Annotated in this window: 62 protein-coding genes, 2 tRNA genes and 1 other RNA gene (2 of these 65 cut by a window edge); 31 read left to right on the forward strand and 34 right to left on the reverse strand. The window is 70.3% G+C overall.

Features of this window, described 5'->3' with window-relative positions:
- A protein-coding gene (locus IF188_RS08075; protein WP_191171266.1) for a tyrosine-type recombinase/integrase crosses the window boundary here: on the forward strand, window positions 1–739 show its 3' portion. It extends 686 nt beyond the left edge of the window; 739 of the gene's 1425 nt are visible here — the last part of the coding sequence; its start codon lies off the left edge, out of view; it ends in the stop codon at window positions 737–739.
- A gap of 382 nt (window positions 740–1121) precedes the next feature.
- On the opposite strand, the gene IF188_RS08080 is transcribed toward IF188_RS08075, so the two are convergent.
- Window positions 1122–1197: transfer RNA gene (locus IF188_RS08080), tRNA-Lys, on the reverse strand.
- Between the two features lie 94 nt (window positions 1198–1291).
- On the opposite strand from IF188_RS08080, the gene IF188_RS08085 reads away from it, so the two are divergent.
- From IF188_RS08085 to IF188_RS08095, 3 genes are read left to right on the forward strand one after another with little or no spacing between them, the layout of a single operon-like run.
- On the forward strand, window positions 1292–2119 hold the full coding sequence (locus tag IF188_RS08085; RefSeq protein ID WP_191171267.1) for an inositol monophosphatase family protein: 828 nt from the start codon (window positions 1292–1294) through the stop codon (window positions 2117–2119).
- Between the two features lie 35 nt (window positions 2120–2154).
- On the forward strand, window positions 2155–2733 hold the full coding sequence (locus tag IF188_RS08090) for a hypothetical protein (RefSeq protein ID WP_191171268.1): 579 nt from the start codon (window positions 2155–2157) through the stop codon (window positions 2731–2733).
- Window positions 2734–2736: 3 nt separating this feature from the next.
- Window positions 2737–3276 carry a YaeQ family protein gene (locus IF188_RS08095; protein ID WP_191171269.1) on the forward strand — a complete coding sequence of 180 codons (540 nt, stop codon included), beginning with the start codon at window positions 2737–2739 and terminating at the stop codon, window positions 3274–3276.
- Between the two features lie 13 nt (window positions 3277–3289).
- Here IF188_RS08095 and IF188_RS08100 read toward each other — a convergent pair whose 3' ends face one another.
- The gene (locus IF188_RS08100) at window positions 3290–3709 is read right to left on the reverse strand and encodes an NUDIX hydrolase (protein ID WP_318152834.1); all 420 of its coding nucleotides are present in this window, start codon (window positions 3707–3709) and stop codon (window positions 3290–3292) included.
- A gap of 25 nt (window positions 3710–3734) precedes the next feature.
- Between IF188_RS08100 and IF188_RS08105 the strand changes: the two genes are divergently transcribed.
- Both IF188_RS08105 and IF188_RS08110 read left to right on the forward strand, forming a co-directional pair.
- Complete coding sequence (locus tag IF188_RS08105) at window positions 3735–5240, forward strand: SDR family oxidoreductase (protein WP_191171270.1); 1506 nt, start codon at window positions 3735–3737, stop codon at window positions 5238–5240.
- Window positions 5237–5458, forward strand: a complete 222-nt coding sequence (locus IF188_RS08110; protein WP_191171271.1) for a putative acetyltransferase — start codon at window positions 5237–5239, stop codon at window positions 5456–5458. Before IF188_RS08105 ends, IF188_RS08110 begins: the two co-directional genes overlap by 4 nt.
- A 61-nt stretch (window positions 5459–5519) precedes the next feature.
- On the opposite strand, the gene IF188_RS20520 is transcribed toward IF188_RS08110, so the two are convergent.
- The 4 genes from IF188_RS20520 to IF188_RS08130 all read right to left on the reverse strand — a co-directional run bounded on the left by IF188_RS20520 (window position 5520) and on the right by IF188_RS08130 (window position 10214).
- Window positions 5520–6713, reverse strand: coding sequence for an NAD(P)H-binding protein (locus IF188_RS20520; protein WP_318152835.1), 1194 nt, complete (start codon window positions 6711–6713; stop codon window positions 5520–5522).
- Window positions 6710–7603, reverse strand: coding sequence for an RNA polymerase sigma-70 factor (locus IF188_RS08120; protein WP_191171272.1), 894 nt, complete (start codon window positions 7601–7603; stop codon window positions 6710–6712). The genes IF188_RS20520 and IF188_RS08120 overlap by 4 nt, the downstream gene beginning before the upstream one ends.
- A 26-nt stretch (window positions 7604–7629) precedes the next feature.
- A complete protein-coding gene (locus IF188_RS08125) occupies window positions 7630–8421 on the reverse strand; it encodes an SDR family oxidoreductase (RefSeq protein ID WP_191171273.1) in 792 nt (263 codons plus the stop codon).
- Window positions 8422–8549: 128 nt separating this feature from the next.
- Complete coding sequence (locus IF188_RS08130) at window positions 8550–10214, reverse strand: ABC-F family ATP-binding cassette domain-containing protein (protein WP_191171274.1); 1665 nt, start codon at window positions 10212–10214, stop codon at window positions 8550–8552.
- Window positions 10215–10281: 67 nt separating this feature from the next.
- Here IF188_RS08130 and IF188_RS08135 point away from each other — a divergent pair, with 67 nt between their 5' ends.
- Window positions 10282–11619 (forward strand): flavin monoamine oxidase family protein, encoded by a 1338-nt coding sequence (locus IF188_RS08135; protein ID WP_191171275.1) that lies wholly within the window; start codon window positions 10282–10284, stop codon window positions 11617–11619.
- A 33-nt stretch (window positions 11620–11652) separates the two neighbouring features.
- Window positions 11653–12768: a coiled-coil domain-containing protein gene (locus IF188_RS08140; protein ID WP_191171276.1), complete on the forward strand. Its 1116-nt coding sequence runs from the start codon at window positions 11653–11655 to the stop codon at window positions 12766–12768.
- Here the strand turns inward: IF188_RS08140 and IF188_RS08145 are convergent.
- The gene (locus IF188_RS08145) at window positions 12755–13717 is read right to left on the reverse strand and encodes a hemerythrin domain-containing protein (RefSeq protein ID WP_396652749.1); all 963 of its coding nucleotides are present in this window, start codon (window positions 13715–13717) and stop codon (window positions 12755–12757) included. The genes IF188_RS08140 and IF188_RS08145 overlap by 14 nt on opposite strands.
- Window positions 13684–14054, reverse strand: a transfer-messenger RNA (tmRNA) gene (ssrA, locus tag IF188_RS08150). The genes IF188_RS08145 and ssrA overlap by 34 nt, the downstream gene beginning before the upstream one ends.
- 169 nt (window positions 14055–14223) lie before the next feature.
- Here ssrA and IF188_RS08155 point away from each other — a divergent pair.
- Together IF188_RS08155 and IF188_RS08160 are read left to right on the forward strand one after the other, a co-directional pair.
- Window positions 14224–14838 (forward strand): hypothetical protein, encoded by a 615-nt coding sequence (locus IF188_RS08155; protein ID WP_191171278.1) that lies wholly within the window; start codon window positions 14224–14226, stop codon window positions 14836–14838.
- 17 nt (window positions 14839–14855) lie between these two features.
- On the forward strand, window positions 14856–15527 hold the full coding sequence (locus tag IF188_RS08160; RefSeq protein WP_191171279.1) for an SIMPL domain-containing protein: 672 nt from the start codon (window positions 14856–14858) through the stop codon (window positions 15525–15527).
- Between the two features lie 65 nt (window positions 15528–15592).
- Here IF188_RS08160 and smpB read toward each other — a convergent pair whose 3' ends face one another.
- The 4 genes from smpB to prfB form a co-directional block, all read right to left on the reverse strand.
- Entirely contained in the window at window positions 15593–16069 is a 477-nt protein-coding gene (smpB, locus tag IF188_RS08165; RefSeq protein ID WP_191171280.1) for an SsrA-binding protein SmpB, read from the reverse strand.
- A gap of 91 nt (window positions 16070–16160) precedes the next feature.
- Entirely contained in the window at window positions 16161–17075 is a 915-nt protein-coding gene (gene ftsX, locus IF188_RS08170) for a permease-like cell division protein FtsX (RefSeq protein WP_191171281.1), read from the reverse strand.
- The gene (gene ftsE / locus IF188_RS08175; protein WP_191171282.1) at window positions 17072–18217 is read right to left on the reverse strand and encodes a cell division ATP-binding protein FtsE; all 1146 of its coding nucleotides are present in this window, start codon (window positions 18215–18217) and stop codon (window positions 17072–17074) included. Before ftsE ends, ftsX begins: the two co-directional genes overlap by 4 nt.
- 91 nt (window positions 18218–18308) lie before the next feature.
- Window positions 18309–19421 (reverse strand): peptide chain release factor 2, encoded by a 1113-nt coding sequence (prfB, locus tag IF188_RS08180; RefSeq protein WP_191171283.1) that lies wholly within the window; start codon window positions 19419–19421, stop codon window positions 18309–18311.
- Window positions 19422–19446: 25 nt separating this feature from the next.
- Between prfB and IF188_RS08185 the strand changes: the two genes are divergently transcribed.
- Window positions 19447–20730 (forward strand): MFS transporter, encoded by a 1284-nt coding sequence (locus IF188_RS08185; RefSeq protein ID WP_191171284.1) that lies wholly within the window; start codon window positions 19447–19449, stop codon window positions 20728–20730.
- Between the two features lie 6 nt (window positions 20731–20736).
- Here IF188_RS08185 and IF188_RS08190 read toward each other — a convergent pair whose 3' ends face one another.
- Window positions 20737–21225: a helix-turn-helix domain-containing protein gene (locus IF188_RS08190; RefSeq protein ID WP_191171285.1), complete on the reverse strand. Its 489-nt coding sequence runs from the start codon at window positions 21223–21225 to the stop codon at window positions 20737–20739.
- A gap of 42 nt (window positions 21226–21267) precedes the next feature.
- Between IF188_RS08190 and IF188_RS08195 the strand changes: the two genes are divergently transcribed.
- Window positions 21268–22086, forward strand: a complete 819-nt coding sequence (locus IF188_RS08195; protein ID WP_396652750.1) for a LacI family DNA-binding transcriptional regulator — start codon at window positions 21268–21270, stop codon at window positions 22084–22086.
- A gap of 46 nt (window positions 22087–22132) precedes the next feature.
- Here IF188_RS08195 and IF188_RS08200 read toward each other — a convergent pair whose 3' ends face one another.
- Entirely contained in the window at window positions 22133–22936 is an 804-nt protein-coding gene (locus IF188_RS08200; protein WP_318152836.1) for a serine protein kinase RIO, read from the reverse strand.
- A 242-nt stretch (window positions 22937–23178) separates the two neighbouring features.
- Between IF188_RS08200 and IF188_RS08205 the strand changes: the two genes are divergently transcribed.
- Window positions 23179–23571, forward strand: a complete 393-nt coding sequence (locus tag IF188_RS08205) for a tautomerase family protein (protein ID WP_191171287.1) — start codon at window positions 23179–23181, stop codon at window positions 23569–23571.
- Window positions 23572–23738: 167 nt separating this feature from the next.
- On the opposite strand, the gene IF188_RS08210 is transcribed toward IF188_RS08205, so the two are convergent.
- Window positions 23739–25613 carry a hemagglutinin gene (locus IF188_RS08210; RefSeq protein ID WP_191171288.1) on the reverse strand — a complete coding sequence of 625 codons (1875 nt, stop codon included), beginning with the start codon at window positions 25611–25613 and terminating at the stop codon, window positions 23739–23741.
- A 188-nt stretch (window positions 25614–25801) separates the two neighbouring features.
- Between IF188_RS08210 and IF188_RS20525 the strand changes: the two genes are divergently transcribed.
- Window positions 25802–26362, forward strand: coding sequence for a LuxR C-terminal-related transcriptional regulator (locus tag IF188_RS20525; RefSeq protein WP_191171289.1), 561 nt, complete (start codon window positions 25802–25804; stop codon window positions 26360–26362).
- A gap of 1 nt (window position 26363) precedes the next feature.
- Here IF188_RS20525 and IF188_RS08220 read toward each other — a convergent pair whose 3' ends face one another.
- Window positions 26364–26570 carry a PLDc N-terminal domain-containing protein gene (locus IF188_RS08220; protein WP_191171290.1) on the reverse strand — a complete coding sequence of 69 codons (207 nt, stop codon included), beginning with the start codon at window positions 26568–26570 and terminating at the stop codon, window positions 26364–26366.
- 108 nt (window positions 26571–26678) lie between these two features.
- On the opposite strand from IF188_RS08220, the gene IF188_RS08225 reads away from it, so the two are divergent.
- From IF188_RS08225 to IF188_RS08240, 4 genes are read left to right on the forward strand one after another with little or no spacing between them, the layout of a single operon-like run.
- A complete protein-coding gene (locus tag IF188_RS08225; RefSeq protein WP_191171291.1) occupies window positions 26679–27827 on the forward strand; it encodes a CpaF family protein in 1149 nt (382 codons plus the stop codon).
- Entirely contained in the window at window positions 27824–28684 is an 861-nt protein-coding gene (locus IF188_RS08230) for a type II secretion system F family protein (RefSeq protein WP_191171292.1), read from the forward strand. The genes IF188_RS08225 and IF188_RS08230 overlap by 4 nt, the downstream gene beginning before the upstream one ends.
- A complete protein-coding gene (locus IF188_RS08235) occupies window positions 28681–29607 on the forward strand; it encodes a type II secretion system F family protein (protein ID WP_191171293.1) in 927 nt (308 codons plus the stop codon). The genes IF188_RS08230 and IF188_RS08235 overlap by 4 nt, the downstream gene beginning before the upstream one ends.
- 28 nt (window positions 29608–29635) lie before the next feature.
- Window positions 29636–29803, forward strand: coding sequence for a hypothetical protein (locus IF188_RS08240; RefSeq protein ID WP_191171294.1), 168 nt, complete (start codon window positions 29636–29638; stop codon window positions 29801–29803).
- Between the two features lie 385 nt (window positions 29804–30188).
- Here the strand turns inward: IF188_RS08240 and IF188_RS08245 are convergent, their stop codons facing one another.
- Entirely contained in the window at window positions 30189–30737 is a 549-nt protein-coding gene (locus IF188_RS08245) for a hypothetical protein (RefSeq protein ID WP_191171295.1), read from the reverse strand.
- Between the two features lie 88 nt (window positions 30738–30825).
- Here IF188_RS08245 and IF188_RS08250 point away from each other — a divergent pair, with 88 nt between their 5' ends.
- Window positions 30826–31263 carry a hypothetical protein gene (locus IF188_RS08250; protein WP_191171296.1) on the forward strand — a complete coding sequence of 146 codons (438 nt, stop codon included), beginning with the start codon at window positions 30826–30828 and terminating at the stop codon, window positions 31261–31263.
- Window positions 31264–31307: 44 nt separating this feature from the next.
- Here the strand turns inward: IF188_RS08250 and IF188_RS08255 are convergent, their stop codons facing one another.
- The 9 genes from IF188_RS08255 to IF188_RS08295 form a co-directional block, all read right to left on the reverse strand.
- Window positions 31308–32312 carry a hypothetical protein gene (locus IF188_RS08255; protein ID WP_191171297.1) on the reverse strand — a complete coding sequence of 335 codons (1005 nt, stop codon included), beginning with the start codon at window positions 32310–32312 and terminating at the stop codon, window positions 31308–31310.
- A complete protein-coding gene (locus tag IF188_RS08260) occupies window positions 32309–32713 on the reverse strand; it encodes a hypothetical protein (RefSeq protein WP_191171298.1) in 405 nt (134 codons plus the stop codon). The genes IF188_RS08255 and IF188_RS08260 overlap by 4 nt, the downstream gene beginning before the upstream one ends.
- Window positions 32710–32895: a hypothetical protein gene (locus tag IF188_RS08265; protein WP_191171299.1), complete on the reverse strand. Its 186-nt coding sequence runs from the start codon at window positions 32893–32895 to the stop codon at window positions 32710–32712. Before IF188_RS08265 ends, IF188_RS08260 begins: the two co-directional genes overlap by 4 nt.
- Window positions 32892–33176, reverse strand: coding sequence for a hypothetical protein (locus tag IF188_RS08270; RefSeq protein ID WP_191171300.1), 285 nt, complete (start codon window positions 33174–33176; stop codon window positions 32892–32894). The genes IF188_RS08265 and IF188_RS08270 overlap by 4 nt, the downstream gene beginning before the upstream one ends.
- Window positions 33173–33385, reverse strand: a complete 213-nt coding sequence (locus IF188_RS08275) for an AP2/ERF family transcription factor (protein ID WP_191171301.1) — start codon at window positions 33383–33385, stop codon at window positions 33173–33175. The genes IF188_RS08270 and IF188_RS08275 overlap by 4 nt, the downstream gene beginning before the upstream one ends.
- 251 nt (window positions 33386–33636) lie before the next feature.
- Window positions 33637–34758 carry an AAA family ATPase gene (locus IF188_RS08280; RefSeq protein ID WP_191171302.1) on the reverse strand — a complete coding sequence of 374 codons (1122 nt, stop codon included), beginning with the start codon at window positions 34756–34758 and terminating at the stop codon, window positions 33637–33639.
- Entirely contained in the window at window positions 34755–35432 is a 678-nt protein-coding gene (locus IF188_RS08285; protein ID WP_191171303.1) for a hypothetical protein, read from the reverse strand. The genes IF188_RS08280 and IF188_RS08285 overlap by 4 nt, the downstream gene beginning before the upstream one ends.
- A gap of 2 nt (window positions 35433–35434) precedes the next feature.
- Window positions 35435–35641, reverse strand: a complete 207-nt coding sequence (locus IF188_RS08290; protein WP_191171304.1) for a hypothetical protein — start codon at window positions 35639–35641, stop codon at window positions 35435–35437.
- Between the two features lie 283 nt (window positions 35642–35924).
- On the reverse strand, window positions 35925–37382 hold the full coding sequence (locus IF188_RS08295; RefSeq protein ID WP_191171305.1) for a recombinase family protein: 1458 nt from the start codon (window positions 37380–37382) through the stop codon (window positions 35925–35927).
- Window positions 37383–37578: 196 nt separating this feature from the next.
- On the opposite strand from IF188_RS08295, the gene IF188_RS08300 reads away from it, so the two are divergent.
- The 5 genes from IF188_RS08300 (at window position 37579) to IF188_RS08320 (ending at window position 39974) form a co-directional block, all read left to right on the forward strand.
- The gene (locus IF188_RS08300) at window positions 37579–38013 is read left to right on the forward strand and encodes a TadE/TadG family type IV pilus assembly protein (RefSeq protein ID WP_191171306.1); all 435 of its coding nucleotides are present in this window, start codon (window positions 37579–37581) and stop codon (window positions 38011–38013) included.
- A 25-nt stretch (window positions 38014–38038) separates the two neighbouring features.
- On the forward strand, window positions 38039–38503 hold the full coding sequence (locus IF188_RS08305) for a TadE family protein (protein ID WP_191171307.1): 465 nt from the start codon (window positions 38039–38041) through the stop codon (window positions 38501–38503).
- Window positions 38500–38949 (forward strand): hypothetical protein, encoded by a 450-nt coding sequence (locus IF188_RS08310; RefSeq protein WP_191171308.1) that lies wholly within the window; start codon window positions 38500–38502, stop codon window positions 38947–38949. Before IF188_RS08305 ends, IF188_RS08310 begins: the two co-directional genes overlap by 4 nt.
- A 121-nt stretch (window positions 38950–39070) precedes the next feature.
- Window positions 39071–39152, forward strand: a tRNA-Leu gene (locus IF188_RS08315).
- Window positions 39153–39194: 42 nt separating this feature from the next.
- Window positions 39195–39974 (forward strand): DedA family protein, encoded by a 780-nt coding sequence (locus tag IF188_RS08320; protein ID WP_191171309.1) that lies wholly within the window; start codon window positions 39195–39197, stop codon window positions 39972–39974.
- Window positions 39975–39983: 9 nt separating this feature from the next.
- Here IF188_RS08320 and ku read toward each other — a convergent pair whose 3' ends face one another.
- On the reverse strand, window positions 39984–40883 hold the full coding sequence (gene ku, locus IF188_RS08325; protein ID WP_191171310.1) for a non-homologous end joining protein Ku: 900 nt from the start codon (window positions 40881–40883) through the stop codon (window positions 39984–39986).
- A gap of 72 nt (window positions 40884–40955) precedes the next feature.
- On the opposite strand from ku, the gene IF188_RS08330 reads away from it, so the two are divergent.
- Window positions 40956–43538, forward strand: a complete 2583-nt coding sequence (locus IF188_RS08330) for an ATP-dependent DNA ligase (RefSeq protein ID WP_191171311.1) — start codon at window positions 40956–40958, stop codon at window positions 43536–43538.
- A gap of 5 nt (window positions 43539–43543) precedes the next feature.
- On the opposite strand, the gene IF188_RS08335 is transcribed toward IF188_RS08330, so the two are convergent.
- The 4 genes from IF188_RS08335 to murI all read right to left on the reverse strand — a co-directional run bounded on the left by IF188_RS08335 (window position 43544) and on the right by murI (window position 46780).
- The gene (locus IF188_RS08335; protein ID WP_191171312.1) at window positions 43544–44455 is read right to left on the reverse strand and encodes a cation diffusion facilitator family transporter; all 912 of its coding nucleotides are present in this window, start codon (window positions 44453–44455) and stop codon (window positions 43544–43546) included.
- A 110-nt stretch (window positions 44456–44565) separates the two neighbouring features.
- Entirely contained in the window at window positions 44566–45180 is a 615-nt protein-coding gene (gene rdgB, locus IF188_RS08340; RefSeq protein WP_191171313.1) for an RdgB/HAM1 family non-canonical purine NTP pyrophosphatase, read from the reverse strand.
- Window positions 45181–45183: 3 nt separating this feature from the next.
- Complete coding sequence (gene rph / locus IF188_RS08345) at window positions 45184–45927, reverse strand: ribonuclease PH (RefSeq protein ID WP_191171314.1); 744 nt, start codon at window positions 45925–45927, stop codon at window positions 45184–45186.
- 25 nt (window positions 45928–45952) lie between these two features.
- On the reverse strand, window positions 45953–46780 hold the full coding sequence (murI, locus tag IF188_RS08350; RefSeq protein ID WP_191171315.1) for a glutamate racemase: 828 nt from the start codon (window positions 46778–46780) through the stop codon (window positions 45953–45955).
- 41 nt (window positions 46781–46821) lie between these two features.
- Here murI and IF188_RS08355 point away from each other — a divergent pair, with 41 nt between their 5' ends.
- Complete coding sequence (locus tag IF188_RS08355) at window positions 46822–48156, forward strand: nicotinate phosphoribosyltransferase (RefSeq protein ID WP_191171316.1); 1335 nt, start codon at window positions 46822–46824, stop codon at window positions 48154–48156.
- 27 nt (window positions 48157–48183) lie between these two features.
- On the opposite strand, the gene IF188_RS08360 is transcribed toward IF188_RS08355, so the two are convergent.
- From IF188_RS08360 to IF188_RS08370, 3 genes are read right to left on the reverse strand one after another with little or no spacing between them, the layout of a single operon-like run.
- Window positions 48184–48450, reverse strand: a complete 267-nt coding sequence (locus tag IF188_RS08360; protein ID WP_191171317.1) for a DUF3039 domain-containing protein — start codon at window positions 48448–48450, stop codon at window positions 48184–48186.
- A gap of 50 nt (window positions 48451–48500) precedes the next feature.
- Window positions 48501–50066, reverse strand: a complete 1566-nt coding sequence (locus IF188_RS08365; protein WP_191171318.1) for a hypothetical protein — start codon at window positions 50064–50066, stop codon at window positions 48501–48503.
- Window positions 50042–51280, reverse strand: coding sequence for an ABC transporter ATP-binding protein (locus IF188_RS08370; protein WP_318152837.1), 1239 nt, complete (start codon window positions 51278–51280; stop codon window positions 50042–50044). Before IF188_RS08370 ends, IF188_RS08365 begins: the two co-directional genes overlap by 25 nt.
- 195 nt (window positions 51281–51475) lie before the next feature.
- On the opposite strand from IF188_RS08370, the gene IF188_RS08375 reads away from it, so the two are divergent.
- The 5 genes from IF188_RS08375 to IF188_RS08395 form a co-directional block, all read left to right on the forward strand.
- Window positions 51476–52168, forward strand: coding sequence for a phosphocholine cytidylyltransferase family protein (locus IF188_RS08375; RefSeq protein WP_191171319.1), 693 nt, complete (start codon window positions 51476–51478; stop codon window positions 52166–52168).
- 72 nt (window positions 52169–52240) lie between these two features.
- The gene (locus tag IF188_RS08380; RefSeq protein ID WP_191171320.1) at window positions 52241–53149 is read left to right on the forward strand and encodes a hypothetical protein; all 909 of its coding nucleotides are present in this window, start codon (window positions 52241–52243) and stop codon (window positions 53147–53149) included.
- A 102-nt stretch (window positions 53150–53251) separates the two neighbouring features.
- Window positions 53252–53554, forward strand: a complete 303-nt coding sequence (locus IF188_RS08385; RefSeq protein ID WP_191171321.1) for a hypothetical protein — start codon at window positions 53252–53254, stop codon at window positions 53552–53554.
- A 34-nt stretch (window positions 53555–53588) separates the two neighbouring features.
- Entirely contained in the window at window positions 53589–53816 is a 228-nt protein-coding gene (locus IF188_RS08390; RefSeq protein WP_191171322.1) for a hypothetical protein, read from the forward strand.
- Window positions 53817–53924: 108 nt separating this feature from the next.
- A protein-coding gene (locus tag IF188_RS08395) for a DUF4192 family protein (protein ID WP_191171323.1) crosses the window boundary here: on the forward strand, window positions 53925–54548 show its 5' portion. It continues 591 nt past the right edge of the window; 624 of the gene's 1215 nt are visible here — the first part of the coding sequence; the start codon lies at window positions 53925–53927; its stop codon lies beyond the right edge, outside the window.

A 54548-nucleotide genomic window follows, 5' to 3' on the forward strand; every position in this document is an offset into this window, starting at 1 on the left:
CTGGATGCAGGCGCGCGGCGAGCGCATGGCGCCCGTGTTCTGGGTCGCGGCAGCTACCGGCCTGCGCCGGGGCGAGCTCGCGGGGCTGCGCTGGGTCGACGTCGACCTCAGCGCCGGTCGTCTCATCGTCGCGCAGCAGGCGGTGCAGATCGGCCGTGAGGTCATCGTCGGCGCACCGAAGACGGCCACGGGTGAGGGCCGCGTCGTCATGCTCGACGCACGCACAGTCGACGTGCTGCGCGGCGTGCTCGCGCAGCAGGCGCTCGACGCTCAGGCGTGGGGCTCGGACTACGGCAATCACGCGGCGCTCGTGTTCGCGAACGAAGACGGTTCGCCGCTCGTGCCCGAACAGCTCACGCGGGCGCTGCCCCGCATGATCAAGCGTTTCAATGCCGAGCAGCGCGTCTATGCCCTCGACGCCGTCGCGGATGCCGACGAGCTGCAGCAGCTCGCGACGAGCCACGGCATGGGCGGCGCCCGCCTCGCGCGGATCCGCATCGACACGACGCTAGAGGGCAAGCCGCTGCCGGTCGTGACGTTCCACAGCCTGCGCCACCTGCACGCGTCGATTCTGCTCGCGTCCGGCCGCGGGCTCGCCGCGGTGCAGCGCCGTCTCGGGCACAGCTCGATCACAGTCTCATCGGACCTGTACGGGCACCTGATCGAGTCGGCTGCGCGCTCGGACGCGGAAGCCGCCGCCGCGCTCATCCCGACCCGGCAGCGCGTGCCGGTCGACTGAGCCACACAGCGCGCAGCGGGCGTCGCTCCCATCGCGGAGCGGCGCCCGCTGCGTCGTGCGTTCGTTGACCGCGTCTCCCCGTTCGTTGATCGCGGCCGTTCGTTGACCGCGGGGCGGCGACGGCCGGCGCGGGACTGGCGGCCCGTCCGCGCAGCTCGGCGCCGGTGCGTTGCCAGCTCGACGCTGGCCGGCCGCGCGCGCTGCACAGCCGTGCGCTGCAGCTCGACGGGCGCGGCGCAACTCCCAGCTCGACGCTGCAGCGCTGCCGAAACGCCCCGATCCGCGCCCCTCAGCTAGCAATTAGCTAGCGCGGGCCCGATCATGCCCCCGGCATGCGAAACGCCCGGCCGGACGTTTCCGCGTCTGACCGGGCGTTTCTGTGTGGTGCGCCCCCAGGGACTTGAACCCTGAACCCATTGATTAAGAGTCAATTGCTCTGCCGATTGAGCTAGAGGCGCATGTTTCGGATCACCCGAACACGAGGGACAACATTACATGAGGATTCGCCGGAGGTGAAATCGAGGCGGAGAGCTCCCCGGTATCCTTGGTCGTGTGACCACCCGATCCTCCGCCCCGACGTTCGACGCGCCGTACGACGGAGACCTTCGGGCGGATCTCGAACTCGCCATGCGTCTGGCCGATGCGGCGGACGCGGCATCCATGTCCCGCTTCGATGCGGCCGACCTCGACGTGAGCGTCAAGGCGGACGCGACCCACGTCACCGAGGCCGATCTCGCGACCGAGCGGGCGATCCGCACGCTGCTGAAGGCCGAGCGCCCCGGCGACGGGGTGTTCGGCGAAGAGTACGGGGTCACCGGCGACTCGTACCGACAGTGGATCATCGACCCGATCGACGGCACCGCGAACTATCTCAAGGGCATCCCGATGTGGACGACCCTGATCGCGCTCTCGATCGACGGGGTGCCGCGGGTCGGCGTCGCCAGCCAGCCGGCGATCGGCCGCCGCTGGTGGGCTGCCAGCGGACTCGGCGCGTGGACCGACGGCCCCGATGGCGAGCCCCAGCGACTCGCGGTGTCGACCGTCGACAGCATCGGCGCGTCGAGCGTGAGCTTCCAGAGCATCGCTCAGTGGCGGGATGCCGGCCGGCTCGACGCGCTCGAGCGGCTGACCTCTTCGGTCTGGCGCGACCGCGGCTACGGCGACGCGTGGCCGTACATGCTGCTCGCCGAGGGCCGGCTCGAACTCGTGGCCGAGTTCGACGTCAAGGAGTACGACATCGCCGCCCTGGTCCCGATCGTCACCGAGGCCGGCGGACGGTTCACGTCCTTCGACGGACGCGACTCGGTGTCGGAGCGCTCGTCGCTGGCGACGAACCGCGTGCTGCACGACGCGTACCTCGAACTGCTGCATCAGACCTGAACGATCCACCCTCCCATCCCCCACGGAGAACCCCGATGACCGCACCCCGCCTTCTCGGCGCCGCTGCTGCCCTCGCCCTGTCCGCCCTGGCGCTGTCAGGCTGCGCGGGCGCGCCCGAGGCCACGCCGGAGCCCACGACGTCGTCGGCTCCGACCGAGGTCGCGGCCCCTGAGCCGACGACGTCGTCGAAGCCCGCACCGACCGCCGCCGCCGACCCGACGTGCGAGACGCTGATCCCGGCCGACGTCGTGGCCGACTACGAGAGCGTCGGCGTGACCTCGCAGCAGTCCCCGATGTACATCGGCAGCACCGAGGTCAAGAACGGCATCCTCTGCATGTGGGCGAACTTCGACCAGCCTGCCAGTGACTCCGGCCAGATCTACGGCTGGGCGAAGCTGTCGGACGCCGCGGCGAAGGACGCCCAGGACGAGCTGGTCGACGAAGGCTGGGTGCTCGAAGAGGCCGATGACGCGGTCTACGTCACGGAGAGCCCCGATACGGCGCTCGTCACGGACGACGACGGCTACGGCATGACCTACCTGTTCGCCGACGGCCAGGTGAAGGTGGCCGACACCAAGCAGGGGCTGCTTCTCATCGAGTGGCCCAAGGGCTGACGCATGGCTGCCGGAGCCACGATGCACACGTTCGACGTGCAGTTGGCGGACGTCGATCGCGGCGTCTACGACGAGCTCTCGTTGCGTGTGGCGCGGCATCCCTCCGAGACCGACGCCTTCATGATGACCCGGCTGCTGGCGTATCTGCTCGAGTACGAGGAGGGCATCGCGTTCAGCGAGGGCATCTCGGCGACCGATGAGCCTGCCGTGCTGGTGCGCGACCTGACCGGCGCGCTGACCGCGTGGATCGAGGTGGGGGCTCCGGATGCCGCACGCCTGCACTCGGGAAGCATGCAGGCCGCGCGCACGGCGGTGTACACGCATCGCGACCCCGCCAAGGTTGCGGCGCAGTGGGCGGGCAAGCGCATCCATCGCGGGGACGAGATCCCGCTGCACAGCTTCGATCCCGGATTCATCGAGGCGGCAGCCGCCCTCGTCGAACGCCGCACGTCGATGACGATGTCGGTCACCGAGCGCCGCATCTACCTCGATCTGGGCGGTACGAGCCTCGAGAGCGCCATCCACACGCAGCCGGCGGTCTGACGGGCGCCCGCCGTCACGCAGGCAGGAAGTTCTCCCGCGCGAGCGGAGCGATGTCGAGCCGCTCGGCGTCGGCGCGGCTCACCCACCGCAGCTCTTCGATCTCGGCGGCCACCACCGGCTGCTGTCCGCCGATCTCGGCGGCGAAGACGTCCGCGACCACGACGAAGCCGGGCTCGTTCGCGGCGGCGGCGGTGAAGGACCCGAGCGGCACCATCCCCGCCACGTCGACGCGCACGCCCAGCTCCTCGAACAGCTCACGGGAGAGGGTCTCGGTCGGCGACTCCCCCGGCTCGGGCTTGCCGCCCGGCTGCATGAACGCCGTCGTCCCCGCTTTGCGCACCAGCAGCAGCTCGTTCGCCTCGTTCAGGATCACCGCAGCGGACACATGGATGCTGCGCACAGGGGTCGCGGCCGGGTTCGGGGTCGTCGTCACCCTGGCACGCTAACAGGTGGCGCGCATGTCGCTCGGCGTAGAATCACGTGTGCCTCCCCAATCGCCCGTGCCCTCCGACCTGCCGCCGAGCGGCATCGACCCCGACGATCTGGCGGTCGCCCTGCGGGTGCTCGACAGCCTCGCGGGCATCGACGAGGCGCACCCCGACTTCATCGCGGTGCGCCGCGCGACGGCGAAGATGTTCAAGGCGGTCAAGCGCCACCGCCGTCGCGAGATCCGCGATGCGATCGCGGCCGCCGACAAGGCCGTCGTCGCGGCCACGGCCACCGGGGCGCCCGACCGGATCGATGACGAGACCCGCGGCATCCCGATCACCTCGTCGACGACGGCACCCACCGCCGGCACCCTCATCAAGGCCCGCGCCTGCTACATCTGCAAGCAGCCGTACACCGTGGTCGACTCGTTCTACCACCAGCTGTGCCCGGACTGCGCAGCCATGAGCCACGCCAAGCGCAACGCCCGCACCGACCTCAGCGGCAAGCGCGCGCTCCTCACGGGCGGTCGCGCGAAGATCGGCATGTACATCGCCCTGCGGCTGCTGCGAGACGGAGCGCACACCACGATCACGACGCGCTTTCCTCGGGACGCCGTGCGCCGCTTCAGCAGCCTGCCCGACGCGGCGGAATGGATCGACCGGCTGAAGATCGTGGGCATCGACCTGCGCGATCCCGCGCAGGTCATCGGCCTCGCCGAGGACGTCGCGGCAGCCGGCCCGCTCGACATCCTCATCAACAACGCGACGCAGACGGTGCGCCGGTCGCCCGGCGCCTACCAGCCGCTGGTGGACGCGGAGCTCGCTCCGCTGCCGAACGGGCCGCTCCCCGAGCTCGTGACGTTCGGCCACACGAACGACCGGCACCCGCAGGCACTCGAGCGCTCGGTGACGGCGCACCCCATCCTCGCGGCCGCCGCCTCGCGCGCGGACGAGCTCACCGAGCAGGCCATGGCCGCCGGTTCCAGCTCGCTGGAGCGCCTCGCGGCCGGGACGGCGATCGACGCCGGCGGGCTCATCCCCGACCTCGACCACAGCAACTCGTGGGTGCAGCGCGTCGAAGAGGTCGACCCGCTCGAGATGCTCGAGGTGCAGCTGGCGAACACGACGGCGCCGTTCCTGCTCGTCTCCAAGCTGCGCCCGTCGCTGGCCGCATCCAGTGCCCGGCGCACCTACATCGTCAACGTCAGCGCGATGGAGGGCGTGTTCAACCGCGGCTACAAGGGCCCCGGACATCCGCACACGAACATGGCCAAGGCCGCGGTGAACATGCTCACCCGCACCAGTGCGCGCGAGCTGTTCGAGAGCGACCGGATCCTCATGACGAGCGTCGACACCGGCTGGATCACCGACGAGCGCCCGCACCCCACGAAGGTGCGCCTCGCCGAGGAGGGCTTCCACGCGCCCCTGGACCTCGTCGACGGCGCCGCGCGGGTGTACGACCCGATCGTGCGCGGCGAAGCCGGCGAGGACCTCTTCGGCGTGTTCCTCAAGGACTACTCCCCCGGCGCCTGGTGAGCCTTCCCGAGCCCGGCCGCCGGGTCGTCGTGCGGTACCTCCTTCCCACCGGACAGGCGACGGACGCGCTCGGCGAGCTGCTCAGCGCGGACGCGTCGACGATCGTCGTCGACGGCAAGCGCGGCCCCGAGCGCATTCCCCGCGGCGCGATCATCGCCGCCAAGGAGGTTCCCCCGCCACCGCCACCCCGGCGGCCTCGGACCGGTCCTTCGACGTAGCCCGTGCTGCGAACGTCTGAGGCCCGGAGCGCGGTGCGCCCCGGGCCCCGCCTGACTGCGATCAGACGCGCGGCGGATTCGCCGGCAGCCATTCGGCGAGCGTGGTCTCGAACACCTCCGCGCCGTCCACCGGCATGAGCGTGCGCTCCTCCATGCGGGCACCGAAGTACGGCGCCTCGGGATCCGTCACGACGTCGCGCGGATCGCCGCGGAACGTCAGTCCGCGGCGCACCATTTCGTCCAGGCCCATGATCTCGGGGCCCGCGATCTCGATGTCGGCGTTGAGCGGTGCGCCCGCGGCGGTGCGCCCGATGGCGGTGGCGACGTCCTCCGCGGCGATCGGCTGCACCAGGTTGTCCGGCAGGTGGATCGCCTCGTCCTTGCCGGAGACGGCCGCGATGCCGCTGATGAACTCGAAGAACTGCGTCGCGTGCACGAGCGAATACGGGATGCCCGACTCGCGGATCAGCTTCTCCTGCGCCGCCTTCGCCGCGAAGTACGCGATGCTGTTCGGGCGATCCGTGCCCACGACGGTGAGCGCCACGTGATGCCCCACCCCGGCCGCGCGTTCGGCCGCGATGAGGTTCGTCGTCGAGGTCGTGAAGAACTCCATGACGTCGTCGGGCGCGAACGACGGCGAGTTCGAGACGTCGACGACCACGTCGGCGCCGCTCATCACGTCACTGAGCCCCTCACCTGTGATCGTGTTGACGCCGGAGTTCGGCGACGCCGGGACCGCCTCATGACCGTGCGCAGTCAGTTTCGCGACGACCTTCGAGCCGATCAGGCCGGAGCCTCCGATGACGACGATCTTTGCCATGGTGTGCCTTTCGTTCGGGAGCACGTGTGCCGTGCTCACCAGCTCAGACCGCGGGGCCGGCCGATCTGTGACAAGTCGGCCGCAGTTCCAGCGCGTGAGCTTGTCGGGGTTCACGATGAGCCATGCCTCGAGGATCCGCCGACCGTGGACGCGCATGCCGAGGATGCCGGTCACCATGCCGCGCCGGCACACGACGATGCCGGGCCCCCCGTTCACCGCCTCGATCCGCAGCGTCGTCCTGCCAGAGAGCAGCACGTCGGCGAGGTACGCCGCCACGTCGGTCGCGCCCTCGATGGCCGTGACGGGGGCGGGCACGTGCCCGCCCCCGTCCACGGTCAAGATCACGCCGGGATCCAGCATCCTCTCGACTCCGCGCGCGTCACCGGCTTCCGCCGCCGCGAGCAGTCCCCGCGCGACGCGCCCGTCAGGGATCACGCACCCACCTGTGCGATGTTCGCCAGCTTGTCGGGGCTCATCACCCACAGGAGCTGATGGATGCCGTCGTCCCGCGCCGACACCGTCACGATCGTGGTGACGCGTCCGTCCTCGGTGAGCGTGGCCGCGGGCTGCCCGTTCACCTCGATCCAGTCGATCCGCTTGCCGGCCCAGAAATGGCTGGAGAACGCGGCGACGAACTTCGCCACCCGGCTGCGACCGGCGACGGGGATGCGGGCGGCGAGCTTCACGCCGTTTCCGTCGGTGTAGCTGATGACGTCCTCCGCGAACAGCCGCTCGAGGTCGCTGACGTCGCCCTTCTGCGCGGCCACGAGGAAGGCCTCGAGCAGGCGGCGCTGCTCGGTGGCGGCGACTGCGGCCCGCCTCGCCGACTCCAGGTGCTTGCGGGCGCGGCTGACGAGCTGGCGGGTGCTCGCGACGCTCGCCGAGATCACCTCCGCGATCCGCTCGTAGGGATAGTCCAACGCCTCGCGCAGGATGTACGCGGCGCGCTCGGTGGGGGTGAGCTTCTCCAGCATCAGCAGGATCGCGAACCCCAGCGCCTCGCCCCGTTCGGCGCCCAGGGCGGGGTCGTCGTCCGTGTTCACGGGCTCGGGCAGCCAGGGTCCGATGTACGTCTCGCGGCGGGCGTGAGCCGACTGCGTGGCGTTGATCGACAGGCGGGTCGCGATCGTCGCGAGGAACGCGGCCGGATCGTGGATGCCGGCACGGTCGGCGTTCTGCCACCGGATCCAGGTCTCCTGCACGATGTCCTCGGCGTCGGCGACCGTTCCCAGCATGCGGTAGCCGATCCCGAAGATTCGCCGGCGATGCGCGTCGAAGACGGCCACCGCGTGCTCAAGGTCGTGCGCGTCGCGGGGCTGGTCCATCGTGCTGTCCGCTCCCATCGCCGGACTCAGAGCACGCCTACGACCGCCGACAGCGCCTCGCGTCCGGCTGATGAGGCGGTCTGCCAGTCGTGGAACCTGGTCGCGGCGAGGGTGGCTTCGGGGCCGGGCAGCAGCTCCCACCGATCCAGCCGGGCGCCGAAGTACGTCGCGAGGGGATCAGCGACGACTTCCCGCTCATCCCGGCGGAATCGCAGCTCGCGCTCCGCGAGATAGCCGAGCTCGAACACCTCGGGACCGGCGACCTCTGCGATCGCACCGGTCGGACGTGCGAGCGCCGCACGAGAGACCGCCGCGGCGACATCGTCGGCCGCCATCGGCTGCAGGAGCACGTGCGCCACGTGGGCGATCCCCTGCCAGGTGGCAGCATCCGTGATGCTGCGCACGAACTCGAAGAACTGGGTCGCGTGGACGATCGAGTAGGGACGCCCTGACGCGACGAGCAGCCGCTCCTGCTCAGCCTTGGCTTGGAAGTACCCGCCCTCCGACGCGGCCAGGCGATCGGTGCCGACGACCGACAGCACGACGTGGTGGCGCACTCCGGCCGCCTCGCCGTAGGTGATGAGGTTGAGGGTCGACGCCGAGAAGAACTCGCGCGCGCCCGCCTCGTCCGTGTAGGAAGAGTTCGAGACGTCGACGATCGTCTCGACTGCGGACAGCGCGTCGGCGAGGCCTTCGCCTGTGAACGAGTCCACGCCGACGGCCCGTGCGACCACGACGACGTCATGGCCGGTCGCGCGCAGACCCGCGACCACCCTGGTGCCGATCAGCCCTGTTCCCCCGATGACAGCGATCCTCATGTCGAACCCTCTCTGCTCATCGCACGCGGGAACGCGCGCGTCGACAGCTGAGACCGGATGAGCCCAGCGGATGTGACAGGTTCGACGAAGTCCGGCCGATCTCGCGTGTCGGCGCGGGCGCCGCCGCCTCAGAGTTCGGTGACGTGCCCGGCATCGACCCGCCAGTGGCGATCGAGCTGCACCGCGTCGAGCATCCGCCGGTCGTGGGTGACCAGCAGCAGTGTTCCGCGGTAGGACTCCAATGCCTGCTCCAACTGCTCGATCGCCGGCAGATCGAGATGGTTCGTGGGCTCGTCGAGCACGAGCACGTTCACACCACGAGCCTGAAGCAGGGCGAGAGCCGCCCGAGTGCGCTCGCCCGGCGACAGCTCGCCGACGGGCCGTCCGACGTGGTCGGCTTTCAGGCCGAACTTCGCGAGCAGCGTCCGCACCCCGCCGGACTCCATCGCGGGCACGAGCTCTCCGAACGCGCCGGCGAGAGGCTGGGAGCCGACCAGCAGCGAACGCGCCTGATCGATCTCGCCGACCTCCACGTTCGCACCGAGCGCCGCGGTTCCCTCGCTCGGCTGCTGTCGTCCCAGCAGCGCCCGGAGCAGCGTCGACTTGCCCGCGCCGTTCGGGCCGGTGATGCCGATCCGCTCCCCGGCGTTCACCTGCAGCGACACCGGCCCCAACGAGAAGGTCCCCTGCGTGAAGACGGCCGCGCTCAGTGTCGAGACGACCGTGCTCGAGCGCGGCGCCGTTCCGATGGTGAACTCGAGCCGCCACTCCTTGCGAGGCTCCTCGACCTCTTCGAGCTGGGCGATCCGGCTCTCCATCTGCCGCACCTTCTGCGCCTGCTTCTCGCTGGATTCCACGGAGGCCTTGCGACGGATCTTGTCGTTGTCGGGCGATTTCTTCATCGCGTTGCGCACTCCCTGACTCGACCACTCCCGCTGCGTGCGCGCTCGGGCGACCAGGTCGGCCTTCTTCTCCGCGAACTCGTCGTACTTCTCCCGCGCATGCCGACGAACGGTCTCGCGCTCTTCGAGGTAGGCGTCGTACCCGCCCCCGAAGACACGGTTCGCGTGCTGTGCGAGATCGAGCTCCAGCACCCGGGTGACGCTGCGTGCGAGGAACTCGCGGTCGTGGCTGACCAGCACCACGCCGCCGCGAAGCCCCCGCACGAAGGCCTCGAGGCGCTCGAGACCGTCGAGGTCGAGGTCGTTGGTGGGCTCGTCGAGCAGCACGATGTCGAAGCGCGACAGCAGCAGCGCCGCGAGCCCGACGCGCGCGGCCTGGCCTCCCGACAGAGATGTCATGAGCGCGTCCTCCGCGGGGATGCCGCCGAGATCCAGCCCGAGGTCGGCGAGCACCATCGGGACGCGCTCCTCCAGGTCTGCCGCGCCGCTGGCCAGCCAGCGGTCGAGCGCCGCCGAGTAGACGTCGGCCGGATCGACGCCGCCGCCGGACGACACCGGCTCCGCGAGTGCGGCGGCTGCGGCATCCATCTCTCTCGTCGCCTGCGCGCATCCCGTTCGACGCGAGATGTACTCCGCGACCGTCTCACCCTCGACGCGTTCATGCTCCTGCGGCAGCCAGCCGACGAACGCGTCCGACGGTGAGAGACTCACCGAGCCGGCCTGCGGCTCGTCGATGCCGGCGAGCAGCCGCAGCAGCGTGGACTTGCCCGCTCCGTTGGCGCCGACGACGCCGACGACGTCTCCCGGAGCGACAGTCAGATCCAGTGAGTCGAAGAGCGTCCGGTGGCCGTATCCCCCGGCCAATCCGCGCGCGACGAGGGTTGCGGTCATGGAACGATTCTCTCAGCGAGGGCGTGACGGTTCGGCGCGCGGGTCCGCGTGCGAAAGGATGACGGGCGTGGAACATTTCGACACGATCGTCGTCGGCGCGGGCGTCTGCGGGCTGTCGGCCGCCAAGCTGCTCGCCGATGCCGGGCAGAATGTGGTGGTGCTCGAGGCGCGGGATCGCATCGGGGGACGCGTCCACACCGACCGCGCGGGCGGGGTCGCCACCGACCTCGGCGCCTCATGGATCCACGGGGTCACGGGCAGCCCGGTCGCCGCGGCAGCCGACGCGTTCGGCATGCGCACCGTCGAGTTCACCGTCGGGGGCTACCAGCCCGACAGCCGTCCGATCGCGTACTACGGTCCGGATGGGAAGAGACTGCCGGATGCTGCCGCCCAGGGCTTCATCGAAGACATCCGCGCCGTCGACACGGCGCTGCCGGACGTCGTGGCCGCTTCGGCGTCAGGCGATTCGTACCGTGACGTGACCGAGCGGGCTCTCGCACGGCAAGGCTGGGATGCCGAGCGCACGCAGCGCGTGCGCGAGTATCTCGAGCATCGGTCGGAGGAGCAGTACGGCGCCTGGATCGAGGACCTCGCCGCGCACGGTCTCGACGACGACTCGATCGACGGCGACGAGGTCGTGTTCCCGGACGGCTACGACGTCCTGCCGGCCCGGCTGTCCGTGGGCCTGGACGTGCGGCTGGCGCACATCGTGTCGCGCGTCGACTGGTCGGACGGGCGGGTTGCAGCGACGACCGACCGAGGCACGTTCAGCGCGAAAGCCGCCGTCGTGACCGTTCCGGTGGGGGTGCTGCAGTCTGACGCGTTCACCATCACCCCCGAGCTGCCCGAGCCGGTCGCCGGCGCCCTCGGCCGGCTGCGGATGAACGCGTTCGAGAAGGTGTTCCTGCGATTCCCGACGAAGTTCTGGGACGACGACGTCTACGCGATCCGGCAGCAGGGGCCGGAGAGCGTGTGGTGGCACTCCTGGTACGACCTCACGGGGCTGCACGGCGTGCCGACGCTGCTGACGTTCGCGGCCGGGCCGGCCGCCGACGCAACCCGCGGCTGGTCGAACGCCGACCTCGTGGAATCGATCCTCGTTCAGCTGCGGCGTCTGTACGGCGACCGCGTCGAGAATCCGACGCGCGTCGACATCACCGCGTGGCAGGACGACCCGTTCGCGCACGGATCATACGCGTACATGGCCGTCGGCTCGACCACCGCCGACCACGACGACCTCGCCACCCCGATCGGCGGCATCCTGCACCTCGCCGGCGAGGCGACCTGGACGGACGACCCCGCCACCGTCACCGCGGCGATCCTGTCGGGCCATCGCGCCGCAGGCAACGTGCTCGGCCGCGATGTGCTCATCGAGCGGCTGTGGGCCGAGCACGCCACCCCGTAGACCGGCCTCTCATCGCGGACTACCGTCGCTGACATGAGCGTACGCAAGACGATGGTCCAGACGACGACCATCGCCCTTGGCGACGCACACTACCTGCTCGCCCAGGGCCACGACTACGAGGAGCTGAAACAGCGGATCGATCTAGTGCTGGTGCGCGAGGCGCTCCCGACGCAAGACATGTGGCACAGTGACGGGGTGACCGAACGCGATCTCGTTGCCGCGGCTGAGGCCGTCCGTGCTGCCTCAGAGTCGCGTGCGCGACAGCGCCGACTGGGAGTGCAGCTGGAGAAAGCGGGGGTGCTCGTCGAGGCGCGGCGCGGCGAGCTGGCCGAGCTGCAGCGGAAGCTGCGGGTGGAGCAGTCCGACGTGCGCCGACTCGAGAAGCTGTCGCCGACGAAGATCTGGGCGACGCTGCGCGGAGACACCGCCGATCGCCTGGCCGTCGAACGCGCCGAAGCGGATGCCGCCGCCCTCGCGGTCGCCGGCGCACAGGCGCGGCTCGACAGCGCAGTCGCCGACGTCGCACGACTCCGCAGCGCGCACGACGCACTGCGCGGAGCGGATCAGGCGTACGGCGGGGCGCTGGCCGTCTACGAGGTCGCCCTGCGCGCGACCGGCGGCGGCGAGGCTGCGGCGCTGGCAGAGATCGCGGACGGACTGGGCGTCGCCGCCGCACGTCAGCGCGAGATCGCGGAGGCAGTCGACGCGCTGCGTACCACGAGAGCCGCGCTGGACGAAGCCCGGACCAAGCTGGACAGCGCCGGCGGCTGGTCGACGTACGACACGTTCTTCGGGGGCGGCTTCGTCGCCGACATGATCAAGCACTCGAACATCAGCGAGGCCACGCACGCGTTCACCGAGGTCAATCGAGCGCTCGAGCGGCTTTCCACAGAACTCGCCGACATCGGCGCCTCGGGCCTCGACGGGGTCGCGATCTCAGAGTCTCTGGCGGTCTTCGATGTGCTGTTCGACAACATCCTGAGCGACTGGATGGTGATGGACCGCATCTCCGAAGCGCGGGCGGACGCCGAGGAACTGGATGACCGCCTCGCTCGGCTCGCGGAGGTGCTCGCCACCCGCGCCGGAGAGAATTCGGCGCGGATCGGCGCACTGCTCGAGCGGCGCGAGGCCATCCTCACGGCGGCCTGAACAGCGGGCCGAGAGCCCCCGACGAGCGAGGACGTCCGGCGCGACGGGTCTCCGCATCCAGCAGCCGAGCCATGCCGCGGAAGTCGCGCATCAGAACGGCCTCGAGGACGAATGTCGGCAGCAGCGCGACGAGCCGAAGCCCCCCTGCCACGTCTCCTGCAGCGACATGACGTCGTTTCCCCAGCTCTTTGCGGTGGGCAGCGAGCGTCTGGCGGGTGTGCTCCTCCATCCAATCCCATTCCTGCTGCGACAGGACCGCGTCTGCCACGGGCACGATGTCCTCCTCCTCTTGACGCAGATGGCCCTGCAGCGTGTCGCGAAGCGACTCGATGTCGCTCGCGAATGCATCGCGGAGCGCGGGGTCGGCCGCCTCCATCCAGGGAACCAGCTGGGGTTCGATACCCGCCAGGTGCGAGGCGACCTCCGCATGCTGCGCACGCATCTGCTCGACATGCACGGCGCACCCCGGATCGCGAGCGGCGAGCCGGTCCCACAGCGCGATGTCTTCGGTCTCGTGATGCATGTGCAGCGCGTAGAAGTCGAGGTGTGCATACCGCCCGACGACCGCTGCGCGGCCGACGTCGCCGCCGTCGACCTCCCGCACCAACTGCGGCAGCTCGCGGTAGAGCCATCGGAAGATTCGGTGCACGAGGATCAGGCCCGACGTGTCACAGCCAGGGTGTTGCCCCTCCGGCATGTCGCCAGACGACGGCAGGCTGCTCACCACGGCGAACCCCCCAGTTCCCCGTCCGTCGATCACCCGGGCCAGAATCCGGAAAGGCGGACAGCCGCACGATACACCTCCGCGAGCGACCGCGACATAGCCGTTTCGAACAGCTCTCCCCAGAAACGACGAAAGCCCCTCGATCCCTACTCTCGTAAGGGATCGAGGGGCTTCCTCGTTGGTGACAACGGCAGTGGAGATGGGGGGAATCGAACCCCCGTCCATCGCTGAGTAACGGCGGCTTCTCCGGGCGCAGTCTGTACGAGCGTTCTACTCGGCTCCGACCTTTGTCACAGACACCTAAGTCGACGAGCCCATCCTGAAAAGAGTCCCGCGTGACGCTCAGGCGACGTCACGCAGCAAGATCCCTAGATGACGCCAATACCCGTGACGGGATCAGTCACGGATTGACGGACTCGGGCTCGCTGCTCAGGCAGCGAGGGCGAAGTCGGACTGCTTCTTTTCGGCAGTTATTGGTTTGCAGGGGGCGTTCACGAGATAACCCTGCATCCTCGGCCCGCTTCTCGCAGATTCACAGGCGATGTCGAAACCGATCATCCCCGTGCCTCGTTCGAGGTGTTCCTTCTGTCGAAGGGCCGTTGTCACACTGTGGAGTTGCCAAACCCGGAGCCGAAGCATCCGAGCACGTCAGTCTACAACGAGTTCATCGCGACAGCCATTCCCGCCGGGCAAACTTGCCTAGTCTGAAGGTCACTCACCCCAGGAGCCTCGTGACCCCTCGACACGCGATCGCAGTCCTCGCCACCGCCCTGCTCGCCTTCAGCATGTCCGCCTGCGCCGGCTCGAACCCGCCGGCGGCGGACGCCGAAGCCACAGCGACCTCGCCAGAACCCTTTCCCTCAGCCACGCCAGAACTCTCCCCGACTCCGACTCCCGGCGCCAGCGTGCCCGCCGCGGTGCCGACGTGCGACGACATCTCCACGACCGAGTTCGACGAATCGGTGACCGAGAACGGCTGGACGTCCTGGCAACTGCCCTACGAGGGCGTCGGCGGCAGTCCCTTCGACGCCTTCACGTCGGGCGCTCCTGCCGGATCGATCTCGTGCCGCTGGGGCGAGGACCCGACTCTCGCCACAGACAACGTCATCGACCTCGCGTGGGCTCCGATCGGACCGGATGCCGCCTCCGCAGCACAGCGCCAGCTCGAGGCCGAGGGCTACGAACGGATCGAGACGACAGAGGGTGTGTACCTCGCGATGCGTGGCGAAGACGGCTGGGCGGACGAGGAGGGCTTCGCACAGGCGTACCTCTTCACGCCCGATGACGTTCGGTGGGCGATGTTCAAGGACGAGCTCCGGTTCGTCCAGGCGCCCGGCGAGGCGTAGGACGTAGAGTCGGCAGCATGAGCGACGTCGTCATCACGGTCCGCGGGGAGCACGAGACCCGCATCGCCCCGGAGCGTGCCATCGCGCACCTCACGATCCGCGCCGAAGGTCCCGAACGCGGCGCCGTCGTCGAACGCATGGCCGCGCTCACCGAGCCGGTGCGCGACGACCTGGCCGCCCGCAAGGCCGCGGGCACGGTGCCTGAGTGGACCAGCCAGCGCGTGTCGGTGTGGTCGGAGCGTCCCTGGAACAACGAGGGCAAGCGCCTTGCGCCCGTCCACTACGCGAGCGTCGACTTCTCGGTCACCTTCACGGACTTCACGGTGCTGTCGTGGTGGGCCGGCGAAGTCGCCGAGCGCGAGGGCGTGCAGCTCGGTTGGATCGAATGGCTGCTCACTCCCGAGACACGTGCGCAGACCGAGAAGGATGTCGCCACACAGGCCGTGGGCGTCGCGGTCGCGCGCGCCGAGGCGTACGCCGGAGCGCTGGGCCTGGCTAACGTCAGCGCCATCGAGATCGCCGACCTCGGCCTGCTGTCGCACCCGGAGCAGTCGCCCGCACCCGCGCCGCGCATGATGATGGCCAAGGCGGCCTACGCCGCGGATGCGGGCGGAGCTCCGGCCGTCCAACTGCAGCCCGAAGACATCGTGGTCTCAGCCGGCGTCGAGGCGCGCTTCGTCGCCCGCTGAGACTCGGGCCGACACCCGGACGGACGCCGCACACGGGGTGCGGCATCCACTCGGCGAAGCCGGGGCTACTCGCCCAGGCGATTGCGACTGCGCATCGCGCGCTCGGCCTCGCGCTTGTCTTCGCGCTCTCGGATGGTCTGGCGCTTCTCGTACTCGCGCTTGCCCTTCGCGACCGCGATCTCGACCTTCGCGCGTCCGTCGGAGAAGTACAGCTTCAGCGGGATCAGCGTGTACCCGCCCGCCGAGATGGCATGCGAGAGCTTGACGATCTCTTCCTTGTGCAGCAGCAGCTTGCGCGTGCGCTTGGACGAGTGATTCGTCCAATGCCCCTGCGAGTACTCCGGGATGTGCACGGCATCGAGGAACGCCTCGCCGTTGTCGATGTAGGCATAGCCGTCCGACAGGTTCGCACGGCCTTCGCGCAGCGACTTCACCTCGGTGCCGGTGAGCACGAGGCCCGCCTCGTACGTCTTCTCGATCGCGTACTCGTGGCGTGCGCGACGATTGGTCGCCACGACCTTCTCCCCGCGTTCCCTGGGCATGGCGTCTCCTACGGTTGCTGAGCTTGTCGAAGCATGCCGCACCGGGTGCACGGCAGCCTGTCAGTCTACCCTTCGACGAAGCCCGGGCGACTCACGCGCGCAGCCAGCGCCGGATCGCGAAGCCTGCGGACAGCGCCGCCAGTGCCACGCCCACGAGGATCAGGACCGGGACGACCAGCCAGGCGTCGCCGAGGTCCACCCACGTCGTGACGAAGTCGACGCGATTGCGCAGGTACTTGTCGACGCCGAAGTACACCCCGGCGAGCACCGCCCCGCTCGCGAGCAGCGATCCCAGCAGCGCCGCGAACACGCCCTCGAGGATGAACGGCGTCTGGATGAACCGATTGGATGCTCCGACCAGGCGCATGATGCCGAGCTCTCGTCGACGCGCGTAGGCCGACAGCCGGATCGTCGTCGCGATCAGCAGCACGGCGGCGATGAGCATGAGCGCCGCGATGCCGACCGCGATGTAGGTCGCGATCGTGAGCGCCGAGAAGAGCGGATCGAGGTACTGCATCTGGTCCTTGACGTCTTCGACGCCCTGGGTGCCGCTGAACGCCTCGAGGAGCACGTCCGACTGCGACGGATCGACGAGCGTGATACGGAACGTCTCGTTCACCTGGTCCGGCGTGATGACGCTCGCGTTGTCTTCCCCGGCCAGGTCGACGTACTCCTGATACGCCTGCTCGTGGTTCAGGAACACCATCTCGCGGATGAGCGGCGCCAGCGCACTGCCCTCGAGCTTCGCCTTCACCTCGTCGACCTGCTCGGGCGTCGCCTCGCCGTTCACGCAGGTGGCCGCGGTCGAGATGTTCGTGCACATGTACACCGCGACCTGCGCGCGTTCCACCCAGAAGTCCCGCATCGTCGCGATCTGCATCTGCATGAGGATCGCGGCGCCCACGAAGGTCAGCGAGACGAACGTCACCAGCACGACCGACACGACCATCGACAGATTGCGGCGCAGGCCCGACAGCGCCTCCGACAGGATCAGCCCGAACCTCATGACGTCGGCCCCACTTCGTCGCCGTCCGCGTCGTCGCGGCCCAGACCGAGGCGGTCCGCGAGTCCCAGCTCTTCGACATCGATGTCGGCGAGTTCGACCGGGATCGTCGGGGGCTGCGCCGTCGACGGCTTCGCCGGGGTGGATGCCGCGTCCGCCGCATCCTCGTCGGCACCGGCATCCGGCTCCGGTGTACGGGCCTCCGGCGCGGGTGCCGTCGGCTGGGCCGAGGCGGCGGGCGCGATCGGTGCGCGCGACGCCGGCGCGACCGACGGCGTGGGGGCGGCGGCGTCCGGCTCTTCGGCACCGGCAGCATCGTCCTCGTCGTCGGGCACGATCGTGGGGTCGAGGCCCGCCGCGGCGGCGATCGCGGCCTCTCGCTGAACCCCGAGCACGGCGGTCAGTGCGGCGACCGCGGCTGCGCCGCGCTCGGGTTCGGGCGCCAGGCTCGGCAGGCTCGAGGTGTCGCCGTAACCGCCGTGGCGCTCGTCGCGCACCATCTCGCCGTGGCTCAGCTCGATCACGCGGCGCTGCATCTGATCGACGAAGCCGGCCTCGTGCGTGGCCATGACGACCGTCGTGCCACCGGCGTTGATGCGCGCGAGCAGCTGCATGATGTCGACCGACGTGGCCGGGTCGAGGTTTCCGGTCGGCTCGTCGGCGAGCAGGATCTGCGGGCGGTTAGCCAGCGCGCGGGCGATCGCCACGCGCTGCTGCTCACCACCGGACAGCTCGTGCGGGAACCGCTTCTCTTTGCCCGCGAGACCGACGAGTGCGAGCACCTCGGGCACGGCCTGCTGGATGAACCCGCGCGAGGACCCGATCACCTGCAGCGTGAACGCGACGTTCTGGAACACCGTCTTGGTCGGCAGCAGCCGGAAGTCCTGGAACACCGCACCCACGTGGCGCCGGAAGTACGGCACCTTGCGGTTCGAGAGCGTCCGGAGGTCGCGGCCGAGGACGACGACCCGCCCCTCGCTGGGAGTCTCTTCGCGGAGGATCATGCGCAGGCACGTCGATTTGCCCGACCCCGAGGCGCCGACGAGGAAGACGAACTCGCCGCGGAGCACCTCGAAGTCGACGTCGGTCAGGGCGGGCTTCGCGGTGCCGCGATAGCGTTTCGTGACGTTCTCGAACCGGATCATGGCTGTGTCAGCCTAAGCGGATGCCCTGCCCGAGCGCCCAGCGACACTCAGGGCCGCGGCATCCACCCTTCGGCAGGGTCGGGGAACGGGATCAGTCGTCGTCGTCCTTGCGCTTGCGCCAGCGGATACCGGCGGAGATGAAGCCGTCGAGGTCGCCGTCGAAGACCACGGCCGGGTTGCCGACCTCGTGGCCGGTGCGCAGGTCCTTCACGAGCTGCTGGCCGTAGAGGAAGTACGAGCGCATCTGGTCGCCCCAGCTCGCGGTGATGACGCCCGCCAGCTCCTTCTTCTTGGCCGCTTCCTCCTCGCGCTGCAGCAGCATGAGCCGGGTCTGCAGCACGCGCATCGCGGCCGCGCGGTTCTGGATCTGCGACTTCTCGTTCTGCATCGACACCACGATGCCGGTCGGGATGTGCGTGATGCGCACGGCGGAGTCCGTCGTGTTGACCGACTGACCGCCCGGGCCGGACGAGCGGAACACGTCGACGCGGATGTCACCCTCGGGCACCTCGACCTCTTGCGCCTCTTCCATGACGGGGATGACCTCGACAGCGGCGAAGCTCGTCTGGCGCTTGTCGGCCGAGCCGAACGGGCTGATGCGGGCCAGGCGGTGCGTGCCCGCCTCGACCGACAACGTGCCGTAGGCGTACGGTGCGTCGACCTGGAATGTGGCCGACTTGATGCCGGCACCCTCGGCGTACGACGTGTCCATCACCTTGACGGGGTACTTGTGGCGCTCTGCCCAGCGCAGGTACATGCGCATCAGCATCTCGGCGAAGTCGGTGGCGTCGTCGCCGCCGGCCCCCGAGCGGATGGTGACGACCGCTGAGCGGTCGTCATACTCGCCGTCGAGGAGCGTCTGCACCTCGAGCTGGCTGATGATGTCTTCGAGCTCGGCGATCTCACGGCGCGCCTCTTCTGCGGAGTCCTCGTCGTCCATCTCGTTGGCGAGCTCGACGAGGACGTCGAGGTCGTCGAGGCGCTGCTCGACATCGGTGACGCGCTTGAGCTCGGCCTGGCGGTGGCTCAGGGCGCTGGTCACCTTCTGCGCCTTGTCGACGTCGTCCCAGAGGTCGGGGGCACCGGCCTCGTCGCTGAGACGGGCGATGTCGGCGGTGAGTGCCTCGACGTCGACCACGGCCTTGATGTCGGCGAACGTGGAGCGCAGGGCCTGGATATCGGCGGAGGGATCGAAGTCGAGCATGACACTCCAGACTAACGTGGAAGCGATGAGTGAACGCGCCGGCTCCCCCACCGCACGGGACGTGCTGTGGCGGTTCGGGCCGATGGTCTACGGCCCTACCGTACTGTTCGCCCTGGGCGAGGGCGCGGTGATCCCGCTCATTCCGGTCATCGCGGCGCAGCTCGGCGCCGACGTGGCGACGGCGGCGCTCGTCGCGTCCGCGCTCGTCGTCGGACAGCTGTGCGGCAACCTGCCCGCGGGCTGGGCGGTGGCCCGCATCGGCGAGCGCCTCACGATGGCGATCGCGGGCGTCATCTCGCTCGCCGGGATCGTCGGCATGGCGCTGGCCCCGTCGCTGGGCGTGTTCGCGATCGCGGTCTTCCTGATCGGCTTCTGCGCCGCGGCGTTCGGTCTGGCGCGTCACTCGTTCATGACCACGCGCGTGCCGCTGTCGTTCCGAGCCCGCGCCCTGTCGCTGCTGGGCGGCACGTTCCGCCTCGGCATGTTCGTCGGCCCGTTCATCGCCGCGGGGCTTCTGGCCGTGTTCGGCGACGAGCATGCCACGATCTGGTTCTTCGGTGGATGCCTCGTCGCCACGGTCCTGCTGGTGCTCTTCGGTCCCGACCCCGAGAAGCAGCTGCCGGCGCCTGCGGCCCCGCGCGCGGCATCCGATCTGACCGAGGACACCGGCGAGCCCGTGACCGGCTCCATCCCGACCTCGGAGCGCACCGGCGTGATCCGCACCATGTGGCGCCATCGGCGCGTGCTCTCGACGCTCGGCCTGGCGGCGGCATCCCTCTCCGCGGTCCGCTCGGCGCGCCAGGTGGTTCTGCCGCTCTGGGGCGTGTCGATCGGACTCGATGCGCAGACGATCGCGCTCGTGGTCGGCATCTCGGGCGCGATCGACTTCGCCCTGTTCTATGCGAGCGGCCAGGTGATGGACCGGTTCGGCCGGTTGTGGGCGGCGCTTCCGGCCATGATCCTCATGGGCGCGGGCTTCATCGCGCTCTCGTTGACGCACGATCTGCCGCAGGCGGCCATGTGGTTCGCGATGTTCGCGGCGGTGCTCGGAGTCGGGAACGGCCTGTCGAGCGGCATCCTGCTCACCCTCGGCGCCGACGTGGCACCGAAGTCGGATCCCGCCGCGTTCCTCGGGTCGTGGCGCACGCTCACCGACGCGGGCGGCGCGATCGCCCCCCTCATCGTGTCGGGACTCGCGGCGATCGCCTCGCTGGCGGTCGCGACGGGTGTGATGGGCGGGATCGGGCTCCTCGGCGCCCTCGCCTTCATCCGCTGGGTGCCGCGCTACGTGCCGCGAGCCAGCGCCTGACTGAGCTCATACCCACGAGCGCCGTACGGCCTCCGCCCCCAGCTGGATGCGGGTCGTGACCCCCGCGCGCTGCATGAGCTCGGCGATCCGGCGCTGGGCGGTGCGCAGCGAGATGCCCAGCTGCGCGGCGGCCGCGGCATCCGTCAGTCCGAGCAGCAGCAGCTTCAGCAGCTCTCGGTCGGCGTCGACGCGCGGATCGCCGTCGGCACGGGTGAGGAACTGCGTGGCCGCCGACCAGAACTCCTCGAAGATCGCCATGATGAGGTCGAGCATGCCGCTCGGGTGGATGAGCAGGGCGCCGAAGCCGCGATCGTCGTCCTGGGAGTGCATCGGCACCAGCGCCATGCGGTCGTCGCCGATGAACATCCGCGTCGGCAGCGTCGGCAGCACCCGGATGTCCTCCCCCACGGCCGCGCTCTCCTGAGCGAGCTGCAGGAAGCCGGGTCGTTCGAGGACGCCGCTCTCGACGATCACGCGGTACCGGACGCCGCCCACCGGATCGGATCGGCCTCGCGACCGGTCGCCACGATCGGCCTGATCGTGCCGGACGCCGCCTACTACTTCCCGCCCGTCATCCGCGGCGTCGGCGAGGCCGCGCGCGCTGCCGGCATCCGCATCGTGCTCGGCACCACGAACTACGACCCGCGCGAAGAGATCCACCAGCTGGCGCGGCTGGACGCCGGTGGCGCCGACGCCATCATGCTCGTGACGGCGCGGCCCGGCGTGGACGACGTCACGACGTGGCAGGCGATCGCCGGCATCCGCACGCCCGTCGTCCTGGTGGAGCGCTCCGCCGACGGCGCGCCCACGACGCTGCGCGTCGATTCCGTGCGATCGGATCACGGCTTCGGCGCCGAACTCGCCGTCGATCACCTGGCCGAGCGCGGCCATCGCGGGGTGGGACTGCTGCTGCGCGAGACCGCGACCGCCCCCTGGGTGGCTGACGGACACCGGCGCGCCACGCGCCGTCACGGCATGACCGACGCCCCGGTCGTGTTCGCCCCGTCGCTGAGGTGGGGCGACGGCTCCACCTCAGACGTGCTGCGCGGGTTCCTCGACGACTGCCTGGCCGCCGGCATCCGCGCCGCCGTGGTGCTTCCCGACGACCTCGCCGTGAGCCTCCTCGGGATCGCAGAGGGCCGCCGACTGCGCGTGCCGGAGGATTTCGCGATCGTCGCGTACGACGACGAGATCGCGTCCTTCGCCACGGTGCCGCTCACCGCGATCGCACCGCCGAAACTCGCCGTGGGCAGGCGAGCGCTCGAAGCGTGCCTGGCCCGGCTCGAGCAGGGCGATCTCGCCCCGTCGCAGCGGATCCAGCTCACACCGACCCTCAACGTGCGCGAGTCCACCTGAACCGACGGCGTGCGGAGAGAAGCAGCATCCACCTCCCGCCATCCGATCACCACAGCATGGCGACGAGGTCTGCGAACACCTCCTCGGGGTCGTGCTCGAGACCGCGACGCGCGAACCACGTCGACACGTTGACCACATCGCGGTACAGGAAGTCGAGCCCCTGCGGGTTCGCCGCGACATCGACGATCTGCGGCAGGTCGATCACGACGATCCGCCCGTCCTGGTCGAGCAGGTTGTACGGCGAGAGGTCGCCATGAGCGAATCCCGCCCTGGCGAACGCCTCGAGGATGCCGACGACCTGGTCGAACGCGCCACGCAGCTCTTCGCCGTGACGCCGGCTCTGAGCCAGACGCGGAGCGGCCGTCCGGCCCTCGCCGACGAACTCCATGAGCACCTCGGTGTCGCTCACCTGGACCGGGTAAGGCACCGGCACGCCCGCGCGCCACGCACGGCACAGCGCCTCGAACTCGCTCGCCGCCCAGTGCCCGGCCGCGACCGAACGACCGTAGGCCGTCTTGCGCTGCACGGCGCGGGCGTCACGGGTGTTGCGCATCGTCCGTCCCTCTTCGTACGCGCCGGATCGATGGAAATCGCTGTGATGCGCGTTGCGATAGCGCTTGGCGGCGAGCAGCACACCGGGGGTGCCCGGCACCGCGCGCTCGATGAGGTGGACGTCGGCCTCCTTGCCGGTCTTGACGACACCCAGCTCGGTATCGAACGCCCCGGCCGCCGTGACGACCCACTGCGGATGCGGAAGCGGGCCCCGCTGCGTGGGCGGGGAGGCCGGCCACGTGGACCAGCGCTGATCAGGGCCGGGCTCGAGGTCCGGCGAGAGGATTGCGGAAGACACGTCGAAGCGTGCAGAAGACATCGGATGGACTCCAGAACAGGAGGCCGCCGACGCTCAACGGGTGCGGGCGACCTCGGGGGAAAGGAAGGGGATCTGGGGCTCGACGAAGACAGCCATCACACGACCTCCTTCCGTTTCCGGGGCGCCTGGGGCGCCGACCGCCCCACTCTAGCCCAGCCCGCGGTGCCGCATCCATCCCCTCCTCGACGCACAGCGAGCGCGACACCCCCTATCGTTGGCGCATGCCGAGTGTGCTCATCGAAGTCCGCCGGGCCTACACGCCCGAGCAGGAAGTCGCCATCATCGATGCCGTCCACGCCGCGCTGGTGCAGGCGTTCAAGATCCCCGACGAGGATCGCTTCAGCCGGCTGCTGTCGTACCCGCCGCATCGCATGGTCGACGGACCACTGCCCGGCGAGGCCGACGGCTACACGCGGGTCACGATCGACTGCTTCCCCGGCCGGTCGCTCCAGGCGAAGCAGGCGCTGTATCGCGGGATCGTCGAGCGCCTCGAACCGCTCGGCATGCCGCGCGAGAAGGTCTCGATCCTGCTGCGCGAGAGCACCTTCGAGAACTGGGGCCTCTCGGGCGAGGCCGCCGAGGAGTCCGGGCTCGGCTTCACCGTCGCCGTCTGAGCCGTCGCGTCTGGCACCGTCGCCGTCTGAGCCGTCGCGTCTGACACCGTCACGGTCTGACACCGTCGCGGTCTGACACCGTCGGCTTCTGAGCCGATCGCCTGTGCGCGTGACGGCGGCCGCGGGCATCGCCCGCGGCCGCCGCATCCCGTACGGGGAACGGGATTCTACTGACCGACGATGAGGCCTCCGTCCGTCACCGTCAGCGACGACGACTCGTGGCAGCTCGGCGCGATGTCACGCTGGGCCGGGTTGGTGCTGTCATACGACACCTTCCACGAGTAGTCCCCCGCGGCTACCGCAACGGTGTTGGCCGACGACACCGCCTGCGGCGACGGGCCCGCGACTGTCACGGGGTCAGACGTGTACAGCAGTGTGCCGTCGCACGTCAGGCCCTTGTAGAGCTGGAACGTCGCCGTGCCCGCCATGTCGCCGCCCGCGCTCGCCGACACCGTCACGGTGTCGTTGGGCACCCAGGACTGCGTGGTGAACATCTTGGACGGGACGGAGGTGACCGTCACGTCCTCGTTGCCGTCGTTGCAGGCTGCGTTGTGCGTCAGACCGCTGGTGTTCGGCGACGACCCGCTGTACGTGGCGACCCAGTGGTAGGTCCCGGCAGCCGTCGGCGTGAACGAGCCGCTGCCGTACGTGCCGTTGCCGCTCACGGGGATCGCGCTGGACGTGAATGCCGGCGTCCCGTTGCAGTCGTCATCGGCAGGACCGTACGCCGTGAACGTGATCGTGCCGTCGGCGGGCGTCAGGTTCTGCGGCGCTGCGGTCTCGATGATGTTCGCGGTCGGCTTGGTCGCCGTCCCGCCCAGGCTGGCCGAGTCGCTCACCGGGTTGCCGAGCACGACGTCGTCGCTCGCGGTCGTCGACAGCGTCGGTGTCACCGGAGTGACCTCGAAGCACTCGTTCGTGCCGTCGTCGCTCGACCCCGGGATGTTCTGCGCGACGCTGCCGCTGTACACGGCATGCCAGCAGTACGTGCCCACGGAGGTCACCCAGGCTGACGGCGACGTGGCGGCGCCGTTGCTGAGCGCAACCTTGCCGATCTCGGTGTTCGTCCCGGCGATGCACGCTCCCGCATTCGTCTTGCACAGCGAGAACGTCACGTCGCCGGTCGGGATCGAGTTGCCGCCGACCGCGGTCACCGTCGCGACATCCTTCACCTCGACGACACCGGTGCCGATCGAGACCGAAGAGCCGAGCGGCGTGCCCGCGGCGGTCGACGCGACCGTCTCGGTCTTGGACGTGCAGCTGCTGAGCGAGATCTTGCGCAGGATCGTGTCCTTGTAGTCTGCGGTGTCGGAGTTGCCCGTCACCGTGCTCGGAATCACGTTGGCGAACGCGAGACACGACCCGTCGGAGCCCATCCCGTTGTCGGTGAGGTTGATCGCGGCCTCACCGCGGAACCCGTCGGGACTGAACAGGGCCGAGTAAGTGCCGGCCACGAGGACCGTCGCCGGCCCGAGCACCAGATTCGGAGCCGTGCCCGACCACTTGCGGACATACAGTGTCGTGCTGCTGCCCTGCTGGTCCCACAGGATCAGGAAGTCGCCCGCCTGCCGGTTGGCCCACGGGTTGCAGCCGGCGATCAGCTGCGCCTGCGTCGCCGTGTCGTACGCGCACGCCGCCGGCGCCGCGTTCTTCATGAACTCGTACGCGATGAAGCCGCTGCCGGTCTCCTTGTCGCGCGCCCACGCGAAGTAGAGGTAGTCCTTGCCGCCGATGCGGCTGGCAGACAGCCACGCGGTGTTGAGGTCGACCTGCGCATTCGGGTTCGTCAGGTCCAACGTGGGCGGGACGTCGTTGTGGATGACGCCGATCTTGGTCGTGCTCGCGTTGACGGGTCCGAGCTCCTTCACATTGCCGTTCGGATCGCTGTATGACGTCGTCCCCGCGTCGGGGACGGCTCCGTCGATGTTGAAGCCGCCGAGCACCACCGCGGATGCCGACGTCGCTGTGCCGATGATCGTCGCTGCCACCAGACAGCTCACGATCGCTGCGGCGATCCCTGCTCGCCGCCGTTGTACACGCATGGCTTTCCCCTTTCCCCAGGCCATTGCTGGCCCTAGGCTAGGAACCGCGTGGGGACGCGACCATCGGGTGTATGCGCAGGGGGTTGGGGGAAACTCCCTAGGGCGCCCGTCCCAGCGAGGCACGCGATTTCGGGGAGGGAATCGTGGGCACCGAAGAAGCATTCGCGTTGGTGGTCGCCGGAGATCATGTGAGGGCCGATTACGTGGCCCTGCTGCGTCGGCTCGGGCTGCCGTCCATCGCCTTCGGAAGATCAGTGGATGCCGCAGCCGCACTCAACGCGACGGCACCGGCTGTCGCCATCCTGGAGGTCGAGGACGGAGGCTGCGGGTTCCTCCGCGAGCTCCGCGACCGGTACGGACCCGACATGCCCGCGGTGCTCGTGTCGGCCGAGCGCGTGACGCCCGCCGACGTCGTCGCGGGTCTGCTGGTGGGGGCCGACGACTACGCCGCCGAGACGATGGCCGCCGAGGAGTTCCTGGCGCGCGTGCGCCGGCTGATCGAACGCACCAAGCCGGCCCGCAACGCCACCGCCGACCTGCGGCGCCTGTCGTCGCTCAGCCAGCGTGAGCGCGAGGTTCTCGCCCTCACGACAGAGGGACTGACGCAGAAGCAGGTGGCGACGGCGATGGGCATCAGCATCAAGACCGTGGGCGCGCACATGCAGAACCTGCTCGCCAAGCTCGGCGTCCACTCGCGCATGGAGGCGGTGGCCCTCGCCGCACGAGCGGCGACCGGAGGGTCGGCGTGAGTCAGCGGCGGATGCCGAACAGGAAGTAGCTGGCCGGTCCGATCCAGTTGACGAGGATCGCGGGGATCCACGCGGCCTTCGGCCCCCGCACCTCGTCGGCGCCGCGGTGCGCGAGATCCCAGAACGCGAGGAACGCGAACACCACCTGCACGATCCCCGCCAGCCCCAGTCCTGCCTGCGCCGCCGGAGTGATCTCCTTCTTCGCCATGGTCGCCCCTTCGTCCGTTGCTCCTTACATCCTGCTCCGCGGCCCCACGACACGCACGTCTGTGGATAACTTTCCGGGCCGATCGGCGTTTCTTGCGAGGATGCTCCGGTGACAGTCTCGACCGCATCCGTGGCCACGCTCGTGGCAGAGCGGGTGCGCGAGCGGCTTCGTGCCGAACGGTCCGACCCGACGCGCGACCCCGAGTTCGCCGCGCAGATCGCGCGCCATGAAGTCCGCCGTCACAACGACTACGCGCTGGCGCGGGGCCTCGCGACCGTCGACGACGAAGCCGCCTGTGTGCGCGATGTGCTCGCCGTCGTGGCCGGCTACGGCCCGCTGCAGGCCTACCTCGACGATCCCACGATCGAAGAGCTGTGGATCAACGCGCCCGACCGCATCTTCGTCGCCCGGGGCGGGCTGGCCGAGCGCACCCCGCTGACGCTGACCGATTCGGCGGTCCGCGACCTCGTCGAGCGGATGCTGCAATCCAGCGGACGCAGGGTCGACCTGAGCCAGCCCTTCGTCGACGCCTCGCTCCCGGACGGATCACGTCTTCACGTGGTGATACCCGACATCACGAGACGGCACTGGGCGGTGAACATCCGCAAGTTCCTGCCCGCGTTCCGCGACCTCGGGCGTCTCGTCGCCGTCGGCTCGCTCGCGCCCGCGGCAGCGGCGCTGCTGCGCGACGCGATGATCGACGGGCGCTCCGTCCTCGTGTCGGGCGCCACCCACGCCGGAAAGACCACGCTGCTGGGCGCACTGATCGCCGCGTGCCCACCCGAGCACCGCATCGTGACGGTGGAAGAGACGTTCGAGCTCGCAGTCGCGGCGCCTGACCTCGTGTCGCTGCAGGGACGCCAGCCCAGCCTCGAAGGCACCGGCGAGGTCACCCTGCGCCGCCTCGTCAAAGAAGCGCTGCGCATGCGGCCCGACCGGCTCGTCGTCGGCGAGGTGCGGGATGCCGAGGCGCTCGATCTGCTCCTCGCCCTCAACACCGGGGTTCCCGGTGCCGCGACGATCCACGCCAACTCGGCACGCGAGGCGCTCGGCAAGCTCGCGGCGCTGCCGCTTCTCGCGGGCCGGAACATCGACTCGGCGTTCGTGCTGCCCGCGGTCGCGACATCTGTCGACCTCGTCGCGCACTGCGAGCGCGACGCGAGCGGGCACCGGCGTGTCGTCGAGATCGTGGCGCCCGCGGGCGTCGCCGGCGGCGTGATCGCCGCACGCACGCTGTACCGGGCGGACGAGGCATGACCTTCGTCTGGGGCGCCGTGCTCGCGGCGGGACTGCTCCTCACGCTGTCGCCCTGGCTCTGGCCGGCCGGCCGCACGCCCACGGCCGCCCCGACGCACCGGGGCCGCATCGTCCGGCTTCTCGAAGACGCCGGAATGGCACGATTCTCGCCGCCGTCGCTCGTGATCGGCGCGGGAGTGTGCGCCGTCGTCTGCGCCGCGATCGCATGGCTCGTCGCGCCGGTCGCCGCGCTCGCCGTCGTGGCCGGGGCCGCCGGAGCCGTGGCGCCCTTCGCGTGGCTGCGCGCGCGGTGCTCGCGGCTGCTGCGCACGCGGCGCGGACTCTGGCCGGACGTCTGCGACCTGCTGATCGCCTCCGTGCGTGCGGGGATGTCACTCCCCGATGCCGTGTCGAGCCTGGCCGAGTCCGCGCCCGCGGAGCTTCGTCCGGCCTTCGCTGCGTTCGCACGTGACATGGCGGCCTCGGGACACTTCGATTCCAGCATCCTCCGGCTCAAGGCGAATCTCGCCGACCCGGTGGCCGACCGCATCGTCGAGACGCTCCGCATGGCGCGACAGGTGGGCGGCACCGAGCTGACCGCGGTGCTGCGAGCACTGGCCTCGTCCGTGCGGGCCGACGCCGCGCTGCGCGCTGAGGTCGAGTCGCGGCAGTCCTGGATCCGCGGCGCTGCGATCCTCGGAGTCGTCGCACCGTGGGTGATCCTCGCGCTTCTGGCGATGCGTCCGGAGGGCGCGAGCGCCTACGGCAGCCCTGCGGGCATCGCACTCATCCTGGTCGGCGCGGCGGTCTCGTTCGTCGCGTACCGCCTGATGCTCCGCCTCGGCCGCCTGCCTGAGCCACGGAGGTGGTTCGGATGATGGCGTTCACCGCCGGCGACCTCGCGTACGCCGTCGTGCTGGGGACATCGCTCGGCGTCGGCGTCTGCCTGCTCGTCTCGCTCGCACCGCGATGGGGAGCGCCGAGCCTCGCCCGCCGCATCGCCCCGTACATCCGCGACGTGACCGACGCGCGAGGTCTCGACGTGACCGCCGGACCGCCGGTCGGGGTGAGCTGGGCGACGATGCTCCGCGCGAGGTGGGCTCGGTTCGCCGGCGGCGACGCCGCCCTCGGGCAGCGGCTGCATCGCGCAGGCTGGACCATCGACCCAGCCCGCTTCCGCGTGCGGCAGCTCGCATGGGCGATCACCGGGCTGGCCGCAGGCGGCGTGATCGTGGTGGGGCTCGTGCTGGCCGGGCGGGGATCTGCCGCACTGGGACTGCTGCCACCGGTGACCGCGGTGGCCGGAGCTCTCGCCTACGACGCCTGGCTCACGCGCGCCGCGAAGGCCCGAGCAGCGCGCATCGCAGAGGAGCTTCCCACCGTGCTGGAGTTCCTGTCGCTGTGCCTGTCGGCCGGCGAGGGCATCTTGGACTCCCTTCGTCGCGTCAGCGAGGTGGGCGCCGGCGAGCTCACGACCGAGCTGCGCGGCGTCGTCGTGGCCGTCGGCACCGGTTCGCCGCTGTCCGAGTCGCTCGCTCGCCTCGCCGCCGGACTCGAGATCCCGTCGCTCACCCGATCGGTCGATCAGCTCGTGGCGGCGATCGAACGCGGCGCCCCGCTCGCCCACGTCCTGCAGGCGCAGGCTCTCGACGCGCGCGAAGACGCCAAGCGCACCCTCATCGAGCGGGCGGGCCGCAAAGAGATCTACATGCTCTTCCCGCTCGTCTTCCTCATCCTGCCGCTGAGCGTGCTGTTCGCGGTGTTCCCCGGCATCTTCATGCTGCGTCTCGGACTCGGCTGAACCCAGAAAGGTGATGATGAAAGAACGGATGCTGCGCCTCGTGGCGCGACTGCACGTGGCCGCGAACGACCTGGCCGACGATGAACGCGGCGATGTGCCCGGCTGGGTGCTCATCACGTTGATGACCGCAGGACTGACTGCAGTACGCGAGCGGGTGTATTTCACCCTCAATCCCTTGTCCCGACTGGCGGCGTAGCGTCCAGCTTCGCGAGCCCCACGCGCCTCGTAGACGCCCGTTCGCGTCGGCCGTGGGCCCGAGGCACCCCCTACCCTGGCGGTTTCGTCAGGGGCGGCGTGGCCGGCACAGCATGCCCACACGTTGCATATGCCCTACCTCGCAAGATCGGGGATAGGGCACCCAGTACCCTAAGGTTCTTTGGCTCGCGGACCTGCGACCCCCGGTGAGGCTCTCACGGTGCCGGTTTTGTTCTGCTGCCGATGCCGGACGGGCGCCGGCGCCACGCGGGGCCGCGATGCGGCGCCGACGCTCCTCGTGACCAGTCACGTGACGCGTCACATGACACGCCACGTCATTGGTCACGTGACTGGTCACGCAGGCGCACGGGGAACGTGGCGCTCGCCTACCGGGTCGCGGCGGCGAAGGCGGCCAGGTCCTGCCGGTGGGTCTCGGGGTGCTCGGCGTCGTGGTCGCTGATCACGTAGGGCGCGAGGGCTCGGGGGTCGCAGACGATCTCTTGCCACGCGTACGCGGTGCGGTCGATCGCTGCGAGCATCGCGACGGGGTCGACGGTCGCGGCATAGACGTTCCCGCCCACGCGCCCCGCGTACATCGACGCGACCAGGCGCAGCGGGGTCCAGCTCATGCCGGCCGCCTCGCCCCGGCGTGCGGCGCCCCGGTAGAGCGTCATGCTCTGGCGGGGGCGGGCGGCTTCGTCCAGGCGTCCGGACACCGCGAACGCGGGGAGCGAGCTCCACAACGCGATCCACCGGTCGACGGTGCGCTCACGCAGCGGGTAGTCGGTGCGCTTCCACAGCGAGGACAGCGCGAGGCAGGCCTCGGCGGGGTCGAGATCTCCGTCGCCGATGAGGCGTTCGACCGTGGCGAGCCGGTCGTCGGGAGCGACGTTCGACACGATCTCCGGCCAGGTGCGATAGCGGGTTTCGGACATGGAATCAGGGGTACCTTTCGGGGGTATGGACACACCAGTGACACAGCAGAGTGGGGCAACGACTCCCCGCAAGTCCTACGCGCACGCGATGCAGAAGATCGCGGACGCCTACGCCATGCGCATACGGGGAGCGACCTGGGACGAGATCGCGCGGGCCGTGGGCTACGCGAACCCTCAGAACGCCATGCGCGCGGTTCGGCGCTACGTCGGGACGCTGCCCCGGCCGGAGATGGGGGAGCTTCGGTCGATGTGGCGGGACCGGCTCGAGTACCTCTGGCCGCTGGCGACTCGTGACGTCGAGGCGGGCAAGCCCGGCGCGGTGCGCGCGGCCGTCGCGGTGGCGCAGCGTGCCGCGCAGCTCGACGGACTGGACGCGCCGACGAGGTTCGAGGTCACCCCGACGGAAGAGCAGTACGAGGCTTTGGTGACGGAGGTACTGCGCGCTCGCGGGGTCGAGGAACTCACGGAGTACGACATTCTCGCGATCGAGGCCGACGTCGTCGACGCCGACGTGGTCGACGAGTGAGGGCGAGCGGAGCCACGTTTCAACACCTCCGCCCGCCCGGTCTCTCACCAGCCCGCGGCCTGCGCTGCCTCGGCCTCGGCGCGGGATGCCTCGGCCCGCTCGGCCTCCTCCTCGCGGTGCCACGCCTCCGCCTGCTCGCGCATCGCGGCGGGCGCGACCTCGGGGCGCGCCGTCCAGATCTCGCGCTGCAGATCGCGGATGCCGACGCTGAACGTCCACGGCTCGTCGAGCCCCTCAGGGTCGGCGGCCGCGGATGCCGCGAACGGACGCACACCTTCGGGAGCGCGCAGCCCGAAGGGGACCGCGTAGCCAGTGGCGAGCTCCACCACGACGCGACGGAGGTCGTCGCCGTCGTCGGGACCGCCGCGACGGTTCCAGACCTCGGCGCAGGTGTCGCAGATGTGCACGGTCGCGTCACTGCCGGGCCAGCGCAGGCTCGACGGACCGACCCACCACACCAGCGCCGCACGGGCGCCACACAGCCCGCAGGCGCCGCTCTTGTGGCGCTTGGGCAGGGTGTCGCCCACGACGTCGTCGAGAGTCGCGCGGATGCTCTTGCGGTCCTCGGGCGTCAGGTGTCCCCACGGTCGTCCCGACCAGCGGCCGGACACCTCAGCGGTGGGGAACATGCCGGTGACGACGCCGGTCACCGGGTTCGTCCGGCGCATGAGTCCGACGACGGCGAGCGCGTCGGAGATCGCGACGGGGAACCCCACTGCCGTCGACACCGCACGCGCCTCGAGCTCACCCGCGGCGTCGGCGGCGGTGCAGTCGTCGCAGGTACGGCGCCAGAAGTCGACGAGGGGTCCGAGCTTCTCGATCTCGGCCAGTTGAGGGGCGTGCTTCATGGCGTCGGGGCGCCGGTTCGGATCGTCGCCGCGCGTGCCCGTGCCGGCCGGCACGTTGGTGCCGCACACGCGGCAGATCGCGGCGGGCAGTTTCCGCTTGCGCTTCTCGGCGGCGGCCTCACGCTCGGCGCGTACGCGCTCGATGTAGGCGCGTGCGGCGGCCAGGCGCGAGGTCTTGTCAGTGGTCGTCGTGGTGGTCATGGTCTGGTCCCTTCATCGGTGGTCGTGTCGTTGGTCAGGCATCGCGAGCAGACCGCCGCGAAGCACAGCAGCCCGCCGGGCACCTCGTCAGCGGCGAGCGCGAACGCCGCGAACAGGCTGCCCGGATCGGCCTGCGCCCCTGTGAGCGCCCCGCAGCGGCCGCAATGGCTCGTGATGAGGTCGATGCGGTTCTCGGCCGCGCACGAGGCGCACAGCGCCCGTCGCGCCCCTGCAATGGCGTAGAGCACCTGCCCTTGGGCGTGCTCGCAGCCCTCATGCGGCGTGCGGGCCCACGCGAGCATCCACGAACGCGCCGGCTCGGGCATGTCGGCGAACAGGTCATCCGTCGGCACGAGATCCAGATCTCCCGCCGCCGCCCACACCGCATCCGCGGCGTTCACGTCGTCACCTGCAGTTCGGTCGCGGGCGCGTACGCGACCATGCCGCCACACTCGATGCGCGTCAGGTCTCCCGCCGCGACCATGAACTCGCACGACTCGACTACCTCGTCCTCGGTCATCCCGGCAGACACCGCGAGCGCGGCCGCGGTCCAGGCGGACAGCACGACCGCGGGGCCGGTCATGACGCCACCAGCCCGGCCTCGTAGGCGTCCAGCGCGCGCTTCACAGCGACGTCGACGCGGGCGAGACCAGAGTCGCCGCCTCCGAGCCCGGCGTCGAGCAGCGCTCGCCGGAGACGGGCGTGCAGCACACGGCGAGCCTCAGGCCAGCTTGCCGACGCGAGCCGGTCGAAGATCCCCGACTCGGCGTCCTTCGCGATCGCGGCTTCGACGCGGGCGACGATCGCGTCGTCGATGTGGGAGCGGTGCGCCGCGATGCGGGCGGCACGGTCGTTGGTGTTCATCGGGCGATCTCCTCGGCTTCGATGCGGTAGGCCGCAGCCTTCGCCTCTAGGTGCTCGGCCTGCGCGATCAGCGACGCGCGCTTGGCTTCCTCCGGTGTGTCGAAGGTGCCGATGTAGTGCGAGGTGCCGTTGCGGGGCGCGATCGCTTCCCATCGGTCGCCGCCATGCGAGCGCCTCACGTTGCGATACGGCCGCTTGGTCGTGGTCATGTTCTCGTCCTTTCGATGTGCGTTCGGGGCCCACCTCGCACGCGCTACCCCGTCTCTAGAGACGGGGTTTTGCGTGCGTGCATGGCTGTCCGGTCGGTCGTGCATGGTGCGTACGTGGTCGCGTACAGCGGAATTCCGCGGTTCTGGCCGACTGCGTGCGTCAGCGTGCGTGCTCGCGTGCGTCGGAATATTCGGGGTACGGCGTGCGTGCTCGCGTGCGTGCTTTTCTGTACCCCGGTCGAAGGTGTTCATCACAGCCCTTCCAGCGGTTCGGCGAGGCGGTAGGCGATGCGGTCGACACCGCCGCCGGTCGCGGTGATCGGCATGCGCTCGACGACGCCGGCCGTGGAGAGCTTCTCCAACTCGCGGCGGGTGCGGGCCACCTCGGCGTTGGAGACGGAGTCGCGCCCATGGACCAACTGCGAGATGACCTTGGCCAGCAGGGCGCCCTGCCCGCGCAGCACGTCCACGACGCTCGGCACGGTGTCGGCGAACATGGTGCCGGCCTCCCGGTCGACCGTCACGCGCATGGGCCCGACGTCGCCTCGGGCGGTCTTCACTCCGCGGATCTCGACGGAGGTGTCGCCTGGCTCACCGATGATCGCGATGACGGATCCTGCGCCCGAGGTGATCCAGGTGGATCCGTACACATCGTCCAGCGAGAGCCCCTTCCGCCCGTCGGCCGTGGCCTTGCGCGCGTGGTGGAGCTCCAACAGCTCGACCCCCTCGGCGATCGCGTGCTGCCGGGCGAGGTTGTACTGGCGGCCACCCTCGTCCTCGGCCAGCCGGGCGGCGGCATCCTTGAGCGAGTCCACGACGATCGTGTCGGCGTCGGCCGCCCGGGCGAGATCCAGCAGCAGCGTCGGATGCGATCCGAGGTCAGCGGGCAGGGGTCCGCGCCAGACTGTAAGTCGCTCGTCGAGCACCGCCCGATCCTCGGCACTGAACTGCCTACGAAGGGCTCGGGCAATCTGCTGGGGACGGTCCATCGCGAGGTACAGCACACGCCGGTGACCGGCGTGCATCGGCATCCCGAGCACCGCGGACTCGAGCCCGAGTCGGCCTCGCAGCAGCAGCCCCGCCAACGTGGTCTTGCCGGTGCCGGGCGGACTGTAGATCATGCACGACTCGCCCTCGGCCCATGCCACGCGCTCGTCGTCACCCCAGATCGCTGCAGCGTGGTCCGGAACGTCCAGGACATAGCCGCCGCCGGTCACCATGCGCGTGGCCGCCGCGGTCAGGTCGAAGGATCGTGCCGCCTGCTCGTCGGCGCGGGCCCGCGCTTCGCGCTCGATCGAGATCTGTTCGGCGCGCTCACCGACCTTCTCGTCGTGGGTCATCGTGCCGAGGCCGATGATCGCGTCGGCGCTCACAGTGCATCCCCGATCGTGCGGCGGGCATACGCCTCGTCCAGTTGGGGAGCGAAGCGCAGCAGGGCGTCGATGACGTCGTCGCGGTTCCAGCCGGCACGGATCGCCGCCGTACCCGCCTTCCGCGCGGCCCACGCGAGCAGCTCGCCCTGCTTGCGCAGTGGCGCCTTCGCGACGGTCTCGCCGGCGCGCACGAGGGCGCGGGCGGTCTCTCTTGACCCTTCATCCACGGTCGGCAACGATGCGCTATCCACGACCAGCTCGGGCATCCCGGCGAGCACCTCGTCGATCTGGTCGAAGGTCGGCTCGACCCATCGCGCCATGTCGGCGGCCAGGGCGCGCGTGTAGCTCACGAGGTTGGCGTCGAGTGCCCCGCCGACGCGCTCGACCCTTGCTCGCCATGCGAGCACGCTGGCCAGTCGATACTCGACGACGGTCTGCCCGCGGAGGTGTGCGGCATCCCGCTCGCGGCGCTGCCGGGCGCAGAGCGACCGGACGTCCACGCATCCGTCGTGGTCCAGATCGGGGAACAGCTCGGCCTCGCGGGCGTGCAGGGCTTCGTCCTCGCGGTCGCGCTCGGCATCCGCGGCCGCCGCGAGAGCGATGTCGCGGGCTAGACTCACGACGTTGATGGAGGGCCCCGGCGTTCGCGTCGGGGTCTCTTCGTTGGCGGGCATGGTCACACCGCCGCTCGGCGCAGGGTCGCGGTCAGGCGCTCGACCTGCTCGTCACGAAGCGGCGGGGCGCCGGCGAGCGCGCGATCGACAGCTTCTTCGATCCGCAGGGCTGCAAGGTCCTGGCGTGCCGCAATGGTGCGGGGATCGTTGGCGCCGTAGTGGCGCTTGGTGGCGCCGGTGCGGGCGGCGGCGCGATTGAGGGCGGTCATGGTGCGTCCTGTCAGCCCGTGAGGGCGATAGGACTCCTGCGCGCGTTCTTTGGTATCCCCTACCTGATCCCGTTGCCGGGGGTGGCCGTCTACGCCTGCCTGGGTATCAGTGCCCAGGACACTCGGGGGTGCCCGTGGGGATCGGGATGATCCCCTTCTCTTGGAGCCGGTGTGTGGTTGTGCTCTGAACCTAGCCTCTAGTCGGGCAAAGTGCAACAAGAAAGGCCAGGTTAGGGCGCATATTGCCCTAACGCTGACCTTCTCCGATGTGGCGCAGGATGCCCTACGCGAGCGCCTCGTCGTCGTGCTCGATCCACTCGACGCCGATGCGGCGCAGGTCGGGAATCGGCTTGCCGTCGGCATCCAGGGGGCGCCGTCCGGGGCGAGTCTTGGCGATCGTCACGCGCAGGTTGAGATCCTCGATCACGCGGCGCTTGTCCAGCACGGAGAGCGACTCCCAGCGCTTGGGGATCGATCGTGCTGCAGCGAGGTCGGTCAGCGGGGATGCCTGCCGGAGCGCCTTCAAGCGGGCCCGCTTCGCATCGAGCTTGGCCGTGAGATCTTCCAGCTTGCGCCGGGCGGTGCGCCGGTCCATGAGGCCGTCCCCGAGCATGTCGGTGACGTTGCGCCGGCCGCGCTCGAGCTTGTCGATCTCCTTCTGCAGCGGCTTCGTGTCGGGCGTCTCCTTGAGCGCGGCCACGATCTTCGGATCGGCGAGGCGGGCGAGCACCAGCTTCTCGACGAAGGGCTCGACGTCGGCCGCGGGGATCGACGTGCACCAGTTGCTCGTGCACGCGTAGACCTGACGCCCGCGGTCGGGGCGGGCGAGCATTCGGCCGCCGCACACACCGCAGCGGACCATCCCGCTCATGAGGTGCTTCGTCGACCTCGACCATGAGCCCGCCTGCCCGCGCCCCTCGCGCTGCTCCACCGAGTCATCCCACGTGCGCCGGTCGATGATGGGCTTCCAGTCGGGCTTGGCGTCGTCGTAGGTCACGCCGTTGCTCGTGACGATGCCCGCGTAACGACCGTTACGCAGTATCTGGCGGACGCGCTCCATCGACCACGGCGCCCCTGTCATCGTGGGCACACCGCGCTCGTTCAGGTCGCTGGCGAGCGCGTACAGCGAGTCACCGGCCACGTACCGGCGGAAGATCTCGCGCACGATCTCGGCCTCGGGCTCGACGATCGCGATGCGGCGCGATGCGCCTTGCCCGACGCGCTCGTAACCGAGCGGGCGGATGCTGAACTGCCAGTGCCCGCGCTCGGCGCGCTGGACGTTCGCCGCGCGCTGACGCTCGGCCTTGTGCTCGGTCTCGACCTGAGACCAGGCCGCGACCGTGCGCGCCACGCCCCGACCTGTCGGCGTCGACAGGTCGAGCGATCCCGACGTGACCATGTGCACGGGGATCTCCAACGCGATGACCTTCTCGAGGTCGCTCGTCAGGCGCAGCAGGCGGTCTTGGTGCCACGCGATGATGACCTCGGGGCGGTCGCGAAGCATGGCTTCGAACGCGGGGCGAACGCGCCCGTTGGTCGCGCTCGTGTCGTTGTCGGTGTAGATCTTCGCGACGTGCAGCCCCATGCGGCGCGCGAGCTCGCGGCAGTCCTTCTCCTGCCGCTCGACCCCGAGCTGCTCGCCCGTGCGGTCCTGCGAGATGCGCAGGTAGATGACGCACTCGTCGGGCCCGAGGTCGTCGAGCGCGCTCGTTGACCTTCGCGTGGTCCTCTTCGTTGACACTGGCGGCCGTCCTCTCGTGTGCCGGTCCCCGCGAGTGCCGCGCGAGGGGCGCGGGCGAGCGGGCTCGGTCACGAGAATACACCTACGGGCGTACAGCCGCGCTGGTCGTGGTGATCTGGGCCCTCGCGGGGCCGGCTCTCGCCGATCTGTTCGACCAGGCACTCAAGCGCGTCTCCGGCGCCGGGCTGTAAGCGACGTGCGCGTCGTCCTGGTCCGTCTCGTGGCGGGCGTGCGTGCCCGATTGCGGGACGAGCTGCGAGACGACACCGGAGCGAGCCCCGTCGAGTTCGTGCTCGTCGGCACGCTGCTCACCGTCCTCACCCTTGCGGTGCTCCAGTTCGGCCTGGCTGTCTACGTGCGCAACGTGGTCCACGACGCCGCGGTCGAGGGCGCGTATGAGGCGGCGCTCGCCGACACGACGCTCGACGACGGCGCTCGCCGCACCCGCGACATCCTGACGCGCACCGTCGGCGCCGAGTACGCGACCGACGTCCGCGTGCGCGAGACGGACTCGCTCGGCCACGACGCCATCGAGGTGCGGGTCACCACGACCCTTCCGCTCATCGGGTTGCTGGGTGCCCCGCAGGCCCTGGAGGTGACGGCCCATGCGCCGGTCGAATCCTTCGACTGACCCCGGCGCGAGCCGCCCGCGCGGGGTGCGACGCGCGGACCACACCGTCGACGTCGACGACCCCGCCGGCGAACGCGGATCGGCGGCGCTCGAGTTCATCCTGCTCGGGTTGCTGCTGCTGGTGCCGATCGTCTATCTGATCGTCGCGCTGGGTGTCATCCAGGGCCAGAGCCTCGGCGCCGAAGCCGCCGCCCGCCATATCGCACGGGCCGTGTCCACCGCCGCCGACGACGCGGATGCGCGGTATCGTGCGACAGCGGTGCTCGCCGCGGTGTCGGACGAGTACGACCTCGACGACGTCGACCTCTCGATCGGATGCACGCCAGCGGGCGCGAGCTGTCCGCGCGCCGGCGCCACCATCCGCATCACCGTCCGCACGACCGTCGCGCTGCCGCTGGTTCCGCCCGTCCTCGGCCTGGACGAGCTGGCGTCCATCCCCGTCGAGTCGACCGCGGTCCAGAAGGTGTCGCGATTCTGGAGCGAGCGATGACGGCACAGCTGCTCTCACGGCTGCGGCGCCGGCGCGCACGAGCGTCCGACGACGACGGCAGCGTCCTGTTGCTCACGCTGGGCTACGGCATCCTCGCTCTGGCGGTGGTGCTCGTGTGCACGGCGGTGACGAGTCTGTATCTCGCGCAGAAGAACCTCGATGCTGTCGCCGCCGCCTCCGCCCTCGCGGCCGCAGACGGCTTCGAGCTCACCGTGACCAGCGACGGAGCCGTCGCCACCCTGTCCGATGCCGACGTCGAGCGCGAGGCCCAGGCGATGCTGAATGAGATCGGGGGCGACGCGCGCCTCGTCTCCGCGACGGCTCCCGACGGCTCGTCGGCGCGTGTCACCGTCGTCGGCGCCTGGCATCCTCCGGTGGTCACGGTGTTCGTGCCCGAGGGCGTGCGGCTCGAGGCGACAGCGACCAGTCGCACCGCGCTCCGCTGATCCGGCCTCGCGGTATTCGACGCCGCGACGGGCGCCCGGCGCAATCGGCCGAACCCACCTCCGATACGGGGGCCAGCCCCACAGCCGATCGTCAGGCGCCTCAGTAGACTGAGACGCACTCGCGGGAGTGGTGAAATCGGCAGACACGCAGGATTTAGGTTCCTGTGCCTTCGGGCGTGTGGGTTCAAGTCCCACCTTCCGCACGCGAGCTCTCGCATCCTCCGCCGACTACGACGGGATAAACCGTGCACGCTGTTCCCACCGCCCTGATTCCCTGGCTGGATCCCGCTGCGATCATCGACTGGGCTGGCCCCTGGGCGCTCGCGGTCGTGTGCTTCATCGTCTTCGCCGAGACGGGCCTTCTCATCGGCTTCCTTCTCCCCGGCGACACGCTGCTCGTGATCGCTGGTCTGCTGTCGCACGCCACTCCGCAGGCGCCGCACGGCATCTTCGGCCTCAGCGTGTGGTGGGTGGCGCTGCTCATCGGTCTCGCGGCGTTCATCGGCGGCGAAGTCGGGTACTACATCGGCCACAAGGGCGGTCCCGCTGTCTTCGAGCGCAAGGAATCGGGGCTCTTCAGCGTCAAGAACGTCGAGCGCACCAACGCGTTCTTCGAGCGCTTCGGCGGCATCACCGTCATCCTCGCGCGCTTCGTGCCGATCGTCCGCACCTTCGCCCCGGTGGCTGCCGGCATCGGCCACATGAACAAGTGGATGTACACGCTCTACAACTTCATCGGCGCCGTGCTGTGGGGCTTCGGGCTCACGATGTTCGGCTATCTCATCGGGTTCATCCCGCCGGTGGCCACGTTCGTCGAGAACTACATCGACCTCATCCTGCTGGCCGCTGTCGGCGGCACCGCGATCATCACGCTGTGGCATTACCTCCGCGAGCGCGGCAAGGCCCGCAAAGAGGCTGCCGCCGGTGCGGACGTCGTGACGGACCACGCCGAGGCCGAGGCGCTCGTCCTCGACCCCGAGGTGTTCGAGCGCGGACCCGAGCGCGGCGAGACCCCCAAGGCCTGAGTCGCGGCCTCAGGACGCCTTCTTCTTGGCGGTCTTCTTCGCGGCCGGCTTCTTGGTGGATGTCTCGCCCTTGCTCTTGGCAGGCGTAGAGACCTTCTTTTCGGACCCCGCCCCGCCCTCGCGGGCCGCGCGCGACTTCTCGACGCTCGCCCGCAGCGCGGCCATCAGGTCGATGACCTCACCGCCCGCTTCTTCTTCCTGCTCGCCGAAGGTCTCCGCCGTGTCGACGGCGTCGCCCTTCTCGAGCTTCGCCTCGATCAGCGTGCGCAGCTCGGCCTGATACTCGTCGGTGAACTCGTCCGGATCGAAGTCGCTCGAGAAGCTCTCGACGAGGGATGCTGACAGCTCGAGCTCTTTCGCCGAGATCCGCACCGACTCGTCCAGGGCCGGGAACGCCGCCTCTCGGACCTCGTCTGCCCACAGCAGCGTCTGCAGCACCAGCACGTCCCCGCGGACGCGGAGTGCCGCCAGCCGCGTCTTCTGCCGCAGTGAGAACCGCACGATGGCAGTGCGGTCGGTCTGCTCGAGGGTCTTGCGCAGCAGCACGTAGGCCTTCGGAGAACTGGAGTCCGGCTCCAGGTAGTAGGCACGATCCAGAGTCAGCAGGTCGATCTGCTCGCTCGGCACGAACTCGACGACGTCGATCTCGCGGCTGCGCTCGGCCGGAAGGGAGTCCAGGTCGTCCTTCGTCAGGACGACCGTCTTCTCGCCGTCGTCAAAGGCCTTGTCGATGTCGGAATAGGGCACCACCTCGCCGTCGATCTCGCAGATCCGCTGGTAGCGGATGCGGCCGCCGTCCTTGTTGTGCACCTGATGCAGCGAGACGTCGTGGTCCTCGGTCGCGGCGTACACCTTGACCGGGACGTTCACCAGCCCGAACGTCAGGGCGCCCTTCCAGATCGCTCTCACCCCACCAGTGAACACCAGGGCGCCGACAGCGGGCCACCCCCTTGCGCCGCACGTCGCCGATACTCTGACCACATGGCGGGCGACGAGCAGCTGGTGCGCATCGACGGCCGTCGCCTGCGCCTGACGAACCTCGGCAAGGTGCTGTATCCCGAGACGGGGACGACGAAGGGCGAGGTGATCGACTACTACACCCGCATCGCCCCGCTGCTCATCCCGCATGTCGTCGGCCGGCCGGTCACCCGAAAGCGCTGGCCAGACGGCGTCGGCACCGAGGACGACCCGGGCATGGTCTTCTTCGCGAAGGACCTGGAGCGCGGTGCGCCGTCGTGGGTCAGGCGGATGCCGATCCCCCACTCGACCGGGACGAAGGAGTATCCGCTCGTCGGGGATGTGCCGACGCTGGTCTACCTCGCACAGGTCGCGAGCCTCGAGCTGCACGTGCCGCAATGGCGGTTCGCCCCCGACGGCGGGCGCGGGCCGGCGGACCGGCTCGTGCTGGATCTGGACCCCGGTCCCGGCGTGGGCCTCGCCGAGTGCGCCGCCGTCGCGGGCTGGGCCCGGACGATCCTGCTCGGCATGGGCCTGGAGCCCTACCCGGTGACGAGCGGCAGCAAGGGGATCCACCTGTACACCGCCCTGCCGCCCGGCCAGTCCACCGAGCAGGCCTCCGCGCTGGCGAACGAGCTCGCCCGCGCGATCGAGGCCGATCATCCGGATCTCGTCGTCAGCAGCATGAAGAAGACCGAGCGTCACGGCAAGGTGCTGATCGACTGGAGTCAGAACAACGGCTCGAAGACCACGATCGCGCCCTACTCGCTGCGCGGCAGGCTGCATCCCACCGTCGCGGCGCCCCGCACGTGGGAAGAGCTCGATGACCCTGACCTGAGACATCTCGACTTCACAGAGGTGCTGGAGCGCCTCGACGACCTCGGCGACCCGATGGCGCCGCTGGGCTTCCACGCGGGCGGGCGGGAGGCCGAGTCCGGACCGCTCTCGGCCTACATCGCCAAGCGCAGTGCGGACCACACTCCGGAGCCCGTGCCCGCCAACCCGCTCGGCGCGACACCGAGCGACGAGAAGCCCCGCTTCGTCATCCAGGAGCACCATGCAACTCGCTTGCACTGGGACTTCCGCCTCGAACACGGCGGCGTGCTGGTGAGCTGGGCGGTGCCCCGCGGCGTGCCGCACTCGTACCGCCGCAACAACCTGGCGGTGATGACCGAAGACCACCCAATGGAGTACGCGACTTTCGAGGGCACGATCCCGGCCGGCGAGTACGGCGGCGGCACCGTCACGATCTGGGACGAAGGCCGGTACGAGCTGGAGAAGTGGCGCGACGACGAGATCATCGCCACCCTTGAGGGACGTCCGGGCGGCCCGCTGGGTCGCGTGCGTCTCGCCCTCATCCGCACCGAGGGCGAGGGCGAGAAGTCGAGCTGGCTGTTGCACCGCATGAAGACCGACGCCGACGGACGCCTGCAGCCCGACGGCGTCGTCGCCGAGCCCAGCGCCCAGGCTGACGAGCCTCGGCGCGGGCGTCCGGTCGCCGCGGCCCGGGATGACCGCGCTGAAAGACCGCAGGTGAGTTCCGGTTCACACGAGGCCCCCGAGCCCCGGACTGAGACCCGTGTGAACCGGAAGTTCAATGCGGTTTCTGAGGGGGCATCGTCAGGAGCGCCGCCCGCTGGCCTCCGGCCGATGCTCGCGACGTCGGCGACGTCGGCGACGGCGAAGCAGGCCGCACAGCGCTGGGGCGATCCGGCGTGGGTGGAGATGAAGTGGGACGGCATCCGGGCAGTGGGCGCCTGGGATGGCGAGCGACTGCGCCTGTACGCCCGCAGCGGCAATGAGATCACGCACCGCTACCCGGAGCTGACCGACGTCGACGCCCGGCTGGCACCGCAGCCGTGCGTCGTTGACGGCGAACTCGTGGCGCTCGAGCCGGACGGCCGGCCGAGCTTCCCCCTGCTGCAGACCCGGATGAACCTCGAACGCGCGGGCGACATCGCGCGCGAGGCGCGCCGGACGCCGGTGCGCTACTACCTGTTCGACATCCTGTCCCACGACGGCGACGACCTGGCCGATCTGCCGCTGAGCGAGCGAAGAGACGTGCTCGAAGCGGTGGCGGCGGCATCCATCGATTCCCTCGTCGTGCCGCCCGTGTTCGACGACGTCGATGCCGCGCTCGAGACGAGCGCGCGGCTCCGGCTGGAAGGTGTGGTGGTGAAGGACCCCACCTCGCCATACCTCCGGGGGCGACGGTCCGAGGCCTGGCTGAAGGTCAAGCACACCAGCACGCAGGAGGTCGTCATCGCCGGCATCCGCCCGGGCAAGGGTGCGCGATCCGGCACGTTCGGCTCACTGCTGCTCGGGATCCCCGGCGCGGACGGACTGCAGTACGCCGGCCGCGTCGGCAGCGGCTTCAGCGAGTCGATGCTCAGCACGCTGATGCGGCGACTCACTCCGCTCCGCAGCGACGAGAACCCGCTCGTGGGGGTGCCGCCCGCCGACGCGCGCGACGCCCTGTGGGTCCGTCCGGAGCTCGTCGGCGAGGTCGAGTACGGCGAGTTCACCCCCGGCGGCATCCTGCGCCACCCCCGGTGGCGCGGACTGCGCCCCGACAAGTCCCCCGCCGAGGTGCGACGGGAGGACTGACGCACTCACGCGTGCGCGTCGTGCTCGACGTGTCCCGCGGGCTCGAGCTGGAAGGTCGAGTGCTCGACGTCGAAGTGCTCCGACAGGCACGTCTGCAGTCCGCTCAGGATGCCGGCGGCCCGTCCGTCGGCGAGCGCGGCCTCGTCCACGACGACGTGGGCGGTGAACACCGGTGCCCCGCGTGTCAGCTGCCACACGTGCACGTCATGGACGTCGACCACGCCCTCCGTGGCCAGGATGTGGTCGCGGATGTCCTGCACGTGGGTGCCCTTCGGCGCCGATTCGGCGAGCACCGAGACGACCTCGCGCAGCAGGCTGAACGCCCGGGGGACGATCATGGCCGCGATCAGCAGCGACGCGATGGCGTCGGCCTGATCCCAGCCGGTCGTGACCACAGCGATCGCCGCGACGATCACCGCCGCCGAGCCGATCAGGTCGCCCATCACCTCGATGTACGCGCCGCGCACGTTGATGCTGTGCCGCTGCGCCGAGCTCAGCAGCCACATCGCGACGGCATTCGCGACGAGACCCACGATCGCGACGGCGAGCATGAGGCCGCCCTTGACCTCGGCCTGGCCCGGGTTCAGCAGACGCGCCACGCCCTCGAACGCGACCCACGCCGACAGCAGGATCAGGATGATGCCGTTGATCAGCGCCCCGAACACCTCGGCGCGCTGATAGCCGAAGGTGCGACGGTCGTTCGCGGGACGCGCAGCCACCGTGCTCGCGATGAGCGCCACCACGAGCGCGGCGGCGTCGGTGAACATGTGCGCGGCGTCCGCGAGCAGCGCGAGCGAGCCCGAGAACGCCGCTCCGACCACCTGAACCACCATGACGGTGGAGGTGATCGCGAGCGAGATCGCGAGAAGGCGGCGGTTGCCGGAGCCTCGGATCCCGGTGGGCGCGTGATCGTGCATGCGCCCAGGCTAAGCCCGGTCCGCGGTCACGCAGGGCCGATTCGGCTAGTCGGGAATGATCGTGATTCTCACTCGCAGCGCGATGCCGCGCCGCGCCCGCGGGTCGTCGCTCACAGCGTCGCGAGGAGCGGCCCGAGCGCGACGAACGCCCGCGAGCGATGGGATGCCGCGTTCTTCTCGTCGGCCGTCCACTCGCCCACGCTGCGCTCGGCGCCGGGCTCCTGCCCGTCCGGTACGAAGATCGGGTCGTACCCGAAGCCGCCGTCGCCGGACGGGGCGGTCGCGATGCGTCCCGGCCACACGCCCTCCACGACGTGCTCGACCGGCTGCCTGCCGTCGACGGCGGGCACGACGAGCGCGATCGTCGACACGAACTGCGCCGTGCGGTGCGGATCCGAGATGTCGGAGATCTGGTCGAGCAGCAGATTCAGGTTCGCGGCGGCATCCTTCGCGTGGCCGGCCCAATAGGCCGAGAACACGCCCGGGGAGCCGCCGAGCACGTCCACGCACACGCCGGAGTCGTCGGCGAGCGCCGGCAGCCCCGTGTGCACCGCGGCCGCGCGGGCCTTGATGAGGGCGTTCTCGGCGAACGTCACGCCGTCCTCGACGGGTTCGGGGCCGTCGTAGCCGACCACCTCGATGTCGGGCCGGGTGGCCGCGACGATCGCCTGGAACTCCTCGACCTTGTGCGGGTTGTGCGTCGCGAGGACGATCTGGCGCGGCATCCGTCACTCCCCCGAAGGTGCGAGGACGCCGGCCTGGATGTCGCGCAGCGACGCGCAGCCGTCGACACCGAGCTGCAGGAGCGCGTCGAGCTCCCGCTTGTCGAACGGCGCGCCCTCGGCGGTGCCCTGCACCTCGACGAACAGCCCGCGGCCGGTGACCACGACGTTCATGTCGGTCTCGGCGCGGACGTCCTCGACGTAGGCGAGGTCGAGCATGGGCTCGCCGTCGATGATGCCGACCGACACCGCGGACACCGAGTCGAACAGCACCTGCGTCTTCTGGCCGATGAACTTCTTGCCGCGGCCCCACTCGATGGCGTCGGCGAGCGCGACATACGCCCCGGTGATGGCGGCGGTCCGGGTGCCGCCGTCGGCCTGCAGGACGTCGCAGTCGATGACGATCGTGTTCTCGCCGAGCGCCTTCGTGTCGACGACGGCGCGCAGCGCCCGGCCGATCAGACGCGAGATCTCGTGCGTGCGGCCGCCGATCTTTCCCTTGACGCTCTCGCGGTCGTTGCGGCTGTTGGTCGCACGCGGCAGCATGGCGTACTCGGCGGTCACCCACCCCTTGCCCTTGCCGACGAGCCAGCGCGGGACGCCGTTGGTGAACGACGCCGTGCACAGCACCTTGGTGCCGCCGAACGACACCAGCGCCGATCCCTCGGCCTGCGAGCTCCACCCCCGCTCGATCGTCACGGTGCGCAGTTCGTCGACGCGTCGGCCGTCGGCACGGGTGATGTCGGTCATGTCTCTCCTCTGGAGGATGGATGCCTCAGCCGAGGCGGGTCGGAAGATCGATGGCGCCCGTCTGCACGAGCCGCACGGCGGTCACCTCGCGGCCCATCAGCCGGTGGGCCAGGCGCAGGAACTCGTCGGCCGAGGCGCCGGTGGCCTCGTAGACATGCCGGGGTGCGGCATCCGGACCGGCGAGCAGATCGCGCGAGACCAGCTGACGGTAGACGTCCTTCGCGGTCTCGGTGTCGCTCGACACGAGCGACACGTCGGGCCCCATCACGTAGCTGATCGCGCCTTCGAGGAACGGGTAGTGGGTGCAGCCGAGCACGAGCGTGTCGACGCCGGCGTGCCGCAGCGGCGAGAGGTACTCCTCGGCGACCGCGAGCACCTCCGGAGAGTCGGTGATGCCCGCCTCGACGAACTCCACGAACCGCGGGCACGCCTGCGCGAAGACGGTGAGTCGTTCGTTGACGCCCAGCATGTCCTGGTAGGCGCCCGATCCGATCGTGCCGGCGGTGCCGATGACGCCCACGCGGCCGTTGCGGGTCGTCGACATCGCGGTGCGCACGGCGGGCTTGATCACCTCGACCACCGGCACGTCGTAGCGTTCGCGCGCGTCGCGCAGCATCGCCGCCGACGCCGTGTTGCAGGCGATGACGAGCATCTTGACGCCCTGGTCGACGAGGTCGTCCAGCACCTCGAGCGAGTAGCGGCGGACGTCGGCGATCGGCTTGGGCCCGTACGGCGAGCGCGCGGTGTCGCCGATGTACAGGATCGACTCGCGGGGCAGCAGGGCCGACACGGCCCTCGCGACGGTGAGCCCGCCGACTCCGGAGTCGAAGATTCCGATCGGCGCGTCGTTCACGATGCCCCAGCCTACGCCAGGCGCTCACTAGGCTGACGCGCATGGGTGAATCGACCGCTCTGCTCACGGACCGCTACGAGCTCACGATGCTCGACGCCGCGCTCCGGGACGGCACCGCCCACCGCCGCTGCGTCTTCGAGCTGTTCGGGCGTCGGCTGCCCGGCGCCCGCCGGTTCGGCGTCGTCGCCGGCACCGGTCGATTGCTCTCGCTGCTGCGCGACTTCCGCTTCGGCGACGACGAGCTGCGCTTCCTCCGCGACGAGCGGGTGGTGGATGCCGCCACCCTCGCGTTCCTCGCGGACTACCGTTTCACCGGCTCGGTCTCGGGGTACCGCGAGGGTGAGCTGTACTTCCCGGGGTCCCCACTGCTCACGATCGAGGGGACCTTCGCCGAAGCGGTCGTGCTCGAGACGCTCGCACTCAGCGTCCTGAACCACGACTCGGCCGTCGCGACGGCGGCGGCGCGCATGAGCCTCGCCGCCGGGGACCGGCCGCTCGCCGAGATGGGCTCGCGGCGCGCGGGCGAATCTTCCGCGGTCGCCGCGGCGCGCGCGGCCTACATCGCCGGCTTCGGCGCCACCTCGAACCTCGAAGCGGGCCGGCGGTGGGGCATCCCGACCATGGGGACGGCCGCGCACTCCTGGACGCTGCTGCACGACACCGAGGAGGACGCCTTCCGGGCGCAGATCGCTGCGCTCGGGACCGGCACCACTCTGCTGGTCGACACGTACGACATCCGCACCGGCGTGGAGACGGCGATCCGCGTCGCCGGCACAGCGCTCGGCGGGGTCCGCATCGACTCCGGCGACCTTCCCACCGTCGCCGCGCAGGTGCGCGAGCAGCTCGACGAGCTCGGCGCGACCGGCACGCGCATCACCGTGACCAGCGACCTCGACGAATACGCGATCGCCGCGCTGGCGGCATCCCCCGTCGACGCGTACGGCGTCGGAACCTCGGTGGTCACCGGATCCGGCACGCCGACGGCGGGCATGGTCTACAAGCTCGTCGCACGGCAGGACTCGGGCGGCGGCTGGGTCGGCGTCGCCAAGGCGTCGACGGACAAAGGGTCCAAGGGCGGGCGCAAGTCCGCGTTCCGCACGCTCGACGCCGGTACCGCGACGAGCGAGCTCATCGTCGTCTCAGACGGCTTCGAAGAGCTGGAGGCGGCGTCCTCGCACCCCGACGCGCGGCCCCTTCAGGTCCCCCTCGTCATCGATGGAGAAGTGGATGCCGCCCACGAGGGCCCCGACGGCGTGAAGGCCGCGCGCGCACACCACGAACGCGCGCGCGAGGAGCTGCCGGTGCGGGCTCTCGCCCTGAGCCGCTCGGACCCGGCGATCCCGACGGTCTACGTCGACGCGACCCCCGCTGGTTGAGCGAGGGACGACCGCGTCGAGACGCGGTCAGCCCTGCAGCGACTCGTAGATCTCTTTGCAGGTCGGGCAGACCGGGAACTTCTCGGGGTCGCGGCCGGGCGTCCACTTCTTGCCGCAGAGCGCACGCACCGGCTTGCCGGTGATCGCGGACTCGAGGATCTTGTCCTTCTTGACGTAGTGAGAGAAGCGCTCATGATCGCCCGGCTCGATCTGCTCTTCTTTGAGGAGCTCTTCGAGCTCGCGATCGAGGGTCGCGATACCGCCCTGGTCTGGGCTGTCAACGGGCGTGCTCATGGTGAGCCAGTGTAGTCGCGGCTGAGCGGACCTGGGCGGTCGCGAGAGCCTCACGTGGACTCGGCGAACTCCATCAGCCGGCTGCCGCGCCGCTCGAACGCGATGGACCCGATCACGACGCCGACGACGAGCACGCCGAGCCCGATGGCCAGTCCGCCCCAGAGCGCGGTCGCGGCCGCTTCGGCGTCGCCCCGCAGCGCGAGCCACCCGCACCAGACCACCGGCGCGGAGAGCACGAGGGCGCCGAGCATGACGACGCCCTGGGCCACGGCGCCGCCGGCGCTTGTGCGCTGCGGCTGCTGGAACGGGCTCTCGCCCGGCCGCGACACCGCGTACGGCGCGACGACCGACGAGATGCTCGACAGCCCGAGTCCCGACAGGAACAGCGCGGCGCAGACGCCGGTGAGCGCAGGCAGAATCGCCCAGCGGCCATGGATCGACGTCGCGACCGGAACGGCGACCGCCAGCAGCGGCACGCCGACCAGCAGCACCGGCACGAGCCGGCCGATCCGGTCCGACACACCGCGCACGCCCCCGGAGATGTGCATCCAGATCGCCGTCGAGTCGTACGCGACGTCATCGTGCGGAAGCCAGCCGAGGAACAGCGCCGCGAACGGCACCGGCACGAGCGCCACGATCTCGGGCGGCACACCGGCGATCAGCAGCGGCACGACGGTGATCGCCGCGGCGACCGGGATCACCAGGGCGTTGACGACGTACCGGCGGTCGCCGAACCAGTAGACGAGGCTGCGGGCGGCGATCGCTCCGCCGGGCGTCCCGGGCGCCACGCCGAACCAGCCGAGGCCCGCCCGCTCACGGCCGGTCCCCGGTCGCTCCGTCGTGGTCAGCAGGCGGTGCACCGCCCAGATCCAGAGCAGGCCGAGCGCGAACAGCGTGGCGACGGCGACGACCGCCGCCAGCCACGCGTGCGACCCGTCCGCCGCCTCGCCGGGAAGCGTCCAGGCGGCGCCCAACGGCGTGAGGCCGAGCGCATCGACCGCCTCCAGCAGCTGCGGCGGCACCGCACCGCGCCACTCCAGAGAGGCCAGGAAGACGCCGACCGGCACCACGACGACGAGGACCACGAGCACGAACACGCCCGACAGCTCCCGTGATCGCCTCTCGCGGAGGTACAGCGACGCCACCGCTGCGCACACCCGCGCGAACAGCGAGCAGGTCAGCACGCCGAGCAGGACGCTCACGACGCCCACGACGACCGGCACGCCATGGTCGGCCCATACGATGGCCGCACACACGGCCACGGCGAGAAGCGCCAGGATCGGCACGCTGATGAGCCCCGCCACCACGAGCACCGCCGCGAGTCTCCCTCGCGGCAGCCCGAACAGCGCGAACCGCCGCGGGTCCAGCGGGTCCTCCAGCGCACCGATCAGCGGCGCGAGCGCGAACCCCAGGGTGACGGCAGAACCGCCGAGCACCGTGACCGTCCGCACCTCGTCGATCGCGGCATCCCGCATCGTCAGCATCGCCCAGCAGGCCGCTGCCGTCGCCACCACCAGCACGACCAGCCCGATCACGCGGCGCACGACGTGCCCGGTGTCGCCGCGCAGCGCGCCGAGCAGCAGCGCGATCCTCAGCCGGAGAACGTGTGCAGCCACTCCAGGCCCTCCACGTCGCTGAGACCGCCCGCGAGCTCGACGAAGCGCTGCTCGAGCGTGAGCTCGCCGCGGACCTCGTCGACGGTGCCCTCGGCGAGCACCTGGCCCGCCACGATGACGGCCACGCGCGTGCAGACGCGCTCGACGAGCTCCATGCCGTGGCTGGAGAGGATGACGGTGCCGCCGTGGGCGACGTACGCCGACAGGATGTCGAGGATGATCGCGCTCGACACCGGGTCGACCGCCTCGAACGGCTCGTCGAGCACGAGCACACGCGGTGAATGGATGAGCGCGCCGGCGAGCATCACCTTCTTGAGCATGCCCGCCGAGTAGTCCGACACGCTGCGTCCGAGCGCGTCGACGAGATCGAACGCGCGGGCGAGGTCGGCCGTGCGGCTCTCGACCACCGCGGGCGGCAGGCCGCGCAGCACGCCGTAGTAATAGAGCAGCTGCCGCCCCGTCAGCCGGTCGAAGGTGCGCAACCGGTCAGGCAGCACCCCCATCAGCTTCTTGACCGCGAGCGGATGGGTCGCGGCATCCACGCCGGCGACCTGGATCGTGCCTCGATCCGGTTCGAGCAGCCCGGCGATCATCGAGAGGGTCGTGGTCTTGCCGGCACCGTTGGGACCGACGAGGCCGTAGAAGGTGCCGGCGGGCACCGTCAGATCGATCCCGTCGACCGCGTGGGTGCTGCCGAACCGCTTGGTCACGCCACGCAGGACGAGAGCCTCCCCCGCGGCCGCGCCGAGCGTCGGCACGGCGACGGACCCGTGAGCGGATGCCGCACCCTCGGCGGTGGTGTCAGACTCCGGTTCTGCGACCGGAGGTTCGGGCGCGCTCGGCGCCGCGACGGGAGGAACGGGGTCGGCAACGGGCACGGGAGCCGGAGCAGGAGCGGACGTGTGGTCGGCGGCCGGCGCGGGCTGCGGAAGCGGCGGCTTGGGCGGCACGACGATGGCGGCGGCCACCGACGCGGCGATCTCGAGATCGCTCGGCAGCGGCGGGGGCGGGCCGGGATCGACCGGCGCCGCGGGTGTCGCGCGCTTCTTGCGGGGTGCCGCTTTGCCGCTCGACTGCCGCGGCGCACGAGCCGGGCGACGCGGCTTCTCGGACGGCTTCGGAACGGAGTCCGAGATCCGTACGACGCGCGCACTCGAGTGACGGTCCGGCTCTTCCGGATCGATGTCGTTCGGCACCGGGAGGGAGGCTGTCACCGCACCAACGTATCAAGCGGGCCTGATCGCGGGGCAGATCGTGTCGCCGAGTCTCAGCATTCGCGTTATGTCACGAAACGGCAACGGGAGCCGATCATTCTGCACCTTTTCAGTTGCCTTCGATACCCTGGTCCAGGCACGAAGGGGTGTCGCGCCGGTGAACCGGCAGTGAATCACGCACTTCAGGAGCAGATTTTGACCCTTCAGACCGTCATCCTCGCAGCCGGAATGGGCTCGCGCCTCGGACGCAGCCTTCCCAAGCCGCTGACCGAGCTCAGCGACGGCCGCAGCATCATGCAGCAGCAGCACGACAACATCCGTGCCGCGTTCGGCGGCGACGCCAGGATCACGACCGTCGTCGGCTATCGGGCCGAGACGATCGTCGAGGCGTTCCCGCACGTCGACTACGTCTACAACGACCGGTACGACCAGACCAACACGTCCAAGAGCCTGCTGCGCGCGCTCGCCAAGACGGGCCGCAGCGGCGTCCTCTGGATGAACGGCGACGTCGTCTTCGACCCGCGCGTGCTCGGCCGCGCGATCGAGCTGATCGAGCGCGACCAGTCGTTCGTCACCGTCAACACCTCGAAGGTGAGCGACGAAGAGGTCAAGTACACCGTCACGCCCGAAGGCTTCATCAAAGAGCTGTCGAAGACCGTCAAGGGCGGCATCGGCGAGGCCGTGGGCATCAACTACATCTCCAGCGCAGACAAGAAGTCGTTCATGCGCCACCTGACGCGCGTCGACGACCAGGACTACTTCGAGCGCGGCCTCGAGCTCGCCATCGCCGAGGACGGCGTGCTGCTCGAGCCGCTCGACATCTCCGACCTGTACGCCGTCGAGGTGGACTTCGCCGAAGACCTCGAACGCGCCAACCTCTTCGTCTGATCAGACGCACCGGACCGCTGGCCGGATGCCGTTCGCGGCATTCGCCCAGCGGTTCGTCTTAGGCTGACGCCGATGGCCGAGAAGGTTCACCGCATCCACACCCTGCCCGACGACGCGCCGTGGCAGGGCGGGATGCCGCCCGTGGGGTCGGCGGAGCACCCGTTCACGATCCGCGCGCTCGACCGCGTCCTCGCGATCCAGCGCCCCGCGGTGCTCGCACATCTGCGCAGCATCAGACTCCGCCATCCGCACGCCACGCCCGTCGAGATCGTGCGGATCCTCGAGCGCCGCTACCTCGCCGCCGTCACGACCGGTGGCGCGGCCGTAGGGGCGACAGCGGTGGTGCCGGGCATCGGGACGGGCGTCACGCTCGCCCTCAGCGGGGTCGAGACCGTCGCGTTCCTCGAAGCCACGACGCTGTTCGCCCAGTCCGTGGCCGAGGTGCACGGCATCCCGGTTGCCGACCCCGACCGCGCCCGAACGCTCGTCCTCATGCTGATGCTCGGCCAAGAGGGGGTCGACCTCGTCGCACAGCTGGCCGGCCAGGCAGCCGGCCGCGGACCGAACCGCTCCACCTATTGGGGCGAGATGGTCACCAAGACGCTCCCCCGCGCCGCGGTCGGCCCGGTCCTGGACCGGCTGAAGTCCACGTTCATCCGCCAGTTCGCCGCGCGTGGCGGCGCGTCGTGGATCGGCAAGGCGCTGCCGTTCGGCATCGGCGCGGCGATCGGCGGTGCCGGCAACAACATCCTCGGCCGTCGCGTGCTCGTCGGCTCGCGGCGCGCGTTCGGGATGCCGCCGATCGATCTTCCGGCTGACCTCGAGCCGCGCCCGGGCGCAGACCGCCTCGAGCGGGTCGCCGGCCGTGGCATGCGCCGCGCGGGCGAAGCCGTGATCAGCGGGGTCGCACGCGGCTCTGCCGCCGTCGGCGGCGTCGTGCGACGCAAGCGGCCTGCCATCGAGCCGCCCGCCGAGGGCTGACCCTCCTCCCCGGACCCGTCGCGGAGCAGCTTCTCCACAGCGGCGGTCGTACGCCAACGATTCCGGCCGCCGCGCGTCGGATCCCGCTCATAGCGTGACGGCATGCTGCGCGCCATCGATCCCGACGAGCCCTACCCGCCCCTTGCGTACCGCGTGCCCTGGCGCGTCCATCGCATCTACGACCGGCATCCTCTCGTCACCAACGCCGGGCCCGCGGCGCTCGACTTCGTCCGGGTGTTCATCGACCTCGGCGCCGGGTCGGCGACCGAGCACTGGGGCCAGATGCCACCCGGAGACACGGCGGAGCTGTGCCTGTGCGACGCGGACCCCGACGACACGACGGTGACGATCGCGTGGTTCCGACCGGACGACGGCGACGAGTACCTGTGGCGCTTCGTGATGTGAGCCATCGACGTCGAATCGGCGCGAGAATGGCCTCATGGGTCTGTTCCAGAAGCTCCCCGAGGAGCCCACCGAGTGGGCGGGCCTCCCTTCCGAACCCGATCGCCCTGAGAGCGCCGCCGAACGGCTGGCGGCTGCCGCGCCCGTCGACATCGGATCGCTCGGCCTCGGCGGTTCCGACTTCGGTGCTGTCGAGTCCATCGTGCTCCCTGCGGCGCCCGCGCTCGAGGTCGCCGAGGATCAGGAGCACGGCGAGGAGGAGTAGGCGCTCGGGAGCGCCCTCCCTTCCTCCACAATCGCCGCGTCGGCCGAGTTGTCCACGGGCTCGGGCCGTGGCCGCCACGCGGCACCCCGCGGTCGCCACGATGGCGGCATGACGGATTCCCCCACCATCCTCAAAGCCCGCACGAGCGCCGACCTGCTGGCGATGCTGCCGCTCCTCGCGGGCGGTCCCCTTACACGCAGCGTCGCGATCGCGCCCTTCGCCGGGAAGCGGACTCCGGCCGTGCTGCGTCATCCGCTTCCGCACGACCTGGCGTCGCCGGCGCTGAGCGCGATCGCGGCTCACCTCGTCGGCATCGTCAGCGGGCTGGGCGGCTGCGACGCCGTCGTGCTGGCGATCTACGCTGACGAGCCGTTCGAGGTCGCCCTGCCGAAGTACTCGGAGTTCGAACAGGCGCTGCTGCAGCAGTTCCTCGCTGCGGGATTCGGCGTGAAGGACACCTTCTGCGTCGCCTCCGACGGCTGGGCGTGCTTCGACGAGCGTGAGCGTCGCGAGCTGTCCGAGATCTCGGAGAGCCCGCTCAGCGAAACGGCCCCCGAGGCGTTGACGCGCGAGCGCCGCCCGGACGGCTCTCTCCCCCGCCCCGATCCTGTGCTCGCGTCGAGGGTCCGGCTCACGCTCGACGAGCTCGCCGGCGGCATCCGAATCGACGCGTTCGGCACGGCGCACGAGTGCGTTCCCAGCGAGCCGGTCGACCTGTTCGAGCAGTCGCTC

This window comes from Microbacterium helvum, assembly GCF_014779795.1.
GTDB classification, from domain to species: Bacteria; Actinomycetota; Actinomycetes; order Actinomycetales; family Microbacteriaceae; genus Microbacterium; species Microbacterium helvum.

What these genes read in the sequence shown, in the direction of transcription:
- IF188_RS08205 (WP_191171287.1), top strand. Translation starts at nt 23,179, where the DNA reads ATGCCGAGTGTGCTCATCGAAGTCCGCCGGGCCTACACGCCCGAGCAG.
- IF188_RS08270 (WP_191171300.1), bottom strand. Translation starts at nt 33,176, where the DNA reads ATGAACACCAACGACCGTGCCGCCCGCATCGCGGCGCACCGCTCCCAC.
- IF188_RS08310 (WP_191171308.1), top strand. Translation starts at nt 38,500, where the DNA reads ATGACGGCACAGCTGCTCTCACGGCTGCGGCGCCGGCGCGCACGAGCG.
- IF188_RS08285 (WP_191171303.1), bottom strand. Translation starts at nt 35,432, where the DNA reads ATGCCCGCCAACGAAGAGACCCCGACGCGAACGCCGGGGCCCTCCATC.
- IF188_RS08230 (WP_191171292.1), top strand. Translation starts at nt 27,824, where the DNA reads ATGACCTTCGTCTGGGGCGCCGTGCTCGCGGCGGGACTGCTCCTCACG.
- IF188_RS08390 (WP_191171322.1), top strand. Translation starts at nt 53,589, where the DNA reads ATGGGTCTGTTCCAGAAGCTCCCCGAGGAGCCCACCGAGTGGGCGGGC.
- IF188_RS08265 (WP_191171299.1), bottom strand. Translation starts at nt 32,895, where the DNA reads ATGACCGGCCCCGCGGTCGTGCTGTCCGCCTGGACCGCGGCCGCGCTC.
- IF188_RS08220 (WP_191171290.1), bottom strand. Translation starts at nt 26,570, where the DNA reads ATGGCGAAGAAGGAGATCACTCCGGCGGCGCAGGCAGGACTGGGGCTG.
- smpB (WP_191171280.1), bottom strand. Translation starts at nt 16,069, where the DNA reads ATGCCCAGGGAACGCGGGGAGAAGGTCGTGGCGACCAATCGTCGCGCA.
- IF188_RS08140 (WP_191171276.1), top strand. Translation starts at nt 11,653, where the DNA reads ATGAGCGTACGCAAGACGATGGTCCAGACGACGACCATCGCCCTTGGC.
- IF188_RS08255 (WP_191171297.1), bottom strand. Translation starts at nt 32,312, where the DNA reads ATGACCACCACGACGACCACTGACAAGACCTCGCGCCTGGCCGCCGCA.
- IF188_RS08125 (WP_191171273.1), bottom strand. Translation starts at nt 8,421, where the DNA reads ATGAGGATCGCTGTCATCGGGGGAACAGGGCTGATCGGCACCAGGGTG.
- IF188_RS08360 (WP_191171317.1), bottom strand. Translation starts at nt 48,450, where the DNA reads ATGAGCACGCCCGTTGACAGCCCAGACCAGGGCGGTATCGCGACCCTC.
- IF188_RS08090 (WP_191171268.1), top strand. Translation starts at nt 2,155, where the DNA reads ATGACCGCACCCCGCCTTCTCGGCGCCGCTGCTGCCCTCGCCCTGTCC.
- IF188_RS08245 (WP_191171295.1), bottom strand. Translation starts at nt 30,737, where the DNA reads ATGTCCGAAACCCGCTATCGCACCTGGCCGGAGATCGTGTCGAACGTC.
- IF188_RS08355 (WP_191171316.1), top strand. Translation starts at nt 46,822, where the DNA reads ATGGGTGAATCGACCGCTCTGCTCACGGACCGCTACGAGCTCACGATG.
- IF188_RS08130 (WP_191171274.1), bottom strand. Translation starts at nt 10,214, where the DNA reads ATGACCGCAACCCTCGTCGCGCGCGGATTGGCCGGGGGATACGGCCAC.
- IF188_RS08095 (WP_191171269.1), top strand. Translation starts at nt 2,737, where the DNA reads ATGGCTGCCGGAGCCACGATGCACACGTTCGACGTGCAGTTGGCGGAC.
- IF188_RS08335 (WP_191171312.1), bottom strand. Translation starts at nt 44,455, where the DNA reads ATGCACGATCACGCGCCCACCGGGATCCGAGGCTCCGGCAACCGCCGC.
- IF188_RS08330 (WP_191171311.1), top strand. Translation starts at nt 40,956, where the DNA reads ATGGCGGGCGACGAGCAGCTGGTGCGCATCGACGGCCGTCGCCTGCGC.
- IF188_RS08145 (WP_396652749.1), bottom strand. Translation starts at nt 13,717, where the DNA reads ATGGACGGGGGTTCGATTCCCCCCATCTCCACTGCCGTTGTCACCAAC.
- IF188_RS08235 (WP_191171293.1), top strand. Translation starts at nt 28,681, where the DNA reads ATGATGGCGTTCACCGCCGGCGACCTCGCGTACGCCGTCGTGCTGGGG.
- prfB (WP_191171283.1), bottom strand. Translation starts at nt 19,421, where the DNA reads ATGCTCGACTTCGATCCCTCCGCCGATATCCAGGCCCTGCGCTCCACG.
- IF188_RS08160 (WP_191171279.1), top strand. Translation starts at nt 14,856, where the DNA reads ATGAGCGACGTCGTCATCACGGTCCGCGGGGAGCACGAGACCCGCATC.
- IF188_RS08185 (WP_191171284.1), top strand. Translation starts at nt 19,447, where the DNA reads ATGAGTGAACGCGCCGGCTCCCCCACCGCACGGGACGTGCTGTGGCGG.
- IF188_RS08210 (WP_191171288.1), bottom strand. Translation starts at nt 25,613, where the DNA reads ATGCGTGTACAACGGCGGCGAGCAGGGATCGCCGCAGCGATCGTGAGC.
- rdgB (WP_191171313.1), bottom strand. Translation starts at nt 45,180, where the DNA reads ATGCCGCGCCAGATCGTCCTCGCGACGCACAACCCGCACAAGGTCGAG.
- IF188_RS08385 (WP_191171321.1), top strand. Translation starts at nt 53,252, where the DNA reads ATGCTGCGCGCCATCGATCCCGACGAGCCCTACCCGCCCCTTGCGTAC.
- IF188_RS08250 (WP_191171296.1), top strand. Translation starts at nt 30,826, where the DNA reads ATGCAGAAGATCGCGGACGCCTACGCCATGCGCATACGGGGAGCGACC.
- IF188_RS08240 (WP_191171294.1), top strand. Translation starts at nt 29,636, where the DNA reads ATGCTGCGCCTCGTGGCGCGACTGCACGTGGCCGCGAACGACCTGGCC.
- IF188_RS08105 (WP_191171270.1), top strand. Translation starts at nt 3,735, where the DNA reads ATGTCGCTCGGCGTAGAATCACGTGTGCCTCCCCAATCGCCCGTGCCC.
- IF188_RS08120 (WP_191171272.1), bottom strand. Translation starts at nt 7,603, where the DNA reads ATGGACCAGCCCCGCGACGCGCACGACCTTGAGCACGCGGTGGCCGTC.
- IF188_RS08275 (WP_191171301.1), bottom strand. Translation starts at nt 33,385, where the DNA reads ATGACCACGACCAAGCGGCCGTATCGCAACGTGAGGCGCTCGCATGGC.
- ftsE (WP_191171282.1), bottom strand. Translation starts at nt 18,217, where the DNA reads ATGATCCGGTTCGAGAACGTCACGAAACGCTATCGCGGCACCGCGAAG.
- IF188_RS08380 (WP_191171320.1), top strand. Translation starts at nt 52,241, where the DNA reads ATGGCCGAGAAGGTTCACCGCATCCACACCCTGCCCGACGACGCGCCG.
- ftsX (WP_191171281.1), bottom strand. Translation starts at nt 17,075, where the DNA reads ATGAGGTTCGGGCTGATCCTGTCGGAGGCGCTGTCGGGCCTGCGCCGC.
- IF188_RS08290 (WP_191171304.1), bottom strand. Translation starts at nt 35,641, where the DNA reads ATGACCGCCCTCAATCGCGCCGCCGCCCGCACCGGCGCCACCAAGCGC.
- rph (WP_191171314.1), bottom strand. Translation starts at nt 45,927, where the DNA reads ATGACCGACATCACCCGTGCCGACGGCCGACGCGTCGACGAACTGCGC.